The organism is Aequorivita sp. Q41, assembly GCF_039831855.1.
GTDB lineage: Bacteria > Bacteroidota > Bacteroidia > Flavobacteriales > Flavobacteriaceae > Aequorivita.
Genome location: NZ_JBDPMS010000001.1, coordinates 576714 through 634384 on the forward strand (window position 1 = coordinate 576714; position 57671 = coordinate 634384).

Below are 57671 nucleotides of genomic sequence, written 5' to 3' on the forward strand. Positions count from 1 at the left end.
ACGTCCAGAATCTGGATCAACTACTTTCTGCCCATTCAAATAGGTGTAATCTTGTCCGTAAATAACTCCGTAAGGTTGTCCTACTACAGCGTTAACTGTTACACCTCCTTGGAAGCTACCTAACTGAAGTGTTTCAATTCCATCAGCAAGAGAAAGTACTGTGTTCTCGTTTTGAGACCAGTTTACATTAATACCCCAAGTAAAGTTTTCATTTTTAATTGGCATACCGTTTAAAGATACCTCGATACCTTTGTTTTCAATTTCACCAGCATTAAGAAGCTTTGAAGTATATCCTGTTGCAGAAGATACTGGCGCAGCTATAATCTGGTCAATAGAGTTTGATTTGTAGTAAGAAACATCAAAACCTAAACGGTTGTTAACAAAACGCATTTCAAGACCTGCTTCATAACTTGTTGTAATCTCAGGCTTAAGTAATGGGTTGTTTTTTCTGTTTGGAATAGAAGTACCAATATCATTATTAATGTTATAGGTATCAATTAATCTATCAAACGGAGCACCGTTTCCTACTTCAGCATAGTTTACACGTAATTTACCAAAGCTAATAGCATTCGAGTTAAGTAATTTACTAAACACGAAACTTGTAGAAACAGAAGGGTAGAAGAATGCGCTATCATCTACTGGTAAAGTTGAGAAATTATCTCTTCTTATGGTACCATCTAAATAAACTACGTTTCCAAAACCAAATGAAGCACTAGCATAAATACCATCAACTCCAATCTTTTCTGCTTGTTCTACTGGGCGTGGGTTTGCTGCAACAGTATTCTGTAATGAATAAAGTCCTGGTACAATTAAACCACCCGATGTAGAAGAAGTTAATGAATTAAATTCATTTCTTCTTACGTTAGTTCCTAAAATACCAGAAAAACTAATCTTCTCAGAAATATCAGTATTAAAGTTAAACATTAAGTCGTAGTTAGTTTCAGTAGCAGTAATATCTCTTCTTAAATAACCAGAGTCAACGTTTCCACGTGTAACACCAAATGTAGTAGCAACAGAACCTACCGCTCTACGCTCTTCTTGAGATTCACTGTAAGTATCTGTAGAAACCCTACCTGTAACGCTTACCCAATCAGCCAATTCATAGTTTAATTCAAAATTCCCTATAAAACGGTTTCTTGTATCATTCTGATAGTTTTCGTAACGTGTCCAGTATGGATTATCCCAGTACAATGGAGCAGAACCAATTGCAGAAGTTGCAGGGTTCCAAGTTACGTTTCGCTTTGTTGCCAAGTAAATATCTCTTTGAGCGTGAAGGTCTGTACTTGTAGACCACCATTGCTTCATGTTACCAACAACGTTATCGTTATAACCTGTAGAGTTACGCCCCAAAGCATCTGTTTTAATATAATTAGCAAAACCAGTTACAGATATTTTATCTGAAACATCATAAGTACCACTAAAGATAAAGTTATGTCTATCTAATGTACTGTTTGGCATCAATCCTGATTGATCTAATTTTGTATAAGACAAACGGTAAGATCCGTTATCCATTCCATTCGTAATCGAAATAGAGTTTGTTAAAGTTACTGGAGTTTCAAAAAAGGACAATGGTCCATTTTCGGCAGCAACATAAGGAGTTTTTCTTAAGTAATTTGGAGAATCTGGATCAAATGAATCCCACTGATAGATGTAAAGGTTTGGATCGAATGCTGGTCCGTATGAAGCATCATCCCCATAGTTTCCAACTTGATCGTCGTTTCCATCACCATCTATATCTTCAAAAGTAAAATAGTCATCACCGTAACCAGGTCCATATTGGTTCTGGTATTCCGCAAACGTACTCTTGTCGATAAAACCTACTTGCGCATTAGAGTTAATTGTAACGCCAAGACCTTTTCCTTTTTTACCTTTCTTGGTAGTAATAATAATTACCCCGTTAGCCGCACGTGAACCATAAAGTGCAGATGCCGCAGCACCTTTAAGCACGTTTACAGACTCAATGTCGTCTGGGTTAATATCCGCAGCAGCATTACCATAATCGTAATAGTTACCCGAAGCTTGAGTTTGTCCAGCTGAATTCGTGTTTCTGTTACTAATTGGAATACCATCAACTACGAAAAGTGCTTGGTTGTCTCCAGTTAATGAAGTATTACCTCTAATAACTACGTTGGTAGAACCACCAAAGTTGTTATTTCTTTTAATTTGAAGACCAGATACTTTTCCAGAAAGGGCATTTGTAAAGTTGTTTCCTTTTACTGTAGCGATATCTTCACCTCCAACTTCTTGCGTTGAGTAACCCAATGATTGTTTTTCACGGGAAACACCAAGTGCAGTTACTACAACCTCGTCCAATGCTGAACCAGCTTGCATAGCAACATCAATCTTATTTGAAGCCCCAACAGCAATCTCTTGAGTTTCAAATCCTACATAACTATAAACAAGTGTTTGTCCCGTAGCAGCGTTAATGGTGTAATTACCATCAAAATCAGACTGTGTTCCAGTACTTGTACCTTTTATTATTATGTTAACTCCTGGAAGAGGTAAGCCCGTGTCATCGGCTACCGTTCCGGAAATTGTTTTTTCCTGTGCAAAAGCGAGCTGCACAATCAACACTACTAATAGTGTTAAAATTCCACTAAACTTTGTTTTCATTTTTTTGTTTGTTTGAATTAGCACTCCAAAAGTGCCAATAAAATCTTACAATTCCAACTTTTAATGAAAGTAGATTATTAAAATTTTATGAAAAAGTTATTTTAAAACCTCTTAATTTTTAGAAATTTTAAGTTAATTTTTCGCAAAGCGCTGATTTTCTTGGCTTTTTGAATGTGAAATAAAAACAATGTAGAAATCGGAATACGATTGAAAATAAAATAAAAACTTTCAAACATTATAAAAACATCTGTTTGTAGAGCCCAAATAATTGATTTTTCAAGCTTTTAGAGAAAGAATTTTCTTATACCGCCCGCTAAAACAGAGATTAGAGCACATCAAAAGCACCTATTTTCTCCTTAATATAATACTTAAAAAAACCTTATAAAGTACTTGCGCCTTTAAACTGATTAGCCTTGCTTTTAAAAAGCACATTGAAGGTGGTTAAACTTCCATAACAACGTGTAATATACTGCTGTAGATCAATTTTGTCTTGTTCGTCCAATTCTTTGCTGGCGTTAATTTTTTGCTCCATTACACGCAAGCGATCGCGCAACATTACTATTTTATGAAAAAAAGTATCGATTGGAATTTCTTTTGAAGATAAATTTGAATCTGCAGGCTTTAAAATTAGCGTCCCACCCTTCCATTTGTCTGCAATTGGCACAATTTCACTAAAGCCATTCCATTTTTTTAGAATTTCACGTAAGCTTTTTTCAACCTCATAAAAACTTACGGTGTCTACGTCATCTTCTGAAGCTTCAATAATTTCAAAATCATCATCAGTAGGAATTGTTTCAAGTCCATTTTCTATAAATGTAACCCAATACATCTTTGCATTAACATTGGTAACCACACCCTTTCCGTAGTGTGGGTGGTCTATCCGCGAACCGATTCCTAGAATTTGTTTCATGGTGCTTTATTTAGCTCGTAAAAATAAAAAAATGGATCTATTAAAAATTTAAAAGTCAAACGATTTTTTTTCAAAATAAAAAATCATCCAAACTTTATATCTGGATGATTTTATAAAAGACAGCAACGGTAAGCTACGTCTCGATAAAGCTAATACTTATTGTTTATGATCGTCAATAACCTGCTGGTCACGGTATTTACAACAAGGGTCTATTTCATTATAAACCGCATCTTCAGCTTTTATATCCTGCGTATCGTGACCGCTATCTGCGATGCTTTGCTGAATTGTAGCTAAATCTGTTTTTGTTTCATTGTAAATAAGACTTAATTGATGCGTATCCAAATCCCAACTAGCAGATTTAACACCCTTAGCTTTAATAGAAGCTTTTTCAATACGCTCTTTACACATGCCACATACACCATCAACCTCTATTGTGGCTTTGGCGTTTTTGTTTTGAGCAAAACCAGTTGCTCCAATAAATACAAATACTAAAATTGCAAGTACTTTTTTCATAAGTGTTGTTTTAAAAATTTAAAAGTTAATTAATACGGTATCGCAACCCTGCGAAATATGAACTTCCAAAAATAGGACCATAAACATACGTTGTATCAAAACGTGAGCCAAATGGATCATCGCTTCCTATTATTGGATTATCTTGTTTTACATTGGTAATGTTTTCACCGCCAATATATATTTCAAAATTAGGCGAAAAAACTTTAGTTATCTGCGCATTCACAGTAGAAACACTTGGTGAAAACTGCGAAAGGCCTATGGAATTTAAATAACTTTCTGTTGAAGCAAATCGTTGTGCTCCCAGATAATTAAAGGTAGCATCAAACTTCCAATTTCCACCCTTTGTATTTTGATGGGTTTGAAACGAAGCATTTGCAAAAAAACGATGGTTTGGCGTTAAAGGGTTTTTCTTTTTTCCACTTATATAAGTAGTTTCTACATCGTAGTATTTATATGCCAACCGCATATCGAAATGCTTAAATAGGTTGTAATTAAACTCCACTTGATAGTTATTAGAATAACTTTCGCCCGCTAAATTATAAAAATTTATTTCAGTTGGGTTTTCCCAATCAGCGACTATCTGGTTTACAAAATCGGTTCTATAAAAATCTAAGGTTACGTCTGCCTTTCTTCCAAAAAGGTTAAACCCTTGCATATACGAAACTCCATAATTCCATGCAATTTCAGGATCTAAACCATAAATATTCCCTCCATTTCCAAAAATATTTAAGCTTCGTGAAGTTGCAAACAAACTTTGATTCTCTGTAAAAATATTCGCACTACGTTTTCCTCTTCCTGCAGAAATTCTAAATGCAGATTTGTTCCAAGGCGAGTAACGCAAATGAAATCGTGGCGTAATAAAAGCTCCCAGTCTATTGTGAACATCACCCCTGATACCTACACTAAAATTTAAATCGTCTAAGTTGTCAAAATTGTACTCAAAAAATGCGCCTACCGAATTTTCAATTCTGTTAAAGTTTTCCGTCAGCACCACTTCTTCATAGCCATCATAAGTTACATTTAACCCCGTTTTAACCTTATGGCGTGAATCGCTAATTATTGAATTATAAAGCAGTTTTCCGTACAAACTATTATGCAAAATAGCATATTCGTTTAACCCAAAATAAGATTGCTGATTGTGACGGCTGTATGCTACTTGCACCCCTCCTGTTTGCCAAGGCACATCTGGATTTACAAATCCGAAATTCCCGGAAACATCAAAACGTTCTGTTTTTATTTCACTCCCCCAAGCAGTTGTTGTACCACGATCTGTATCTGGGTTAAAAAAGGTTTGCCCTGTTTGTTTCTCATCATTCAAATATCTAAAATTAACAAAGCCCACATAGCCCTTTTCTTGATCGATGTATTGCCAACGGTTCATCACATTTACTTGTTGCATTAATGGCGCATCAAGAAAAGTATCGTCATTTTTATCAAATTCAGTTTTTCGCATGTTTCCATGCACATACACACCAGTACTCCAACGCTCGCTAACCTTGGTGTTTAAATGTGTGTTTAACTCAAACCGGCCATTTTCAGCCCCGTAAGCGTTTACAAAAAATTTATCGTCGGAAAGTGGTTTTTGAAGCTCAGCATTAATCTGCCCAGCAATACTTTCATATCCATTTACCACACTTCCTGCACCTTTAGTAATCTGAATACTCTCCACCCAAGTTCCAGGGATAAAACTCAACCCATATGCTTGGGAAGCGCCACGAATATTAGGTACATTTTCAGTAGTAATTAAAATATAGGGACTTGTAAGCCCAAGCATTTTTATTTGCCTTGTTCCCGAAATGGCGTCGGCAAAATTTACATCGATAGAAGGGTTTGTTTCAAAACTTTCCGCAAGATTGCAGCAAGCAGCTTTTAAAAGCTCATCGCTGCTTACATTTAGCACATTCGTAGCTTGAATATACGAACGCGAAGTGGATTGTTGTCTTGCAGTAACCACAACCTCATCTAAATTGGCTTTAGATTTTAAAGAATGTGTTATTTTTCGAGGCACATTTACAGAAATTGTATCTGTTTCATATCCCACATAACTTACAACCAATTTTTTATACTCTGGTTTATAAGAAATTTCAAAATTACCATCAAAATCGCTTACGGTTCCTTCGGAAGTATGTAGCCAGTAAATATTTGCCCCTGAAAGTGGAACTTCTTTATTATCAATATTTTCAGTAATATTTCCCTTTATTTTTTCCTGTGAAAAAACACACAGCGGAAGTATAAAGAGTATATATAATAGATTTTTCATTTAAAATATATTTAGCAACATAGTAATTGCCGTTAGTAACAAAATTATGTTTTCAACAAAAGTGACCATCTTCAAATGCAGTTTTAATGCAGGTATAAGACAGGCACGTTTTTTTACCAAAGTGCGATTGTGCTTATCCAAAAAATTAAAAGGGGGCACTATACATATACACTTCATGCAAATGAAGTGTAATCGCCAAAATATATTAAAATCAAATCAGGAAGGTCTCGTACAGAATATTAAAATCCTGTTCGAGTGGTGGCGGACTATAATCCGCGAAGAAAAATTTTTGAGCGGAAGTAATTGCTACTTCCTTTAAAATAAATACCGAAACGAACGTTGCTACAAATGCTTTGTTGATTTTTAAATCAAAGGAAGCTTTTGCGAAACTATCGTCTATTTTTATTTTAGTGATATGGTTTTTGCAGCAGTGATTGTCTTCACCAACGACATTGTTTTCACTACAGCCTGTAGCCTCAACATCCATTTCCCCACAGGAAAGTTGCTTTTCGCCAAAAGTAATTTCAGAAGCCATTTCCATACCACTACAAAAATGCTGCGCATAGGCTACTCCAGAAGTACTGGCAAGCATCAATACTGATAGAAATATGGAAATGAGTTTTTTCATATGTTATAAAAAGCCTTTAAAAGTTAGAATCAGCCTTCTTAAAATTATTTTACCTCAGCAGCAACACGCCCACATTTTAGCATTTTATCTCCAAAATAAGGGTTTAAGATATCTTTACTACTGCTAATCCAATAAGCTCCCGTATTATTAAAAGCCATTGGGCAGTACTGTTTGTATAATGTTCCAGATGTCAATGTTCCTACTAACATTGCCTCAAGCCCAGTGCTCACAGCTTGAAAATGTGTTCTTTGCACCTCTATATCATTTGATTCAGCCATTGCAGCAATAGCACTTTTAGCAGCAGCATCAACTTCAGCCGTTTCTACTAATGCTTGTAATTTGGCAGCTTCAGCAACCGTTTTTTCAGCATCTGTATTAACCAATGCTGCTTCAACTTGTAAATATTGATTAAATATAGCAGCTATTTGTGGATCATTAAATTCTGCTTCGGTTTTAGCAAGTTCATAGGTTTCTGACACAGTAGTAGCAACAGTTACAACCTCTGGCTCATTTTGTTGTGTACTATTTTTACAAGAAGAAATTGAAAATGCTACGAAGGCAAAAAGAATTAGACATGATTTTTTCATAATTGAATTTAATGTTTAAGTATACAAAGATATTAAAATTCAGTGGGATTTGTATTTCTGAAAATAAAATGCTGGGAGTAAAATTAGCAAGAACAATGGTTGAATTAAAAACCGTCGTACATAAAACAAAATTAAATGGCCCCCAACTTCTTCTGAAGTAAAAATAATAAAACCGAAAACTATAAAAAATATAAAGAAAAGCAAGCAATATAAAAGCGCAGAAATCTTTACCACTTCTTTATTCTTAAAAACCACCCAAAGTATTGCAATAGAAATAATTGTATTCATAAAAAATCGTAAGAAAACACCAAAATGCAAGGCTAAAACATCCATTTTAGGAAGTGCTGCGGTTTTGTATGCTCCTTTAAAAAAGACTAAAAGTGGATCGTAAAAAAGAGAATTCTCAAACGCCCGAATTAACACTAACAAAATTGCAAGTAGCAGTATGATTCCTATCGTTAAAAGCCTTTTCATTTTTTAGAGACTTGACTTAACATCCGCACCCAAACCATCCATAAAATAAAGACGATACCATAAATAACCCCAGGGAAAACCACCGAATGGAGCAAGTTTTCATGTTCTGGAAATTTATGCAAAGCCACCACAAGAAAAGCAATACGGAGAATATTTACTATATATATAAGCACTATGCCAGAGAAAATAAATAAAAATGTTTTTTTAAATTTTTCTGAAAAAGCGATGATAAAAGCAACAAATAAAATTAAAACACTAATAGAATTACAACCTTCTACTATGCTAACACTATACTCGTTATTAATTGTCAGCAACATTGCATTATCTATTTGGCCTGGACTTAATGTTGAATTATAACCAAAACCAGCTAGAACTGCTGAACTTTGTTCAGCCACAAGATTTGTGATAAAATCAGGGAAATACGCGCCAGCTTCCGAGGTTTTTAAATAAATAGAATACAAAATACCAAGCACCAAATAAGTTCCTAAAAAAAGAGCAACAAACTGTACTACGGTTTTATATTTATTAAAAAGATTCTTCAAAAATTACGTTTCTGTTTTTAACAAAAATACAGGATTTGTTGTTGGTGTATGTAAACGTTTTGAAATACTTTTACCCAACTAATTAAGACATTTAAAAACACCATGCTTTTTTCACATTTAAAACCGAAGCTAAAAAACATTTTAGCAAATACACAAAAAACCAAAGAACACCTATTAACAGAGGTTTGTGAGCTTTTGGAAGCAAATGTTACTTACTACGATTGGGTTGGGTTTTATTTCGCCAACCACACCGAAAAAACACTTCATTTAAAGGCTTTTGCTGGCGAACCTACAGACCATACTGTTATTCCATTTGGAAAAGGAATTTGCGGACAAGTAGCCGTTTCTAATTCAAATTTTGTGGTGCCAGACGTTAAGGCGCAAGACAATTACATTGCGTGTAGCATTACCGTAAAGGCTGAACTAGTAGTTCCGTTATTTAAAAATGGAGAAAATATTGGACAAATAGACATAGATTCAAACACCGCCGATCCTTTTACAGAAGAAGATGAACGTTTTTTAGAATGGGTAAACGAAGAAGTTGCGAAGATTCTTTAGCAATAAGTTAATCTGTTTGCACAACCTACATTCCCGTTCTAATTGCTTCAACCGGGTCTAATTTTGAAGCTGAAATAGCTGGGAGAATACCCGATATTAATCCAATAGCAGCGCTAATTGCAGTTCCAATAAACATATTCCAAGGAGAGAGTACAAACTCAAAATCGCCTGTAAACTGGGAGGCAATTATAGAAACGATAAACACCAAAAACAATCCTATTAAACCGCCGATTACAGCAAGAATAATTGCTTCAAACAAAAATTGAAACAAAATAAATTTATTTTTCGCCCCCAAAGACTTCTGAATTCCAATTAAATTGGTGCGTTCTTTTACGCTTACAAACATAATATTCGCAATCCCAAAACCACCTACTAGCAATGAAAACCCACTAATTATAAGCCCGATAACATTCATACTTCCTGTAATGTTATCAATAAAATCAGTAAATCCCTGCATTTGGTTAACAAAGAAATTGCTTATTTCGTCTGGTTTTAAACCCCGTTTTATACGAAGCTGTTGTGTAAGCATTGCTATAAATTCTGCGTTATCAACTCCTTTTTCAGGCTTAATTACAATCTGCGGAAAGGTGTTTTTATTATTATCACCATACATTCTTCGCACTACATTTACAGGGAGCCAAGCCGTTGTATCTTTTGAATTTCCAAACAAGCCAGCGCCTTCTTTTTCTAAAACTCCAATAACATTAAATTTTCTGCCATAAATACGCACTTCTTTTCCTATAGCATTTGGAGCACCTCCAAATAGTTTATGAGCAATTTCATAGCCTAAAACCACCACCATAGAACCGCTATTTGACTCAGATCCATTAAAGAACCTACCTTCATCTAGCTTTAATTCTTCAATATCATAATAACTATCTGTTACTGCACCAATAGGCACATTGTCCACTTGGCTATCTTCGTATTTTATATTTTCATTAGGAACATTCAGCGTAAAAGTTGCGGCTTCAATATTGGGGGTATTGCGTTCAAGATATTGGTATTCATCAAATGAAACATCTGGAAATTGTTGCCATTTCCAACGTGGAATATCTGTTGGCCCAAAATTGAAGCGCATAATAATAATTGTACTATTATCTAAACCACTTACACTTCCTTCAATCTCTTGTTTTAAGGAATCTACCGCAGCCAAAACCGCTATGATTGAAAAAATACCAATCGTTACCCCAACCAATGAAAGAAAAGTCCGCAGCTTATTGTTTCGCAACGCATTGAGCGCAAAATTGAAACTCTCCTTTAAAACTCGAAAATATATTAGCATTTACTCTTGTAGATTAATGATTTTAAACATTTAAACAATCTGCTTAAACATTTCTCAAAAAAATGCAGCCGAAAGGTTGATAAATTTATAAAAAGTAAGACGTTTTCTCTTTGCTTATGTTACAAATTTACTATTCAATTATGTATTTTTGCACCTTAATTTTCCATAATGAACCATTCTAAAAAGATTACCTCTGCCTTAATTTCAGTTTTTAGCAAAGAAGGACTTGCGCCAATCGTTAAAAAACTAAACGAACAAAACGTAACAATATACTCCACTGGAGGCACCCAAAAATTTATCAACGATCTTGGAATCGATGTAATTGCGGTAGAAACAATAACCGATTACCCATCCATTTTGGGCGGTCGTGTAAAAACGCTACACCCAAAAATTTTTGGCGGAATCCTTAACAGACAAGAAAACGAAAGTGATGTTGCTGAAATGGCGGAATACAACATTCCCCAAATTGATGCGGTAATTGTAGATTTATATCCTTTTGAAAAAACAGTTGCTTCTGGTGCTTCCGAAGCAGCTATTATTGAGAAAATTGATATTGGAGGCATTTCTTTAATTCGGGCTACTGCCAAAAACTTCAAAGATACCATCTGCGTTTCTTCGGTTGATGATTATGCTGAATTTTTAGCTTTAATATCAGAAAATGATGGTGCGATTTCCCTGAAAGACCGCAAGCGTTTTGCGGCAAAAGCCTTCAATGTTTCTTCTAATTACGATACAGCTATTTTCAATTATTTTAATACAGAAGAAAAATTACCAGCTTTCAAGCTAAGTGAAACCAACGGGCAAGCACTTCGGTATGGTGAAAATCCACACCAAAAAGGTTTTTTCTTTGGAAATTTTGATGAAATGTTCACAAAACTTCACGGAAAAGAATTGAGTTACAACAACCTATTAGATGTTGATGCCGCTGTAAATTTGATGAATGAGTTTAAAGGTGAAGCCCCAACATTTGCAATACTAAAACACAACAACGCTTGTGGAATAGCGCAACGCGAAACTATTCAACAAGCGTATTTAGCAGCTTTGGCAGGTGACTCTGTTTCAGCTTTTGGAGGAATTTTAATTAGCAACGTGGAAATTGACGAAGCTACCGCCAACGAAATTCACACACTTTTTTGCGAAGTAGTTATATCGCCTTCTTTTTCAGAGAAAGCTCTCGAAATTTTAAAAGGGAAAAAGAATAGAATTTTATTAATTCAGAAAGACCTCGCACTACCCGCCACAACCTTGAGAACTTGCTTAAATGGTGTTTTAGTACAAGACAAAGACAATCGTACCGATAGCGCTGAAATTTTAACGCATGCAACAAACAATAAACCCAAGCCTGAGGAGTTAGAAGATTTGATATTTGCTTCAAAAATTTGCAAGCATACAAAATCAAATACTATCGTTTTAGCTAAAGGAAAGCAACTTTGCGCTAGCGGCACCGGCCAAACAAGCCGTGTAGACGCATTGCGCCAAGCCATTGAAAAAGCAAAAGCATTTAATTTTAACCTTGAAGGTGCTGTAATGGCAAGTGATGCTTTTTTTCCGTTTCCAGATTGTGTGGAAATTGCTTACAATGCAGGTATCAAAGCCGTAATCCAACCAGGAGGATCCATAAAAGATCAACTAAGCATTGATTATTGCAACGATACTAAAATGGCAATGGTATTTACAGGAACACGTCATTTTAAGCATTAAATTTTAGTACATTTGTTAAGACCAAACCTAACGCATTAACTCTCAATAGCACGAATTATATAAAATATGGGATTTTTTGACTTCCTAACTGAAGAAATAGCCATTGACCTTGGTACCGCAAACACACTTATTATTCATAATGACAAAGTGGTTGTAGATGCACCATCTATTGTGGCACGCGACCGTACAACCGGTAAGATAATCGCTGTGGGCCGTGAAGCTGCAATGATGCAAGGAAAAACCCACGAAAACATTAAGACCATACGTCCGTTAAAAGATGGTGTAATTGCAGATTTTGACGCAAGTGAAAAAATGATAAACATGTTTATCAGCGATATCCCGGCGTTAAAGAAAAGGTGGCTAAAACCTTCTTTAAGAATGGTAATCTGTATTCCCAGTGGTATTACCGAAGTGGAAATGCGAGCTGTAAAAGAGAGTGCTGAACGCGTTAATGGAAAAGAAGTTTACCTTATCCACGAACCCATGGCAGCAGCTATTGGTATAGGCGTCGATATTATGCAACCAAAAGGAAATATGGTTGTAGATATAGGGGGTGGAACTACCGAAATTGCTGTAATCGCTTTAGGTGGGATTGTTTGCGATAAATCAATAAAAATTGCTGGAGACGTTTTCACCAACGACATTGTATACTATATGCGTACCCAACACAACCTTTATGTTGGGGAACGAACTGCCGAAAAAATAAAAATACAAATTGGTGCAGCCACGGAAGATTTGGAGCTTCCTCCAGATGAAATGGATGTACAAGGTCGTGATTTGCTAACAGGGAAACCTAAGCAAGTACAGACTTCATATAGAGAAATCGCAAAAGCGTTAGACAAATCAATACTGCGCATTGAAGATGCGGTTATGGAAACACTTTCGCAAACGCCACCAGAACTTGCAGCAGATATTTACAACACAGGAATTTATCTTGCAGGAGGTGGATCTATGCTTCGCGGTTTAGACAAAAGGCTTTCACAAAAAACAGATTTACCTGTTTATATTGCTGAAGACCCTTTGCGCGCCGTAGTTCGTGGAACTGGAATTTGCTTAAAAAACCTTAATAAGTACAAAAGTGTATTGATTAAATAACTTTTGGGAGAATACAATTTCACCAAAATTTATTAATAAGAATAGTTGCCCTTTTATGGCGTTGCTCCAATTAGAAAGCAGAATACTTTAACCACACACAGCAATGCAACAGATTATATTCTTCTTTATTCGGAATAAAAACTTCCTGTTCTTTATTGTGCTGTTTACTATTTCTATAGCACTCACAATACAAACGCATAATTATCACAACGCCAAATTTGTCAGCTCTGCCAACTTTTTTACAGGCAGTATTTATAACTTTAGAAATAACATTACCGATTATTTTTCACTAGAAAAAGAAAACAAAAAACTACTGGAAGAAAATGTAATGCTACGAAAAAAAGTTGCGAATTTTCAGAAAACCATTAAACCTAAAAAACTTGACAGCAGTATAATCAGTGCGAAATACGAGTATTTTACGGCACGAGTAATTAATAATAATTATTCAAAAACCAAAAACCACCTAACCTTAGATATCGGAAAAAAAGACAGCTTAAAAATTGATTTAGGCGTTATTTCTTCAAAAGGAATTATTGGAATTGTCAGCGATGTATCTGAAAATTATTCTACCGTGCAATCTATTTTAAACACACAAAGTAGAATAAACGCAAAGCATAAAATATCTGGTCATTTTGGTTCGCTTAAATGGGACACCAAGGATCCAAATGTTGTCCAATTAGTTGATATCCCTCGCCTAGCAAAGCTAAAAAAAGGCGATACAATTATTACTGGCGGCCGCTCTACTATTTTCCCTGAAGGGGTCTTAATTGGTGCTGTAAAGGATTTTCATTTGGATGCTGATGATAATTATTATTTTGTGAATGTGGCGCTTTTTAATGATATGACCAGCTTAGAGCATGTATATTTAATTGAAAATAAAGACGCCAAAGAAATACTAGAATTGGAGAAAGCTGTGAATGATGAAGAATAATGATATTTTTATAAATAGCGTCCGGTTTATATTTCTGATATTTCTTCAGGTGTTTTTACTAAACAACATCAATCTTTTTGGATATATAAACCCCTACCTCTATCTCTTTTTTATTTTAATGTTTCCACTAGACGGCAGCAAAGGATTATTGATTTTTCTGGGGTTTCTTTTAGGGCTTTCCATAGATATTTTTGAAGATTCAGGAGGCGTACATGCCGCAGCTTGCGCATTTATAGCATACATACGCCCAGTGGTTTTAAAATACTCTTTTGGCGTAAGTTATCAATACAACAGTGTAAAGATTAAAAAAGCCGATATTATGGAAAGGTTTACGTATATTTCATCATTAGTGCTTATGCATCACCTCATTTTATTTTCGCTAGAAATATTTAGCTTTAAGCATATGTTGTTGTTATTAAAATCTACCTTGTTTTCAGGAATATTCACTATCATTCTAGTGTTCTGTACAATGATTTTATTTACCAAAAAGTCTTCATGAGAAAACTTGTTCTAATAGCATTGGTTTTAATTAGCGGAATTCTTTTCGCTGCACGGCTATTTTATTTACAAGTTTATGATGCTTCATCACAGTCGCTTTCAGAAAATAACGCCATAAAGGTAATGTATGATTACCCACAACGCGGTTATATGTTTGATCGTAATAATCAGCTTTTGGTTTCCAATCAACCCTCCTACGATGTAATGGTAATTCCGCGGGACGTAAAACCACTGGACACCTTAGAATTTTGTAGTTTATTGAAAATTTCAAAAGAAAAATTTGAAGAAATACTTCAGAAAGCACGCACCTACTCGCCACGACTGCCTTCAGTAGTAATTCCGCAATTAAACAAAGCAGATTATGCATCCCTCTCAGAAAAAATGTACAAATACGAAGGGTTCTACATTCAAAGAAGGTCGCTTCGTGAATACCAAGTAAATCATTCTGCAAATGTAATGGGCTACATTGCTGAAGTAAACAACGCCATTATTGAAAAAAACCCCTATTATCAAATGGGGGAACTTATTGGCACTGCCGGTGTAGAAAAAGAATATGAAGAAGTGCTTCGCGGTATAAAAGGAGTAAAATATATTCAAAAAGATCGTTTTAACAGAGATATTGGCCCTTATAAAGAGGGTATTTATGACACCCTGCCGGAAGCTGGAAAGGATATTCAGCTAACCATTGATGCCGCACTTCAAAAATATGGGCAAGAGTTAATGACCCACAAACGAGGCGGCATTGTTGCAATCGAACCTGAAACAGGCGAAATATTAGCCTTAATAACCGCTCCTAGCTACGACCCTTCTTTGCTAGTAGGGCGCGATAGGTCTAAAAATTTCACAAAACTATGGTATGACACCATAGAAAAGCCTTTATACGATCGAGTTTTAATGGGAGAATACCCCCCTGGATCACCATTTAAAACCCTTACAGCGCTTGTTGGTCTTCACGAACAAGTTGTAGACACCTTAGATCGGTTTCAGTGTTATCGCGGTTATAGATACGGAAATAGGACTTTAGGCTGTCACTCTCACGCCAGTCCACTATCCATGGTTGGCGGAATAGCAAATAGTTGTAATGCGTATTTCTGTCATGTGTACAAACGGATTATCGATAAATACCCTACTCCACAAGAAGGGATTGATGCATGGCGAAAAGACCTAATGAGTTTTGGCCTCGGAAATTTTTTAGGGTATGACCTCCCTAGTGGGAAAAGAGGTAATATTCCAACCTCTAAATACTATAATAAAGCGCACGATTTTCCAGCCCACAAATGGTCTCCATTAGCAACTATTTCAAACGCAATTGGGCAAGGTGAGGTATTGTTAACCCCAATACAAATGGCAAATTTTACGGCTGCCATTGCCAATCGTGGGTATTATTACACACCTCATATTATCAAAAATATTATTGGTCCAGATACCATCCCGAAAAAATTCAAGGAGAGGCATTATACCAATGTGGCACCAGAAAACTTTAAGCCTGTCATTGAAGGCATGTATCAAGTTTATGAAAAAGGAACTGCTTCTGGCATTAAAATACCAGATATTAAAATATGTGGAAAAACAGGCACTGCCGAAAATTTCACTAAAATAAACGGCAAACGAACACAGCTAACAGATCATTCTATATTTGTAGCTTTTGCCCCTAAAGACAACCCCAAAATAGCAATTGCTGTTTTTGTTGAAAACGGCTATTGGGGTTCGCGTTGGGCAGGACGTATTGCCGGACTTATGATTGAGAAATACCTTAAAGGAGAAATAACCCGTACCGATATGGAAAAATATGTACTGGAAGGAAGTCTTGAAGCAGAATATGCAAAACCATATAGCGGCAAACCATTTTCAATTAATCGTTAATGATAGGAGGCAAAAACTATATGCGCTTGGATTGGTTGATGATTTTTATATTCATCGCCCTTGTAATAATGGGTTGGGTAAACATTTATTCTGCCTCTTTAAGTGATGAAGCAAAAGGTTTTTTTGATTTCGACCAAATCTACGGAAAACAGATGCTTTGGATAGGCTTAAGTTTTGTAATTATCATTTTTATCTTAGCCATTGAATCTAAGTTTTATGAGCGTTTTGCCAGTGTTATCTATATCGTTTCCTTAATAGCTCTTGCAGGGCTTTTCGTTTTTGGAAAAACAATCGCTGGCGCTACTTCTTGGTTTGATTTCGGAGGAATTAGTATCCAGCCAAGTGAATTCGTAAAAGCTACAACAGCCCTTGCACTTGCAAAATACGTAAGCGATATTCAAACAAATCTAACTGAATTTAAAAATCAAATTGGAGCTTTTATCATTCTTGCGCTACCTGCAATTTTGATTATTCTTCAACCTGACCCAGGAAGTGCATTAATTTACGCGGCTTTTATTTTCCCTTTATACCGCGAGGGACTTCATGGGGTGTATTTATTGATTGGCTTTTCTGCCGTTGTGTTATTTGTTTCAACACTTGCTTTTGGAGCAATTTGGGTAGCACTGGCAGTTTTACTTTTGGCTGGTATCTTGTTATTTAGAAATAGAAAAAGACGCCCAGATTTTATAAAATACATCCTGATTGTTGCAGGCTGTATCGTTTTTTCTTTCTCTGTAAGTTATATTTTCGAAAATGTATTTAAACAACACCACCGCGATCGTTTTAATATTCTTTTAGGGAAAGAAGTAGATGCGCGCGGCATTGGTTATAATACAAAACAAAGCGAAATTGCAATTAGCAATGGAGGTTGGTTTGGGAAAGGATGGACCCAAGGAACACAAACAAAAGGTAATTTTGTGCCGGAGCAACATACCGATTATATTTTTAGTACCGTAGGGGAGGAATGGGGCTTTACAGGAAGTATGATTGTGGTTTTGCTATTTGTTGGTCTTATTACAAGAATACTTTTTAGAGCAGAAAAACAAAAAACACAATTCGGAAGAATTTATGGCTATAGCCTTGCTGCAATTTTATTTTTCCACTTTTTCGTGAATATCGGTATGGTTACAGGTATTTTTCCAACCGTAGGGATTCCACTACCTTTCTTTAGTTACGGAGGTTCCGCACTTTGGGGATTTACTATTTTACTTTTTATTTTTGTGAAATTAGACGGAGCTAATCATTACTATACGTAAGAAATTGAAGATATAAATTATAGTAACTACTAATCTACATAGTACTATTTTCTTCCCCACGCTTTTAAATGCACCTTCTTCTCTAAATCATTTTCAATAGCATCTGGTAAGTTCGGAAAAAAATCTATGCCTGTTTTAGCTTCAATTTCATCAATGGAAACCACATAATTGTAATAAGAACCGCTTACATTTTTATTGGGAATTAAAAAAGCAATGGTTTTATATTCACCATCGGCAACGTCCATAACAATTTTATAAAAGGTATTGGGAACAGAAACATTTTCATACCCAATTGCCTTCATATCTCCTTGTAAAACACCGCCAGTAACCACATAAACACCTTCGTATTTTTCAGCCCAAAATCGAACTTTTTGTTCTAAACGGTTCCAAATACCCGCATTAAATTCGTGATTCTGCGGACTTATATTACTTGTTAAGAATGTTTCTTTATAGGCATCATACGAAAACCCTCGGTCTGCTGCTGGACAAAGGTGCCCACGGTCATAACCAGAATTTTTATAGTTACGCCAATCAGCCGACTTAGTTTTTACGCTTTTATCTTCAATAAAATACGGTCTGTCAAAATCGTTTTTAACCAAATTTTTATCGCTTAATTTATAAGCAACCCACTCTGCCTGCTCGTGTGTTTCGGAATACGAAAGTGTGAAAAAATTATGCGCTATAATTACGCCTGTAGTTGAACTTGGAAGAAAGAAATCATCAAAAACTTCAGAATTCCTATTTATAGCATTTGAAGTTTGGGGTGCTGCCTTTTCGTCCTTGGCACTAAAATCGTCTGCATAATACAATGCAACGGTTACAAGAATAATTACAATGGGGTAAATGTATTTTCGATTCATTAAGGTTTAATTAAGTATTCCGCACATCCATCGCATCGCGCAATGCGTTCCCGATTAGCATAAAAGCAGTAACCAAGCTCATAATTGCAAGACCAGGGATAAGGGCTAGATAGGGTTTCCCTAAAATTATATAGGCGTAATGGTCTTTTATTATACCGCCCCAACTAGGCATAGGCGGTTGGGCTCCAATACCTAAAAAGGACAATCCACTTTCAATAAGGATAGCTCCAGCAAAATTTGCTGCCGAAATAATAACAACTGGTGCCATACTATTTGGTAAAATATGTTTTACAATTATTCTAAAATCTGTAAAACCCAACGCTCTTGCAGCAGTTACATACTGCATCTGTTTTACGCCCATTACCTGCCCGCGTACTACACGTGCTACTTCTACCCACATTGTAAGACCAACAGCGATAAAAACCTGCCAAAAACCTTTTCCCAATGCCAGTGTAATGGCAATTACCAAAAGCAAAGTAGGTATAGACCAAGTAACGTTAATAAGCCACATAATTGCTGCATCGACTTTTCCACCAAAATAGCCTGCAATTGCCCCCATGGCAACCCCTATTACCAATGAAATAAAGACCGCCACAAATCCAATTGCCAATGAAATACGAATTCCAATAAGCATACGGCTAAGAAGATCGCGGCCGTATTTATCAGTTCCTAAGAGAAATGTTTTTTCAGAAATATATTTTTTGGGAATTTCCTGTACCGTAGCAGTATCTGAGAAAAGAGAAAGCGCATATTCCTTTTGAAGACCTTCAGCTCCATCGGTTGTATATTCTGTGACTTCAATAGAAGTGTCATTCAATGAAAACTTTGAAATTGGAATTTCTGTATCTGCATTCTTTTTTCCGAAGAAGAAAACTGAAATGGGATTTTGCGCTGCAACAGCAACCGGAATTGTCAACATTTTTACTGAAAACCCCGGATTTTTTGAATGAATCGAAAGATGCATCTGGTTTGCATTTTGCGAATTGTCTGGCGCCAAAGCATAGGCAAAAACTGCAATAAGCACGCAACTGCATAAAAATATAAAACTAAAAACGCCCCAAAAGTTTTTCTTGAACTTTTGGAGCGCTATAGTAGTTAATGAAGTAGCTTTTTTCACATTTCAAATTTAGTAAAAAATAGCCTGTTTTCTTTAGAAAGCATCACTTGCTTTTAGGAGGGGTTAGTTTTTAATATCCGCTACTTTTTTTGCTTGAATGTTGTTTAATTTTAAATCTTCAAGTACATGCACTGCTTCTTCAACATACATATCTTTACTTAAGTTTTTATGCCATCTTTTACGTTTTTCCGATAAAGTTGTGTCTTGCTTCATCAAAGCAGCTTCATAAGGCAAAGATTCAAAGGTTAAGTGATTATCATAAGTATCAATGGCGTCAAACCGCTTTGCTTTTGCTTTACGTTGCTCAATTTCATTGCTGTAATCAGAAAAATTAAGGTTTACAACTTTTTCATCACGACGCTCTTTAATCCATTTCGCATTGTCATCTATCAGCTTCAATTGTTCGTTCTGTGCCATTCTTGATTTACTTTTCTGAATGGTTTCTTCATAATCTATATAACCATCCCAAATATCGTATTTTGCAGCATCAATTTTATCATAAGGCAACGGATTGTCATAATCTCTTTCGCCAATATCGATATAACTGTAACGATCCGGCATCACCACATCGCTTTTTACACCTTCCAACTGGGTGGAACCACCATTAACACGGTAGAATTTCTGAGAAGTAATTTTTAACGCCCCTAAGTCGCCTAAATCGTTTTTGCGTAACCATTGATTAAGATCTATCACATTTTGCACTGTTCCTTTCCCGTATGTTTGCTTACTACCAATGATAATCGCGCGTTTGTAATCTTGCATTGCCGCAGCCAAAATCTCGGATGCAGACGCAGAAAGTTCGTTAACCAAAATTACCAAAGGACCATCCCAAACTATTGCACTATCCTTATCTTCTAAAATTTCTTTATTTCCTGTGGAAGCAACTTGAACAACGGGGCCTTTTTTTATAAAAAGCCCTGCAATATCTACAGCGGTACGTAAAGATCCGCCACCATTATCACGAAGATCTAAAACCAGCCCTTCCATTCCTTCTTCTTTTAAGCGGATTATTTCTTTTTTAACATCCGTTGCGGCATTGCGTTCTTTATAGTTTTCCATATCGAAATAAAACTGTGGCAAATTGATAAGTCCAAATTTGCGATCGTTTTTTTCAATAAGTGAAGATTTTGCATACGTTTCCTCAAGTTCTACAACATCTCGGGTAATTGTTTTATCGGAAATCGTACCATCAACGTTTTTAATGGTCAATGTAACCTTAGTGCCTTTTGGGCCTTTTATTAGCTTTACAGCATCATCTATTCGCATACCCACAATACTAACAGCATCTTTTTCGTCTTCCTGTTTTACCTTCATAATAGCATCGCCCACTTCAATTTTCTCACTTCGCCAAGCTGGGCCACCGCTTATAATTTCAATTACGGTTATGTAATCATTCTTTTTTTGAAGCCTAGCCCCTATTCCTTCTAGCTTCCCAGACATTTGCAAATCGAATCTATCTTTGTCTGGTGGAGCAAAATAATTGCTATGTGGATCAAATTCTTCCACAATTGTATTTAAGTAAATTGCAAAATAATCCTTACGCTCCAAATCTTTGGTGAAATCGAAATATTCATCAAGTGAAGTTTTTGTTGTTTCGCGTGCTTTCGTTTCTAATTCTGTTAAAGATTTTGGAGTAAAAGGCTCTTCTTTAGCAGCAGTTTTTTTCTTAGCATCCTCTTTTTCATCGGTAGCAGACTCCCCTTTTTCTTTGTTTTTTTGATCTTCAACTAAATCATAGTATCCAGAAAGGGTAGAAAATTTCAATTGCTTTTTCCAACGAGCCTGCAAGTCTTTTAGTGAAGCAGCATACGTTAAATTGTCATAATCTACGTCTATGGTTTCTTTTTCATTAAAATTGAAAGGTTCACTTAAAACCTCAGGATATATTTTCTTTACATCCTCCATTCGTTCCTGAAAACGGGTATAAACCAAATTAAAGAAAGCAAGCTCTTTATTCTTTATTTGGTCGTCAATTTCGGTTTTGTATTTACTAAATTCAGCAATATCTGATTCTAAAAAATATCTTTTTAAAGGGTCTAAACCTTTAATAAAATTCTCATAAATGGCTCCTGAAAAGGCATCATTCAAGTCTTTTGGATCGTAATGCCCTTTTTGAAGCACATACGTAATTAAATCTAAAAGTAATTTGTCTTTATCAGGATCGTTAAATTCCTTGGTTGTGAAACTGCAGGATGCCACAGAAACAAAAACAGCCAGAAATAAAACTTTAAAATTCTTTTTCATTATCCGCATAATAGTATTGTTATTTAAGAGTGTCTAAATTAGATAAAAAACTGTGCCATTAAAGCATTTGGGTACTAATTTTTTGTTAAACAGTTTTTTCAATCTTGAATTCCTGATTCATCGGTAATAAATGTATTTTTGTTTTTCAAAATAAAAAAAAATGGCAAAAAAAAGACCCCTTATTTTAGTTACCAATGACGATGGTATTAATGCTCCCGGTATTCGAACGTTAATTGAGGTGATGAATACTATTGGGGATGTTTGTGTGGTAGCTCCCGATTCTCCTCAAAGTGGAATGGGCCACGCCATAACTATAAACGATACACTTTATTGCAATCGTATAAAAACAGAAAACAATGTCTCACATAAAGAATATAGCTGTAGTGGCACTCCTGTAGACTGTGTGAAATTTGCTGTAAATGAAATTTTAAAACGCAAACCAGACCTTTGTGTTAGCGGCATAAACCACGGAAGCAACTCTTCTATAAACGTAATTTACAGCGGCACAATGAGCGCTGCAGTTGAAGCTGGAACCTTAGGCATTCCCTCTATCGGGTTTTCACTTTTAGATTATTCGTTGGAAGCAGATTTCACTCCCTCTAAAAAGTTTATAAAAACCATTACGCAACAAGTCCTTAAAAATGGATTACCAAAAGGGGTTGTTCTTAATGTGAATATTCCAAAATTAGAGCTTCCACAAATAAAAGGCATCAAAGTGTGTCGCCAAGCAAATGCACATTGGGAGGAAAAATTTGACAAACGCACCAATCCTTTAGGGAGAGATTATTATTGGCTTACTGGCGAGTTTGTAAACGAAGATAAAGGTGAAGATACAGATGAATGGGCTTTGCATAATGGTTTTGTATCTGTAGTCCCCGTTCAGTTTGACCTTACTGCACACCACGCGATGAAAGAGCTAAACACTTGGGATTTATAACATAAAAAAAACAGAAAAAATTCAAATGAAACCACATATAAAAGAAATTTTAATCGGACTTGGTATTGGCGTGCTATCAAATATGGCTGGTAGCTATTTATACATATTCTTTTTTTCAAAACTAAGCTTAGAATCTACACTACAAGCAGCCCAAGAAAATGGTTTTCTTGGTAGTTTAATAGCGCTAGGGGCAATTTTAAATCTAATTGTATTTTTTATACTTTTAAAAAAGAATCAATATTATCGCGCGCGGGGAGTGGTTTTGGCTACCGTAATTGCCGCACTCATCATATTAATTTCGAAATTTTATTAAAAAGAAAAATGATTTTATTTATTACGCCTTAACTTAGTAATCAAGTTTTAAGTTTTGAGACTTTAAAATCAAGTATAGTAACAATTAAAAAACAACAATGAGACGCGCAGTTTTTCCTGGAACTTTTGACCCCATCACCCTTGGACATGTAGACATCATAAAACGCGCACTCCCGCTTTTTGATGAAATAATTATTGCTATTGGTGTAAATGCTGATAAAAAAACAATGTTCTCGTTAGAGGAAAGAATTCAGTTTATAAAAAGTACATTCAAAGGAGCTACTAAAATAACGGTAAAGAGCTATTCAGGGCTTACGGCTAATTTCTGTATTTTAGAGGATGCACAATTTATAGTGCGTGGCCTTCGAAACACAACCGATTTAAACTATGAGCAACCTATTGCCCAGACCAATTATAAAATGGCAGCCGTTGAAAGTATATTCTTAATCTGTTCGCCTGAAGTGTCTAATATATCATCCACAATAGTAAGAGATGTAATGCGGAATGATGGCGATTATTCGAGCTTGGTTCCTTCTTCCGTTATCAGTTAATTACAAGCTAAAAAATTTCAACTAAAAAACCCTTTCAGTTTCCTGAAAGGGTTTTTAATAGATTGTAAAATCAATCGAATTAAAGCGCTGCTACATGCTTAGCCATATTCGATTTCAAATTGGAAGCTTTATTCGTGTGAATAATGTTTTTCTTCGCCAATTTGTCGATCATAGAAACAACGGTTGGAAACATAGTTTCAGCTTCTTTTTTATCCGTAAGTTCTTGGAACTTCTTCATAGCATTACGGGCAGTTTTATGCTGGTAACGATTACGTAAACGCTTTGCCTCGTTGCTTCTTATTCTCTTTAATGCTGACTTGTGATTTGCCATTTTGTTTTTATTAAATTCTAATTTTTGTAGTCCGTAGGGGAATCGAACCCCTGTTACCAGGATGAAAACCTGGCGTCCTAACCCCTAGACGAACGGACCATTTTATTTTTCAATGCGGATGCAAAAATACAACTATTTTTGAATAGCGCAAATCCTAAATTACTTTTTTCAAAAAAAATTAATACGCTCTTGCAAAAAGTACTTTTCTAGAGGACGGTTTTCCAGTAACCATGCACGTTCCGGTACCAGTGTCAGCATATAAAGGAATACATCTAATTGTTGCTTTTGTTTCGTTTTTAATTTTCTCCTCTGTTTCATTAGATCCATCCCAATGTGCTAAAATAAAGCCTCCTTTGGTGTCTAAAACCTTTTTAAACTCCTCATAAGAAGCCACTTCCGTAGTGTTTTCTGCTCTGTGTGCCACTGCTTTCTTAAATAAATTGTCTTGAATCTCATCCATCAATGAAACTACTTTTTCGACAATATTTTCATTGCTGACGAATTCTTTTTGAAGTGTATCTCTTCGCGCCAGCTCCACAGTTCCTTTTTCTACATCTTTAGGACCGATTGCAATTCGTAATGGCACACCTTTTAATTCGTATTCGTTAAACTTCCATCCTGGCTTTTGGGTATCACGATCATCAAATTTAACCCGAACACCTTGCGCACGAAGTTTCTTCATTAAATCTTTAGCTACTTCACTAACCATTTCAAATTGCTCATCATTTCTATAAATAGGAACAATAACCACCTGATCTGGCGCTAAATTTGGAGGTAGTACCAATCCATTATCATCACTATGCGTCATCACCAAAGCCCCCATCAATCGGGTAGAAACCCCCCAAGAAGTTGCCCAAACATAGTCTAAAGTACCGTCTTTGTCCGTAAATTTAACATCGAAAGCTTTAGCGAAATTCTGCCCTAAAAAGTGCGAGGTGCCCGCCTGAAGCGCTTTTCCATCTTGCATTAAAGCCTCAATACAATACGTTTCTAATGCGCCCGCAAAACGCTCACTAGCTGTTTTTGTTCCTTTTATTACAGGGATAGCCATGTAATTTTCAGCAAAATCTGAATAAACATTCATCATTTGTTCTGCTTCCGCTATTGCTTCTTTTTCGGTAGCATGTGCCGTGTGGCCTTCTTGCCAAAGAAATTCTGCCGTACGCAAAAAAAGACGTGTACGCATTTCCCAACGAACCACATTTGCCCATTGGTTAATTAAAAGTGGAAGGTCACGATAGGATTGAATCCATTTTCGATAGGTATCCCAAATAATAGTTTCTGAAGTTGGACGTACAATCAACTCCTCCTCCAATTTTGCATCTGGATCTACAATAACACCACTGCCATCTTCAGCATTTTTCAATCTATAATGCGTAACAACAGCACATTCTTTTGCAAAACCATCCACATGACTAGCCTCTTTACTAAAATAAGATTTTGGAATAAATATTGGAAAATAAGCATTTTGATGCCCCGTTTCTTTAAACATCCTATCAAGCTCCGCTTGCATGCGCTCCCAAATTGCATATCCATATGGTTTTATTACCATACAACCGCGCACGCCAGAGTTTTCTGCTAAATCAGCCTTGACAACCAATTCGTTATACCATTTTGAGTAATCCTCTTCTCTCGTTGTTAAATTCTTTGCCATAGCCTGGTTTTTGGCACAAATGTTGTGTCTATGTTAAATGATTAGTTATTGTCCGCAAAACTACTTATTTTTATAATGTCCAACAATTAAATTACAGCAGATATGTTAACTCAAAAATACACTATAAAACGTTTCATCCCCATAACCTTTATAGGGGCTTTTACACTCTTGCTATCATCTTGTGGGACACACAATAGTGCTTATACTAATACTGATGGAATTTATTCTTCTGGAAGCACTTCAAATGCAAAAGAAGAGTATGCAGCCGATGATAACTCAAACGAAAAAGCAAATTACTACAAACAATACTTTCAAAGTAAATCTAATTCCTATTCAGACATACCAGAAGAAGGAGCGATTTTTACTGACATTGAAGCGTATTCTACCACTGAAAGCTTAGATGAGGATGGAAACATAGTTATAGAAGATAATTATACCGAAGATGGCTACGGGCCCTGGGGAAGCAATACCGACGACGTTACCATAAATGTATACAACTACGGGGGGTACAACTACGGTTTTTACAACAGACCATACTGGTATACGAACTATTGGAGTGGATGGGGATATCCTTATTATAATTATTACACCCCCTATTGGGGCATAAGCTATGGCTGGAATTATCCTTATTATGGTTATGGTGGCTATGGGCATTACCACCACCATACTTACGGTTATTACAATAATTATTACAACAATTCATATTACAACGGAGTAGCCTATAACCGAGGTAGAAGAAATTCAGATTATAACCGATCTGATGCCAGAGGAAGGTCAAGTAATGCTTCCTCACGTAATTCTTCATACAGTCGTACAGAAATTTCCCGTCGCGTAAATAGAAATAATGTTCGTGCAAACAACACAACACGCACTACACGTAGTACAAATAATGTGCGAACCAATAGAACAAACTCGAATGTAAGAAGTAACAACTCAAACACACGCGTACGAAACAACAACGCTAACACTACAACCCGCAATAATAATTATTCACAGCCTACAAGAAGCACAACTAGAAGCACTAGAAATACTACACGTAGCACAAGAAACAGCTCCTACTCTTCACCTTCCAGAAGCAGTAGCTCTGGTTCTGTTAGAAGTTCTGGCGGTAGCACACGTTCTAGCAGCGGAGGCAGAGGTGGCCGTGGTTAAAATTAAATCGAATTTACTTTAAATATAAAAACATTTAATGCCCATTGACAATTCATTTTTAATTAGAAATGATACTCTGGGCATTTTTTAGTTATTAAACTATATTATTCAAATGAAAAAAATAACAACTTTCCTATTTATTGCCTTTTTAGCAGCGACTTCCCAAGCTCAAAACAGCACTGATGGCTTGCGTTATAGCACAGACCAAAATACAGGAACTGCACGTTTTACAGCGCTTAGTGGCGCAATGGGTGCTTTAGGTGGCGATTTTTCAGCAATGAGCATCAACCCAGCCGGGGGAGCTGTTTTCTTAGACTCCAACTTACTGTTTTCCACTGCTTTATTTGACATTGACAATAAGGCAAATTATTTCAATAGTACTGAAAATAGCTTTTCTGACACCGCTTCTATAAATCAACTGGGAGCTGTTTTTGTGTTGAATAATGCAAACAAAGAATCTAAATTCAAGAAACTCACCCTTGGATTAAATTTCGAAACCACTAAAAATTTTAACGATGAAATATTCATCGCTGGCAACGGCCATACTTCAATTGGAGCGTTCTTTTTGGCGCAAGCGCAAGGAATTCCACTAAATCAACTCCAAAATTCAGATTATCAATTTTTAGGACAAACTCAAGGAACTGCTGCACAGAATGCATTCTTAGGGTACCAAGCATATCTTTTTGACCCTGTAGACCCAAACAATCCTTCAAACAGCTCGTATGTTTCAAATATCGCTGGAAACAACTTCAACCAGAAATATATTTATCTTTCACAAGGAAACAATAGTAAGTTTACCATCAACTTTGCGACTCAGATTACTGATAATTATTTTTTCGGAATTAATTTAAATACACATACCATTAGTTACGACCAAAGTACCTACTTGCTTGAAAACAACAATAATCCAGGCTCTACAGTAAATAGTGTCGGTTTTGAAAACAACCTTTCTGTAAATGGGGCTGGTTTTTCGGTTCAAATTGGAGCTATTGCAAGGGTAGCAGAAAAACTTCGCCTTGGATTAAGCTTGGACACCCCTACATGGTATCTAATTTCTGAAGAAACAACACAAAATCTTGAAAGCTCGAGAGTATTTGAAAACCAAATTATTAATGAATTTATAGACCCGAGAGTTATTAATGTGTATGAAGATTACACCTTGAAAACACCTGCAAAAGTGACTGCTAGCGCAGCTTATATTTTTGGACAAAAAGGACTAATCAGCTTAGATTATTCATATAAGGATTATTCATCGATTGATTTTAGTTATACGTTTGATGACAGCCCTTATTTTAACGATTTAAACAGAACTATCGAAAACTCATTAAAAGGCGCCTCATCATTTAATGCTGGCGCAGAATACCGCCTGCGTCAATTAAGTTTTAGAGGTGGATTTCATTATGAAGAAAGCCCCTACCAAGAAACAGAAGTGGTTGGAGATCTTAGTGGTTTTTCGTTAGGAGCTGGATATAATTTTGGCAATTATACGCTTGATTTTGCTTATTCAAGATCCGAACAAGAGCGCAACCAACAGCTGTATTCAGTAGGGTTAACAGATGCCGCCACTATAAATTCCATTTACAGTAATTTTATGGTATCAGTAGGCTTTACCTTTTAAATACCTCAAAAAACTAATAATAATTTTTGATTGTTACATAAAAACACTTAAAATAAAAACACCCACTTTTCAATACCAAAATGCTATTACGTATCTTTGCAGGCCTAAAAAATGAGATTTTAATTGATGGATTTAGAAAAACAACTAAAAGAAATAGAAGCAATGGGTGATGACCACATTGGTAGTTCTACAGAAACCCCAATGCGTTCTAACGCCTTTGAACTTAGCGATATTGAAAAAATTGCAAGCATAAAAAAGGACGTTCACAGCATCATGCAAACTTTGGGGCTCGATCTTAACGACGACAGTTTAAAAGGTACGCCAACAAGAGTTGCAAAAATGTTTGTGCAAGAGATTTTTGGCGGACTTCATCCAGACAGAAAACCAAAAGCTTCTACCTTCGAAAATAAGTACAAATACCAAGAAATGCTTGTAGAAAAGAACATTACACTCTACTCTACTTGCGAACACCACTTACTCCCTATTGTTGGAAAAGCACACATTGCCTACATTTCTAACGGCACTGTAGTTGGGCTTTCAAAAATGAATAGAATCGTAGATTATTATGCAAAACGCCCTCAAGTTCAAGAACGTTTAACAATGCAAATAGTTAAAGAATTACAAGAAGTTTTAAACACGGAGGATGTTGCTTGCGTTATTGATGCAAAACACCTGTGTGTAAATTCACGAGGCATTCGTGATATTGATAGCAGCACTGTAACTAGTGAGTTTGGAGGCGCCTTTAAAAACCCAGAAACACGACGCGAGTTTTTAGATTATATAAAACTGGATACTGAGTATTAAACAACTAACTCAGCAAAAAAAACCAATTCACCAATTATATCGAAAAAATTGAAACAGCAAGAATTATACATTTACAATTCGCTTACTAAAAGCAAGGAAAAATTCAATCCAATTCATGAAGGTGCCGTAGGAATGTACGTTTGTGGCCCAACAGTTTACAGCAATGTACATCTGGGAAATTGCCGAACTTTTCTTTCTTTCGATTTGGTTTTTAGATATTTGAAGCATTTAGACTTCAAAGTTCGTTATGTACGAAATATTACCGATGCGGGGCACCTAGAAAACGATGGGGAAAGCGGCGATGACCCTATTCTGAAAAAAGCACGAATCGAACAATTGGAACCCATGGAGGTGGTTCAAAAATACACGGTAGATTTTCATACAACCATGGCAAAATTTAACGCTTTGCCTCCAAGTATTGAACCTACCGCAACTGGGCATATTTATGAACAAATTCATATTGTTGAAAAAATAATCGAGCAAGGTTTTGCTTACGAGAGAAACGGCTCCGTATATTTTGATGTTGTAAAATTCAACGAAACTAACAATTACGGCAAACTAAGCGGAAGGCTTTTAGAAGATATGATTGCCAATACGCGTGAACTTGCAGCACAAACAGACAAGAAAAATCCGCAAGATTTCGCCCTTTGGAAAAAAGCGGAACCGCAACACATTATGCGCTGGCCATCACCTTGGAGCGAAGGTTTTCCAGGCTGGCACCTAGAATGTACCGCGATGAGCACCAAATATTTAGGAAACAACTTCGATATTCACGGTGGGGGAATGGATTTGAAATTCCCGCATCACGAGTGCGAAATTGCACAAGCAGAAGCCTGTAACCATATTTCCCCGGTAAATTACTGGATGCACGCCAATATGCTTACACTAAATGGCAAAAAAATGTCGAAATCTACTGGAAACTATATTCTTCCAAACGAAATGTTTACTGGAGAAAACGATGTTTTAAGCAAAGCCTTCTCACCTACTGTTACAAAGTTTTTTATGTATCAAGCACATTACCGAAGCATCTTAGACTTTAGTAGCGACGCATTAGAAGCTTCTGAAAAGGGATACAATAAGTTAATGGATGCCTACAGAATGCTGGATGATCTTACAACTTCAGAAAAAAGCAGCATAGTCGTTGAAAGCTGGAGAAAGTCTTGTTATGATGCAATGAATGACGATTTTAACAGTCCTATTTTGATTGCAAACTTGTTTGAAACAGTAAAGTTTGTAAATTCCATAAAAGAAGGAAAGGATACTATTTCTAAAACTGATTTACAATTACTAAAACAAACAATGAGCGACTTTCTTTTTGATGTTTTAGGACTGCAAGATATTACTTCTGAAACTTCCTTAGACACCGAAAAACTTTCAGCTGCTATTGAACTTCTTATTCAATTAAGAAATCAAGCGCGTGCCAATAAAGATTTTGCAATGAGCGATAAAATACGAGACGAGCTTTTGGCAAAAGGAATTCAGCTAAAAGACGGGAAGGACGGAACTACTTTTTCATTAAATTAACAATAAAAGTGAAAAAAATTATCACATATCCTTTTATACTTTTAATAAAAGGGTATCAACAATTTATCTCACCATTTACACCTGCAACCTGCCGTTATAACCCAACGTGCTCCTATTATACCGTAGAGGCATTGCAAACACATGGCTTAATAAAAGGAAGCTGGCTGGCTATAAAACGTATTGCAAGTTGCAATCCATGGGGCGGTTCTGGTCATGATCCAGTGCCACCCAAAAAGAAATGAAAAATATGCGCTACAATACTTTTTCGCTTTTGCTATCTTTACACAGCGCAATAAAATTTTTAATATGCATTATTTAAGTTTTACATGGAATCCTTCAGAAGGGATTGATCTTGGTTTTTTTATGATTCGTTTTTACAGTTTAATGTTTGTCGTAGCATTTACACTGGGTTGGATTATCACAAAAAAGATTTATGAAAGAGAAGGGCAGCCACAAGAAAAACTTGATAGTCTTTTTATATATATGGTAGTAGCCACACTTATTGGCGCTCGTTTAGGGCATGTTATTTTCTACCAACCTGAACTCTTTGCACAAGATCCACTTTCGGTATTTTTACCAATAAGCACTGTTCCTGAATTTGAATTTACAGGTTTTCAAGGCCTGGCAAGTCATGGCGCTGCAATTGCTATATTAATTGCAATGTATTACTACAGCAAAAATGTTATCCAGAAACCTTTTCTTTGGATAATGGACCGCATTGTTATTGCCGTAGCTTGCGGTGGAATATTTGTGCGCATCGGAAATTTTATGAATTCTGAAATTATTGGCAAGCCTTCAGGTGATTACCCTTTAGGAGTTCGTTTTGTGCATGAAGGCATCAGCAAACAAGAAGCCGTAAACGCAACTGGAATTCAGAACCCAAGTAAAGCATATGATGCCATAGTAAACAATCCACAATTTTCAGAAATGTTGAATACCGTACCTTTTCGCCATCCTGCACAGCTTTATGAAGCAGCAGGCTACGTGATTGTATTTTTGGTATGTTGGTATTTATATTGGAAAACGGAGCGCAGAAAACAGATTGGTTATATTTTTGGAGTATTCTTAATCCTTCTTTTTATGGTTCGCTTTATTGTAGAGTTTGTAAAAGAAAGCCAAGGTGGCTTTGAGTCTGTACTCGGGCTACTTTCCACAGGTCAATGGCTTAGTGTGCCATTCGTACTTGCAGGCATTTATAGTATGTGGAAAGCTTCAAAAAGACCACTTATTGATTAAAAAGACACCCCCATACATAGACGAATCATTATAAGACAGTCTAGGTATTTAGGGTAAAATATATTCGAATGAAAAAAATATTTATATCGGCTGCAATTGTAGCTGCACTTTTCTCACTTTACAACTGCAAAGACAGCACTAATACAACAGAAAGCAAAAGTCTTACTAAGGAGATTTTATTCAACAAAGAAGGCGAATTAAAGCTCCTAAAAGCGAATAATGACTCTTTAATTGCACGTTTGGATATTGAAATTGCAGATGATGAATATTCTACTCAAACTGGCTTGATGTACCGTCATTCTATGGAAAAAAATCAAGGTATGCTTTTTGTTTTTAATGATTCGCGCCAACGATCATTTTATATGAAAAACACTGAAATTGCACTCGACATTATTTATCTAGATGCCGAGAAGAAGATAATCAGTTTTCAAAAAAACACAAAACCTTTCTCCGAATCCTCTTTACCATCAGATGGGCTCGCTCAATATGTACTTGAAGTAAACGCAGGGCTTTCCGATGTATGGCAATTAGGAAAGGGTGATAAAATTGAGTATACAAAAAATTAAACGCAGAAATTAGCCGTGTATTTAATTGCACTGTAAAAGCCTTAATACACTAGATTTCAGAAACAAAAAAGACCTTTCCAAATTGGAAAGGTCTTTTTTTATTCCGAAGAAAAATCAGGGATTATGCTTCAAGAGCAGCTTCCTCTTCTTCTTTTTTATCGATTAAATCTTCAACTTTTTTACGCTTTACCGTATCGTACATAATTGGTGTTGCGATAAACAGTGATGAGTACGTACCCACTAGAATACCAACTACAATTGCAAACAACAAGCCTCGAATAGATTCTGCACCAAAGAAGAACATACATAACAATACGATAAGTGTAGTGAAGGATGTATTTAAGGTTCTACTTAATGTGCTACTCAATGCAACGTCTATAATGCGGTTCATTTTCCAAGTTGGGTGCTCCCCAAAGTATTCACGAATACGGTCAAACACAATTACGGTATCATTTAGCGAGTAACCAATAACCGTTAGTATCGCCGCAATAAATGCTTGATCTATTTCCATGCTAAAAGGCATAAATCTATATGTCAAAGAGAAAACACCTAACACAATAACAACATCATGGAATACAGCAGCAACCGCACCCAAACTAAATTGCCATCTTCTAAAACGTAAAAGGATGTATAAGAAAACTACCACTAACGAACCAAATACAGCCCAGAAAGAGTCTTTTTTAATATCATCAGCAATGGTTGGACTTACTTTATAGTACTCCATTCTACCAATTGTTTTTCCGTCTTGATCGCCTACAAACATATCATAGGTCATATCTGCTGGCATATTTGTTTTTACTGTCTCAAACAGCATTCTTTCAATTTCTTCATCTACTTCAGTACCAGTTTCATCAACCTTATATTTGGTTGTAATTTTTAACTGGTTATCACCACCGTAAGTTTTTGCTTCAGCACTTCCGAAGGCTTTTACAAGATCGTTCTGAATTTCTTGAGAATTAACATCTTTTGCAAAACGAACAGTATATGTACGTCCACCAACAAAATCAACACCTTGGTTAAGTCCGTTAGTAAATAATGAAGTGATACTTACTAAAAGTAAAACTCCAGAAATAATATAAGCAACCTTTCTTTTCTTCAAGAATTCGATACTTACATTTCTAAAAAGATTTTTAGTAATTGACGTTGAACACGGCAATGGCTTACCATTTTTGGTATAACGATCAATAAACAATCTTGTAATGAAAATTGCTGTAAACAATGAAGTTGCGATACCTATTAATAAGGTAGTTGCAAAACCTTGAATTGGACCCGTTCCGAAAACCAAAAGGATTAAACCGGTAAGACCCGTTGTAATGTTCGCATCAAGAATTGAAGATAATGCATTATTAAAACCATCTTTAATTGCATCTTTTTGTGCTTTACCTTTAGCGAGTTCTTCTTTTATTCGCTCAAAGATAAGTACGTTCGCATCTACCGACATACCTACTGTTAATACAATACCTGCAATACCTGGCAGCGTAAGCACAGCTCCCAAACCTGCTAATATTCCGAAGATAAAAAGAATGTTTACCATTAAGGCAATATCGGCAAAAGCACCAGCCTTCCCATAATAACCAATCATCCATAATAGAACAATAATAAGGGCAACCGCGAAAGACATTACTCCACTGTTAATTGCCTCCTGGCCCAGCGTTGGTCCAACAACTTCACCTTGTATAATTTCTGCTGAAGCCGGTAATTTACCTGCACGCAATACGTTTGCTAAATCCTGACCTTGTGGTACTGTAAAGTTTCCAGAAATCTGGCTACGCCCCCCCGCAATTGGTCCAGAAGTAACACCAGGAGCAGAGTATACAATATTATCAAGTACGATAGCAATCTGGCTTTGGTTCTGATATGCATCACCAGTCATTTGCTCCCAAACTTTAGCACCTCTACCATTCATCTGCATCGAAACAACAACACGACTCATTTGGTCAAATTCTTGTCTTGCATCTACTACCACGCTTCCACCAAGTGGAGGAAGGTTATCACGGTTTCCTTTTAAAGCATATAATGCTGTAGTTTCTTCCCCATTTAATCCTGGATTAGATTCTGGAAGACTCCAAACAAATTTTGCATAACGCAATTCATTTGGCAACAACGATTTTATTTGTGGGTTTCTTAAATAGCTATCAATTGCAGCGGTATCTTTTAATCTAAAAGTAGCGATTACCGGTCCTCCTTGGCTTCCCAATGAAACCATTTTTGAAAGAATTGGATTTGCCTTACCATCATCTACAAGGGAATCTTTAACATCTTCACCTCCTAAAAGTTTACTTACATCGTCATCTTCAGCTTTAGTAGAATCTACAGCAGTTTCTGTAGCCTCAGTTGCTTCAACAGTTTCGGTTGTTTCTGTAGCAGATTTTGCCATTGCAAGTTCACCTGCTTTAGCATCGGCAGCTTGAAGGAAGCCTGCCATATCTTCAAATTTATACACATCCCAGAATTCAAGTTGTGCTGTACTTTGAAGTAATTTTTTAACACGGTCTACATCTTTTGCTCCAGGAAGTTCTACAAGTATTCTTGCCGATTTTCCTAAACGCTGAATGTTTGGCTGTGTTACACCAAACTTATCGATACGTTTTCTTAAAACTTCAAAAGCAGAAGTAATAGACTCATCAATTTTACGCTCAATAACAGGCTTTACCTGATCGTTGGTCATGCCAACATCAATTACATCTTCCAAATTCTTATTAAAGAAAATATCTGGCGATGCAAGATTATTTTCACCTGGAAGTGCTTCAAACGCTTTAAAGAAAGACGCAAGATACGTGTCTTGGCTATCCTTTTGAAGCTCGTCTGCCCTTTGCAAAGCTTGATTAAACGCAGGGTCTTTAGTATTATTTGCAAGACCACTCAAGATATCTTTAACAGAAACCTCAAGAATTACATTGATACCACCTTTAAGGTCAAGACCTTTATTTAATTCTTTTTCTTTGGCAGTTTTGTAGTCAATCCCTAAAAAAACAGGGTTTGTAGCTACAGAATCTAAGTAACGCGTCTCTGCATAGTCGCGTTCATGGGGTTGATCTTCAGAAAATTTGCTGTTGGCAAATTCTTTAGCACTATCCTCTACTTTGTTTGCAACAAATGTAAAAGAGAGCTGATAAATACTTACCAATCCAAAAAGGATGGCAAATACGGTAACGAGTCCTTTATTTTGCATGTTTTATTGTTTTTGGTCAGATTGTTTTAACCCATTCCGAAGCCTCGAAACAGGAGCGCAAAGATAGGATTTGCTTATAGATCTGACAATTATCTGGTTTATTTATAATTAATTTCAAATGCCTCCGAGTGTACACAAACAGAGACCTTATTGTAAAATAGAATTTTGGGAATTTGCTAGGAAGCATTCCCTTAAGAAACTGGACCAGCCCTAACCTCTGGAATTTCGTATGAAGTTTTTGTTTTTGGAAGTGAAACGTTGCGATTATTTTCACCTATTTTTCTTTCAACAACAGGCTTTAAACCAAAGTTAGTTTCTGCTGTTGCAAATGAAACAAATTGGTTTGAATATAAGTCTTTCGCAGATTTTATCTCCACAAGTAGACCATGAAGACCAATGTCAGACCCGTAATCTTTCTGAATTTTCACTACCTCTAATTTATAGGTAGTAACATCATTATTAAAAGGATTTTTAGAAGAATTATCCTTATCATTAAATGCATCATAACCAATTTGAAGCTCGTTTTGTGTTTGAAATAAAGCTTCAATTACAGCAACATCAAGCGTACTGTAATAGGTAACTTTTAACTTACCATCCTGCATTTCAGAAACTCGAATCGCTGCAACACCTAAGGATTTTAATTGGTCTGTAATATTCGAAATAGTCTGCTGAGCCTCATCAGCACTAATGGAATTCGCATCAAACTGAAGTACAATTTCTTGATTGGGCGCTGTAGCATGCTCCAAGCTTACTCCAAAAAAAGTAAGGGCTATTGTAAATGCGGCAATGTACCATCTCCAGTTCACGCGCCAAATATAAAAAAATAAAGCCTGTAATACCACATCTTTATTTGTTTTACCTAAATACGTATTCCAACATCAAAAACAATAAAAAAACAAGCGATTTTATCTTAACTCCACAACCGCTTTGTTCTCAACCATTAAGAGCTACCCACTACTAATAATTTTAAAAATTTGCAAACTTTTTTATGTTTATAAATTTTTATTTACCTGAAAAACAATAAATTAACAATTTACTTTTGATAACTTCTAAAACAAAACAAAGTTTAAAGATTTCAATTTACCTACATTTACATTCTTTAGAAGAAAACTACAATCACAAAAATATTTGAAGCATGCAGATAGAAAATCCGCCTAAAAACAACACTATTTACACCCAAGATGAAGCTTTTGAAGCCTCTCTTGAATATTTTAAAGGCGATGACCTTGCCGCTCGTGTTTGGGTAAATAAATACGCCCTTAAAGATTCTGACGGCAATATTTATGAAAAAACGCCAGACCAAATGCACCGTCGTATTGCAAAAGAAATTGCACGTGTTGAGCAAAAATACACCAACCCCATGACCGAAGCAGAAGTTTTTGACGCAATCAAAAACTTTAAATACATAGTGCCGCAAGGAAGTCCGATGGCTGGCATTGGCAATCCCTATCAAATTGCTTCCTTATCCAATTGTTTTGTAATTGGCAATGATGGCGATTCAGATTCGTATGGCGGCATCATGAAAATTGACCAAGAGCAAGTACAATTAATGAAACGTCGTGGCGGTGTTGGGCATGATCTTTCACACATACGTCCAAAAGGCTCACCGGTGAAAAACTCTGCCTTGACTTCCACGGGAATTGTTCCTTTTATGGAGCGCTATTCTAATTCAACTCGCGAAGTAGCGCAAGACGGGCGTCGTGGCGCATTGATGCTTTCCGTTTCTATAAACCATCCCGATTCCGAAGATTTTATCGACGCCAAAATGGAACAAGGAAAAGTTACTGGCGCCAACGTTTCCGTACGTATGGACGACGCTTTTATGGAAGCTGTAAAAGATGGAAAAAACTACACCCAGAAATACCCCATCTTTAGTGAAAACCCAAAATTCTCTAAAGAGATTGAAGCTAAAAAACTCTGGAGTAAAATAGTTCACAACGCATGGAAATCTGCTGAACCAGGCATTCTGTTTTGGGACACTATTATTAACGAGTCTGTTCCAGATTGTTATGCAGATTTGGGCTACAAAACCGTTTCTACAAACCCCTGTGGTGAAATTCCGCTTTGCCCGTATGATTCCTGCCGTTTGCTGGCAATCAATTTGTTTTCGTATGTAGAAAATCCGTTTACCACTAAAGCCGAATTCAATTTTGAACTTTTCAAAAAACACATTGGTATCGCGCAAAGAATAATGGATGACATCATCGACTTGGAACTTGAGAAAGTAGATGCTATTATCGCAAAAATTGATGCAGACCCACAAAGTAATGAAGTAAAAGCGGTAGAAAGAAATCTATGGAAAAACATTCAAACAAAAGCTAATGAAGGTCGTAGAACTGGAATTGGCATCACCGCAGAAGGCGATATGCTCGCTGCTTTAGGAATAAAATACGGCAGCAAGGAAGGAACTGATTTTTCAATTGAAATCCACAAAACCCTTGCTATAGAAGCGTATCGCGCTTCAGTTTATACTGCAAAAGAACGAGGTGCATTTGCAATTTTTGACAGTGAAAGAGAAAAAGACAATCCGTTTATTCTTCGCCTAAAAGAAGCCGATGAAAAGCTTTATTACGATATGCTAGAATACGGCCGAAGAAACATAGCCTTGCTAACAATCGCACCAACCGGAACCACCAGTTTAATGACGCAAACATCCTCCGGAATTGAACCCGTATTTCTTCCCGTTTATAAAAGAAGAAGAAAAGTGAACCCGAATGATAAAAATGTCCGTGTAGATTTTGTGGATGAAGTGGGCGACAGCTGGGAAGAATATGTAGTTTTTCACCACCGTTTTAAGCAGTGGATGGAAGTTAATGGAATTTCAACCGACAAAAATTACAGCCAAGAAGAGTTAAATAAAATTGTAAAAAAATCTCCTTATTATAAAGCTACTTCAAACGATGTAGATTGGTTGAGCAAAGTGCGCATGCAAGGTGCCGTACAAAAATGGGTAGACCATTCCATTTCTGTAACAATCAATTTGCCTAATGATGCTACCGAAGAATTGGTTGGAAAACTTTATTTGGAAGCTTGGCAAGCCGGTTGTAAAGGCGTGACCGTTTATCGTGATGGTTCGCGTTCGGGTGTGTTGATTTCAAATGAAGAAAAGAAAGAAGAAGAACATGAAACCTTGACAGCGTTCCCCACCAAACGCCCAGAAATCTTGGAAGCAGATGTGGTTCGTTTCCAAAATAGCAAGGACAAATGGATTGCTTTTATTGGCTTAATTGACGGAAAACCTTATGAAATCTTCACTGGTTTTGCGGATGACGAGGATGGAATTTTAATTCCGCGTTGGGTGAATGAAGGGGTAATTATCAAGAATAGAAACGAAGATGGCAGCTCGCGTTACGATTTTCAATACAAAAACAAAAGAGGCTACAAAACCACTATTGAAGGACTTTCGCATAAATTCAATCCAGAATTTTGGAACTATGCAAAATTGATTTCCAGCACCCTTCGCCACGGAATGCCTATTGAAAAAGCAGTAGAATTGATTAATAGTTTGCAGCTAGACACCGAAAGCATTAATACATGGAAAAATGGCGTTGCCCGCGCTTTAAAACGTTATGTTGCAGACGGAACTGAAGCTCGCAAACAAAAGTGCGACAACTGTAATAGTACAGCGCTTATTTACCAAGAAGGATGCCTTACCTGCAAGGACTGCGGATCTTCTAAATGCGGATAAAACAATGGTTTTTTAAACTATTATAATAAACTAAAAAAGCCAGCTAATAGCTGGCTTTTTTTAAATTTGTTGAAGAAAATCACTTTTCCAACTTATCAATACGTTGAATAAGTTCTCCATATCCAATATCCACAGAATCATTCCTATTGTTTTGAGCATTCATCCATTTAAAAATGGATTCTAAAGCATTGTTAGCTGAATTAGTCCCTTTCAAAAGCATCTCCAAAGAATCTTTGTGTGAATCCATGAGCCTATTCATATCTTCAAAAATAGATTTTGCTTGATCATTTTGATGATCAATTATTTCAATTAAGGAATTAATCTTTTCATCAGAAAATGGTTGATTTTTTAACTTATTCAAATTAGTTTTAATCTGATCGAAACTAGATTCATTCTTCATATTTAATTATATATAATTAACTAAAACTACAATTCCAACAAATCATTTGTTTTACGAACACCTGCTGCACTTTCTGCTATATGTGCTTTTTCGGCATCGTTTAATTCTATCTCTACTATTTTTTCTACACCGTTTCTACCCAAAATAACTGGAGCACCAATACAGATATCATTAAGACCGTATTGACCATCTAGCATAACAGAACAAGGGAACATTTTCTTTTGGTCGCAAGCAATAGCTTGAACTAAAGCAGAAACTGCAGCTCCTGGAGCATACCAAGCAGAAGTTCCTAATAACTTAGTAAGTGTTGCCCCACCTACTTTAGTATCTTCTTTTACTTGTTCTAATCTAGCTTCAGAAATAAATTTTGAAACAGGAACACTATTTCTAGTTGCCAAACGCGTTAATGGAACCATTCCTGTGTCGCTATGACCACCAATTACCATTCCGTCTATATCGCTAATAGGAGCCTCAAGAGCTTCCGCTAAACGATATTTAAAACGAGCACTGTCTAAAGCACCACCCATTCCAATAATTCTATTTTTATCTAAACCTGAAGTTTTATGAACCAAGTAAGCCATTGTATCCATTGGATTGCTCACTACGATTATAATAGTTTTAGGAGAATTCTTCACAAGGTTTGAAGACACGTCTTTTACGATTCCCGCATTGATACCGATTAATTCTTCACGAGTCATTCCTGGTTTACGTGGAATTCCACTAGTAATAACACAAATATCACTACCAGCCGTTTTTGAATAATCATTGGTTACACCCGTAATCTTAGTATCAAAACCATTCAACGAAGCTGTCTGCATCAGGTCCATCGCTTTTCCTTCGGCGTAGCCTTCTTTAATGTCTAACAAAACTACTTCGCTTGCAAAATTCTTAATGGCAATGTACTCGGCACAACTTGCACCCACAGCACCTGCTCCTACAACTGTTACTTTCATGTGTGTATATTTAATTAATTATTATTTATTGAATTAGACAATCACTTTTTAGGTTAACACTTAAGTGATTAGAAAAGTTGTACAAAAGTACCAATATCTACTTAAAAATTATGACAATAAAGGGTTAAAAACGAAATAGCTCTGAATAAATTCTGAAGGAATTTCATATTTATAAAAAAAGACCCTCACAAGGAGAGTCTTTAAATATATTAAAAATCAAGCTATTAAGCATCAATATTTGCATAAACTGCATTTTTCTCAATAAACTCACGACGGGGTGGAACCTCATCCCCCATTAGCATAGAGAAAATTCTATCGGCTTCGGTACCGTTATCGATTGTAACTTGACGAAGTGTTCTAAACTCAGGATTCATTGTGGTATCCCAAAGTTGCTCGGCGTTCATCTCTCCAAGACCTTTGTAACGTTGTATAGAAGCAGAGCCGCCAAACTTTTCATTTAACTCATCGCGTTCTTTATCGCTCCATGCGTATTCCTTTTTAGCTCCTTTTTTCACTAAATACAGTGGGGGCGTAGCAATATAAACACAACCCGCTTCTACTAATTCGCGCATATAACGGAAAAAGAACGTTAAGATAAGGGTTGCAATGTGGCTTCCATCCACATCGGCATCACACATAATAACCACTTTATGATAGCGTAATTTTTCAAGGTTAAGTGCCTTACTATCCTCCTCGGTACCGATGGTTACCCCTAAAGCGGTGTATATATTTCGAATTTCTTCGTTTTCAAAAACCTTATGATGCATGGCTTTTTCAACGTTAAGGATTTTTCCACGCAGGGGAAGAATTGCTTGAAAATTACGATCCCGACCTTGCTTTGCTGTTCCACCTGCCGAATCTCCCTCCACAAGAAATACTTCACATTTTTCAGGGTCTTGTTCAGAACAATCTGAAAGTTTTCCTGGTAATCCACCACCGCTCATCACTGTTTTACGCTGTACCATTTCACGAGCTTTACGTGCTGCATGACGTGCTTGAGCTGCTAGAATAACTTTTTGAACTATCGTTTTTGCATCATTTGGATGTTCTTCCAAATAGTTTTCAAGCATTTCTGAAACCGCCTGACTTACCGCGGAAGTAACTTCACGGTTACCCAACTTTGTTTTTGTTTGTCCTTCAAATTGCGGTTCTTGAACTTTCACCGAAATAATCGCTGTCAATCCTTCACGGAAATCATCTCCAGCAATTTCGAATTTCAATTTATCAAGCATTCCAGATGCATCAGCATATTTTTTTAAAGTACGCGTTAGTCCTGCTCGAAACCCAGCAAGGTGTGTTCCACCTTCATGGGTATTAATATTATTTACATAAGAGTGCAAGTTTTCACTAAACGAAGTGTTGTAAACCATCGCAACTTCTACTGGAATATCGTTCTTTTCGCCTTCCATAGAAATTACATCAGCAATAATCGGCTCCCGGTTTCCATCTAAAAAGCGGATAAATTCCTTTAAACCTTCTTCACTGTGAAACTTCTCTGTTACAACTTCTCCATTTTCATCTTTTACACGTTTATCCGTGAAGTAAATGGTAATCCCTTTATTTAAAAAAGAAAGTTCACGCATTCTACTTGCAAGCGTATCATAATTATACTCTAACGACTGCTGAAATATTTGCGGATCTGGTTTAAAAGTAACAATGGTTCCACGATAATCCGTCTCTCCAGTTGATTTTACAGGATATAATGCTTTTCCGCGTTCATATTCCTGCTCCCAAACTTTTCCATCACGGTGAACAGTTGCGGTTAAATGCTCAGAAAGTGCATTTACAACAGAAACACCAACCCCATGCAGCCCCCCTGAAACCTTGTAGGAATCTTTATCAAATTTTCCACCCGCTCCAATTTTAGTCATTACAACCTGTAATGCAGAAACGCCTTCTTTTTTATGAATATCTACAGGAATTCCACGCCCGTTATCCTTTACAGTTACTGAGTTATCTTCATTAATCCAAACCTCTATCGTATCACAATAGCCACCCATAGCCTCGTCAATGGAGTTATCCACCACTTCGTAAACCAAATGATGCAATCCACGTATCCCAACATCACCAATGTACATGGAAGGGCGCATTCGCACGTGCTCCATTCCTTCCAACGCCTGAATTTGGTCGGCTCCGTAACTACCTTTTTTCTGTTCTTCGCTCATAGTATATATAGAATGATTTTTATTATTTTTCGCAACACACAAACATAACGAAAATACCAATAAAATTAAGGGTTTTACGCACTTTAAAGCATGGAAGTTATTAACAAGTTTTTGTGAAAAAAAAGCAAGTTTAAAGGTGTTTGTTAACTTCATTTATAATTTGTGTAATACGCACACACTATTTCCGACGTATTTTACGTTTTTAGTCCAAATCATTTCACGGAAAATTAAGACTCTATTAAACTTTTTATTCTCAATTTTGTCCAAAGAATCAACGTGAACTTTTAATACCACAAATGCCATATTTATGAAAAATTTACTTTTAATGTTCTTGATTATTTCATCTTCTTTTACTTTTCAAAGTGTGCAAGCACAGAGTTTCCCAAAGATGGATGCATCCCCAATGGATTTGGCAATGGCACGTCCTGACAAAACAAGCCCCCCTTTAGCTAGAGTTATTTATAGCCGTCCACAAACCAAAGGACGCACTGTGTTTGGCGATTTAGTGCCTTATGGGGAAGTGTGGCGAACTGGTGCCAATGAAGCCACAGAACTCACTATATACACGCCTCTGAAATTTGGAAAAACCACATTAAAACCAGGCACTTATACACTTTACACCATTCCAGATGAAGATAATTGGACCATTATAATAAACCACGACACCAATGTTTGGGGAGCCTATAGCTATAAAAAGGAAAAAGATGTTGCTAGAATGGCTGTACCATGTAAAGATGCTGCTGCACCAATTGAATCGCTATCCATGATTTTCCGCCCCGAAGCCAATGGAACCACATTAATTATAGGCTGGGACACGGAATACGTAGAGATTCCTTTTAGAAAAGAATAATTATTCTTACGGAATGTTAAGGTATTTATGCGTTTGCAGTGACACTTTCCACTGTGGGTTTTGCATTACATAATCCACAATCATTGGGCTCATTTTTTCACGTTTACTCCATTCTGGTTGTAGATACAAAATACAATCTTTATTAACCTTAGCGGCTTGTTCTTCCGCAAAACGGAAATCGTCCTTATTAAAAATAATCACTTTTAATTCGTGTGCATTTTTATACACCTCTTCTGTAGGAAGCTTCATCTTTTTGGGAGAAAGACAAATCCAGTCCCAAGTACCTGTAAGTTTATAGGCACCTGAAGTTTCTATATGCGTTTGCATTCCTTGTCCTTTAAGCAATTCGGTAAGCGGCCCCATATCCCACGTAAGTGGCTCCCCACCTGTAATTACAATTGTTTTTGAGTACTTTGAAGCATTCTCAACTATTTTTCCAATAGCTGTTGGGGGATGAAGTTCAGCATTCCAGCTTTCTTTTACATCACACCAATGGCAACCAACATCACACCCCCCTACGCGTATAAAATAAGCCGCTGTGCCTTTATGAAACCCTTCGCCTTGAATGGTATAAAATTCCTCCATTAACGGCAACATTATGCCCTTATTTACTAAGTTTTGAACTTCCGTTTTCATTGCTGCAAAAATACTTTAAAATAAATTCCAAAACACAAATAACAAAGCACAAATAAATTTCAAATAACAAATTCCAAAAAAGTTTAAAAAAACAAAATAAAACTCACTCCATCTAAAATTGTTGAATTTGAGCCTGGAACAGTTTGTATTTTGAAAACCTATAAATCCTATAAAATTGACACTATAAAAAATTTGGTGCTTTATAATTTATTACTTTTGAACAAACTTTAGAAAGATGGCGGACAAACAGGTTTTTTTCGATTACATAAAGGATGGCTATACCACAAAAGGCGATTTCATTAATCTGGGCGCTGCAATGCTAGCTAATGAAACTGTTAAAGATGCTTACGTAAAAATTCCGTTAAAAACATTAAACCGTCACGGTCTAATTGCAGGAGCAACTGGTACCGGAAAAACCAAAACGCTACAGATAATTGCTGAAAACCTTTCTGAGAAAGGAATTCCAGTATTGCTAATGGATATAAAAGGCGATCTTAGTGGTATTGCCCAACCCGGAACTAACAACGCTAAAATTGACGAACGCCACAATGCCATTGGTTTTCCATACGAAGCAAAGAAATTCCCTACTGAAATTCTTAGCCTTTCAGATCAAGAAGGTGTACGTCTTCGCGCTACCGTAAGTGAATTTGGCCCTGTGCTTCTTTCGCGTATTCTAAATTTAAGCGATGTGCAATCTGGTATTGTTTCTGTAATCTTTAAATATTGTGATGACAATAAAATGCCGCTATTGGATTTAAAAGATTTTAAAAAAATACTACAATACACCACAGATGAAGGCAAAGAAGAGTTTACAAAAGAATACGGACGAATTTCCTCTTCATCTACAGGGGCAATTCTTCGGAAAGTAGTAGAGTTGGAACAACAAGGCGCTGATTTATTTTTTGGGGAAAAGTCTTTCGACACTGACGACCTACTTCGCATCGATGAAAACGGGATGGGCTACATCAACATTCTGCGTTTAACGGATATACAAGATCGCCCAAAGCTATTTTCAACCTTTATGCTAAGTCTTTTGGCTGAAATTTACGCTACTTTCCCTGAACAAGGCGATAGCGGAAGGCCAGAATTAGTGATTTTTATAGACGAAGCACATTTAATTTTTAATGAAGCCAGTAGCGCGTTGCTCAATCAAATTGAAAGCATCGTAAAATTAATTCGCTCTAAAGGTGTTGGGCTTTATTTTGTTACTCAAAACCCAACAGATGTGCCAGATGCGGTATTAAGTCAATTGGGCTTAAAAATTCAGCATGCGCTTCGTGCATTTACTGCAAAAGACAGAAAAGCTATAAAGCTAACAGCAGAGAATTACCCGCTTTCTGATTATTATAAAACAGCCGAAGTGCTAACAGCATTAGGTATTGGGGAAGCTTTGGTAAGCGCTTTAAACGAAAAAGGAATTCCGACACCCCTTGCACGCACTATGCTACGTGCGCCAATGAGCCGCATGGATGTTTTAACCGATACAGAACTGAAAGATTTACTTAAAGCTTCAAAGTTAATTCCAAAATACAATGAAGTAACCGATCGAGAAAGTGCTTATGAAATGTTGACCAAAAAAATTGAGGTTGCCAATAAAGAAGAAGTTAAGGAAAAAGCACAAAAAGAAAAAGAAGCCGCAAAAAGACCAACATCAAGCAGAAAAAGCACTACAAACCCATGGATAAAAACACTTTCCAGCCCTACGGTAATACGTAGTGTTTTAGGAATTTTAGGGAAAATGATGCGTTAATACAGAAAATAATAGTCACAATAAAAAACAATAATATATAATTAAAACCCTCTATGAAAAATACACTTTTATTAATTGGAATAGTTTCAATCGTTTCTCTCACTTTTATTCAATGCGGAAAAGATAGCGACCCTTTTATTATTAAAAAGAGCGCCATCGGAACCCTTACAAACGACATTAAAATGAAGCAGATAGACTCCATTTTTGCAAACGATTCCATAGTAAAAATACAGTCATCACCAAATGCATTAGAAACCCAAGGTGAGGTAGAAATTTATGAAAAAGGCGGAAAAAAACTATTACTTCTTTCACCAAAAAACGAAGCTGATCCAAATACAACCATAACAAATATTCAGGTTTTTGACCCACGTTACAAAACGGATAAAGGGTTAAATTCTGCAAGTATTTTTAAAGATGTAAAAGAAAATTACACCATTGAAAATATTGAAACGACAATAAATTCAATTGTGGTATTTTTAAAAGACTCAGATGTTTATTTAACAATAGATAAAAAGAGTTTGCCAGAAGAACTGCGTTACGATATGAACCTTAAAGTAGAAGCTAGCCAAATACCAGATGTTGCGCCGTTTAAGTATTTTATGATTGGATGGGAGCCTTCAGAAGCAAAACCCGATCATGCCGATGAGTAATTTAAGCCCCTTTCACCTAGCAATTCCTGTTGATAACCTTGAAGAAAATCGTGTTTTTTACCGAGATGTTCTGGAGCTTTCTGAAGGAAGAAGTAGTGACCATTGGGTAGATTTTGATTTTTTTGGACATCAACTTGTTATTCATTTAAAAGAAAAAAACCGTTTAGAAGAAGAAGCTATAAATCCAGTGGATGGAAAACAAGTGCCAATCCCTCATTTTGGAGTTGTTTTGGATATGAAAACCTTTAAGGATTTTTCAAAAAAATTAATCCAAAAAAATGTTACCTTCATTATCGAACCATACATTCGGTTTGAAGGGCAATTGGGCGAGCAAGCAACCATGTTTTTTAAAGACCCCTCAGGAAATGCATTAGAGTTTAAAGCCTTTGATGACCTAACACAATTATTCGCAAAATAATGAAACAGATACCACTTCAGATAATTCGACAAATATTTGTTATCTTGCTTATAGTATTGATGGGTAGCCTCATTTTTAGAGAGTTACTCCCTTATTTAACTGGAGTGTTAGGTGCCATAACCATTTATGTCTTGATGCGTAAATGGATGACTAAATTGGTAAAAAAAAGAAAGTGGAATGCAGCGCTTGCAGCTACTTTATTAATCATTGTTTCATTTGTAGGAATTCTTATTCCAATTGCGGGTATAATCTTAATGCTAACCAATAAAATTGGGCATGCTGTTAAAAATTCTGGAGAAGTAGTAAACGCTGTTAAAGAGCAACTTGCAAAAATTGAAGATAGATTTGGTTATGATTTGAATTCGCAAATAGATCCAAATGCTATAACAGGCTGGATTTCTGAAAACCTTCAAAATCTAGCTGGAGGCACCTTTAACGCTTTTATTGCTATTGGCTTAATGTACTTTATACTCTACTATATGTTCACAAACCGTAAGGAATTGCGTGAATCGCTAAAGCAATACATCCCGATGGATAGTGACAATTTAAAAGAAATAGGTGTTGAAGTTCAAGCAATGGTACGCTCTAATGCACTCGGAATTCCTTTAGTTGCCATTGCGCAAGGAATTGTGGCGCTAATTGGCTTTCTTATTTTTGGAATTGAAGACCCCTTCTTTTGGTTCGTTATTGTAACCATAGGAAGCATGATTCCATTTGTAGGAACTTTAGTAGGTATTTTGCCTGTTTTTGTACTTTCATTGTCAACCGGCGATAATTTCCAAGCATGGGGAATACTTATTTATGGTTTTGTAGTTGTAGGCTCCACAGATAATATAATCCGCCTGTATGTATTAAAAAAACTAGATAATGTGCATCCATTAGTAACGCTAATAGGTGTTATTGTTGGTGTTCCTTTGTTTGGTTTTATCGGTTTAATTTTTGGGCCTTTACTTATCAGTCTTTTTATGATAATCGTAAAAATATACCGAAAAGAATATGGAAAAGACGACTCTCAAATTAGCAATGAACGTCTCTAGAGTCTGTATTTCTATAGCTTACCTAACATTTCTTATCTAAAAAAGCGAAAATTATAAGGGATGGGTTATTTCCCATTTTTATCTCTATTTTTTTATAGCTGAACTATTTATAACAAAATTTTAAAAGTATTAGATTTCAAATTTTTTACCTTTAAAATAAAACTAAAGATATGTCACTAAAAGGAATCTTTTCGAAATTGTATTTCAACCCAGGAAACAGGGAATCTGGCGTTACCGAAGAATATGTTGAAGATGAAGTAGCTAAAATCAAAGAAGAAGATGTAGAAATTGTGATGGAAAATGAAGAAGCCATCACTAAAAAATTTAGTGGTGCTAATACACTCTCTAAATATGCAGAGCTTGGTAAAATAATGCTAGGAATGCTCAAGGACGTTAAAAACGGTATTTACCCACAAGTACCTTGGTTTACCATTGCTACTATGGTTTTAGCGCTTCTATACATACTAAACCCGATGGATATTATCCCAGATTTTATACCTGGAGTTGGTTATATTGATGATATGGCCGTGCTATCTATTGGTGTAGGTTGGATTGAAAGTGACCTACATCGCTATTTGGATTGGAAAATACAGGAAGGAAAAGGACTTTAATTCCCTCTTCTTTGTTCTCTAGCCAACAAGGTGTTTTTTAGTAACATTGCAATGGTCATAGGCCCAACTCCTCCAGGAACAGGCGTTATAAATGAAGCTTTTTTGCTTACGTTTTCAAAATCTACATCGCCAGTAATTACATATCCTTTTGGATGATTGGCGTCTTCCACTCTTGTAATTCCAACATCTATAATTACTGCATCGTCTTTTACCATTTCAGCTTTTAGAAAGTTTGGAACACCCAGTGCCGATATAATAATATCTGCCTGGGTAGTAATTTGCGCAATGTTTTTTGTGTTGCTATGGGTAAGTGTAACCGTACTATTACCCGGCCAACCTCTCCGACTCATTAAAATACTCATTGGACGGCCTACAATATGGCTTCTTCCAATAACAACAGTGTGTTTTCCTTTGGTATCTACATCATAACGTTGCAATAACTCTAAAATTCCGAATGGAGTTGCAGGAATAAATGTGCTCATATCCAAGGCCATTTTTCCAAAGTTTTCGGGATGAAAACCATCCACATCTTTAGACGGATCTACTGTAAGAAGTACTTTCTGAGTGTCTATTTGAGGGGGTAAAGGAAGCTGAATAATAAAGCCATCAATAGCATCATCTTCATTTAATTCCTTAATTTTTTTTAGTAATTCCAGTTCGCTGGTAGTATGTGGCATACGCACCATAGTAGACTCAAAACCAACACGTTCGCAAGCTTTTACTTTACTTCCAACGTACGTTAAACTAGCGCCATCGTCACCTACAATAATAGCTGCTAGATGTGGTACTTTTTCGCCATTGGCCTTCATCTTATCAACTTCAGCAGCAATTTCATTCTTTATATCATTGCTAATTTTTTTTCCGTCTAGAATTTTCATCTTACTATAGGTTTCACATTTAAAACAATTATATTTTTTTTGGTTAAAGAACTTACAAAAAACCGCAAGCCTACCAATATACTACTACTGAAAACTGCTACTCCAATTTACCGCATCTTCCCCATTGCCTGCATCATTTTTCTTCCACCACCGCCTTGCATCATCTTCATCATTTTGCTCATTTGATCAAATTGTTTTAAAAGCTGATTTACCTGCTGAACACTTGTACCACTTCCTGCGGCAATTCGTTTTTTTCTACTTCCGTTTATAACTGAAGGTTGTGTTCTTTCGGTTGGCGTCATAGAATGAATAATCGCTTCAATACCTTTGAAAGCATCATCGTCTATGTCAACATCTTTCAATGCTTTTCCTGCGCCGGGAATCATTCCAACTAAATCTTTCATGCTCCCCATTTTCTTAACCTGCTGGATTTGGTTTAAGAAATCATCGAAACCAAATTGGTTTTTTGCAATTTTCTTCTGAAGTTTTCGCGCTTCTTCTTCGTCAAATTGTTCCTGAGCACGTTCCACAAGCGATACCACATCACCCATTCCCAAAATACGATCTGCCATACGAGCTGGGTGAAACACATCAATAGCATCCATCTTTTCACCAGTACCAATAAACTTGATTGGTTTAGCTACTACACTTTTAATAGATATTGCAGCACCACCGCGTGTATCACCATCTAATTTGGTAAGTACAACACCGTCAAAATTCAATCTCTCATTAAAGGTTTTTGCTGTATTAACGGCATCTTGCCCCGTCATTGCATCCACCACGAAAAGAGTTTCCTGTGGGGTGATTGCTTTATGAACCTCAGCAATTTCGTTCATCATTGCTTCATCGATCGCTAGACGACCTGCAGTATCCACAATTACCACATTAAAGCCATTTTGCTTAGCGTGGGCAATTGCGTTTTGCGCAATCTGAACAGGATTTTTATTTTCTGGTTCACTATAAACCTCTACGCCTATTTGATCCCCAACCACGTGTAATTGGTTTATTGCCGCTGGACGATAAATATCACAGGCTACCAAAAGTGGCTTTTTAGTCTTCTTTGTTTTTAAATAATTCGCAAGCTTTCCAGAGAAAGTAGTTTTACCACTACCCTGAAGTCCAGACATTAAAATTACGGTTGGCGCCCCACTCAAATTAATACCTGCAGTTTCGCCCCCCATTAATTCGGTAAGCTCATCTTTAACCAACTTCACCATTAATTGTCCTGGCTGCAGCGTGGTAAGTACATTTTGTCCCAAGGCTTTTTCCTTTACCTTATTGGTAAATTCCTTAGCAGTTTTAAAGTTAACATCGGCATCCAGAAGGGCGCGGCGCACTTCTTTTAAAGTTTCAGCCACATTTACTTCCGTGATACTACCGTGACCTTTTAGTAGGTGTAATGCTTTATCGAGCTTATCGCTTAAATTATCGAACATATTCTTACTTTCTTAATGAATTTAACACCTCCGCCGAGGCTTTGGTGTTTGAGGTTGCAAAGATAAAAAAAAGTAGACAGTATTCAGTCTTAGATGTTTCTTGTTTCTTAATTCTAAGAAAAATCTAAAACCATTTAGAATAAAAAAATATTAGCTGGGTTTTGTATATTGCAAACTCGAAAAATTATAGATGATTAAAGAAAAAGTACTCTCTCCATTTCAAAAATTCGTTAACCTCCAAAGTTCTACTGGAATTTTGCTTTTAGCAACTACAGTTATCGCTTTAGTTTGGGCAAATTCTGCTTTTGCAGATAGCTATCAATCCTTATGGAACTACGAAATAGGGCTTGTAACCGACTCTTTCGAGCTTAAAAAACCATTGCTATTATGGGTAAATGATGGGCTAATGGCTATTTTCTTTTTCTTAATAGGATTAGAAATTAAACGAGAATTCTTAATCGGCGAATTAAACTCTACTAAAAAAGTAATGTTCCCACTGTTTGGCGCAATAGGTGGCATTGCCCTACCAGTGCTTTTATATATTATATTAAACCAAAACCCGGACACACTAAAAGGCTGGGGAATACCAATGGCTACAGACATTGCCTTTTCTTTGGCAATTTTAAAAGTGCTTGGCAATAGAGTGCCTTTAAGCCTGAAAATTTTTCTTACTGCTTTTGCCATTGTTGACGATTTAGGTGCAGTGCTGGTTATAGCCATTTTTTATAGTGGAAATTTAGATTTAATGCTTTTAGGTTCAGCCATGGGAATTCTTGCAGTTGTATATTTTTTGAGCTACAAAGGGTTGTATTCTGAGTTTTTAACCATTATTTCAGGAGTAATAGTATGGCTATTGTTTTTGAAAGCTGGCTTACACCCTACTTTGGCGGGAATATTAATGGCATTTGCAATTCCTGTGAGACAAAAAATAAGCACCTTTGAGTTTTCTGATCAGCTAGAAAGTGTAGTAGCAAATATTAAAAAAAGTACCATACTTCAAAAACCAGTGCTTTCAACAGAACAATTACTATTAATTGACGACTTGGAAGACTGGGCTGACAAATACCGCTCTCCACTACAACATTTGGAGCATAAACTTCATAATTGGGTTGCGTATTTGGTAATTCCTATTTTTGCATTAGCCAATGCGGGCGTAGCCATTACTAGTGAAGGCGGACTTGAAAATGCTTTAATCATTAACATCATAATCTGTCTTATCTTAGGAAAAAGCATCGGTATTTCCGCGGTAATTTTTATTGCTCGAAAATTGAAAATTATCGAAGTCCCTTCAGATATTACAAACAAACAAATAATTGGCGTTTCCTTTTTAGCAGGTATCGGTTTTACAATGGCAATCTTTATTGCAAGTCTTGCTTTCAGTTCAAGCCCAGAATATATAGATTCCGCTAAGATTGGTATTTTAATAGGCTCGTTTCTTTCTGCAATTATTGGATTTACAATACTTCGCGTTAAATCTGAAAAAGGGAGTTTCGACCATTCTTAAGTAAAAAAAAATCTTGATGAGTGGTTTTTATAGCTTCAATTATATTAATAGGTAATTATTTATGAAACTTTTACGGGCAGATTCTACCAACAAAGATTTTATTGAATTAGTAAAACATCTTGACGCTGACCTTGCCATTCGCGATGGCGACGATCATTCCTTTTACGATCAATTCAACAAAATAGATGTAATTAAGCATGTAGTTGTAGCGTATGATGACGCAAACAACCCTGTTGGTTGTGGCGCCATTAAGCAGTATGAAGCCACAAGCATGGAGGTAAAACGCATGTTTGTACCAATTAACAAACGCGGTAAGGGAATTGCTGTTAAAGTATTAAAAGAATTAGAACTCTGGGCAAAAGAGCTAGGCAATACAAGATGCATTCTAGAAACAGGCATCAAACAACCCGAAGCCATAGCTCTTTATAAAAAAAGCGGGTATCAAATTACCCCAAATTACGGACAATATACTGGCGTAGAAAACAGTGTTTGTTTTGAGAAACACCTTTCCTAAATAAGTTAAAAATTCAAATTCTTAGTTTTTTACTTCCTTAATAAACTTATTCATCGTAATATTGCAATAAATATATATTACGATCATGGGAATCACCAAAACTGAAATATTTACAGACCAACAAAATCAAGTTGCCACATTTGCGAAAGCTTTTGGCCATCCCGCACGCGTGGCAATTCTTCAACACTTATACAAAATAAACACCTGCATTTGCGGCGATTTGGTTGAAGAAATTGGTTTGGCACAACCTACCATCAGCCAGCATCTAAAAGAATTAAAAAACCTTGGCTTAATTAAAGGAAGCATTGAAGGCACCAGTATTTGCTATTGCATTCACCCAGAAAACTGGGCAAAAATGAAGCAGGTGATGAACCAATTTTTAGATCAAGACCTTGAACATAAAAACAATTGTTGTTAATCCTTAAAAAAACAAGACTATGAAACTTTCAGAAATAAAATCACATTTAAATACCTTAGAGCAAATAAGTTTTATGTTGCCTAATGGCGAATTGGTTCCAACTCATTTTCACGTTACCGAAGTTGGGAAAATCACAAAACACTTTATAGACTGTGGCGGAACAGTGCGAACTGAAGAAGTGGCAAATTTTCAATTGTGGAATGCAGACGATTACAACCACCGTTTACACCCAGAAAAATTGGTGCATATAATTGAGCTTTCAGAAAAAATTATTGGCTTAGCCGATTTGGATATTGAAGTAGAATATCAAGGAGAAACCATTGGTAAGTTTGGACTGGATTTTGACGGCATCAATTTTCTACTTACCACAAAACAAACCGATTGTTTAGCGAAAGAAAACTGTGGAATTCCTGCAGAAAAACCTAAAATGAAACTTTCTCAACTGGAATCTACTGGCGCTAGCTGCGATCCAAAATCTGGTTGTTGCTAAGATGAAACTCATTTTTATTTCCGAAGAAAACTTTTCTGAAGTGGCTAAAATATACGGAGAAGGTCTTTTAACTGGAATTGCAACTTTTGAAACTACACTCCCTTCATGGGAAAAGTGGGACAAAGGCCATCTAAACTTCGGACGGATTTTAGCCATTGAAGAAAACAAGTATTTGGGGTGGGCTGCGCTTTCTCCTGTTTCCAGTCGCTGTGTTTATGGTGGTGTTGCGGAAGTTAGCGTCTATGTTTCAAGCACCGCAAGAGGAAAAGGCGTTGGTGAATTTTTATTAAAAAATTTAATAGAACTCAGTGAAGAGAATAACATCTGGACGCTTCAATCAGGAATCTTTAGAGAGAATATTGCTAGCCACAAACTACACCTAAAGTGTGGTTTTCGAGAAATCGGCTTTAAAGAAAAAGTGGGGCAACTCAAAGGCGTATGGAAAGACAATGTGCTTTTAGAACGCCGAAGTAAAACTGTAGGAATCTAAACACTAAAAAAATGGAACTCTTAAAACCAATCCAGCAATACATTGAAAAACTCGATGTATCCTCTATTTCAGAAGAAAGGAAAGCACTTTTGCAACCGCTTATTGATTATTTAAATTCAAAAAAAGAAAAGGATAGCGCAATCCTGCTTAATTTTATTTGCACCCACAATTCTCGTAGAAGCCATTTTGCACAAATTTGGGCACAAGCAATGGCCGCCTACTATTCCCTACCAAATATTGAATGCTTTTCTGGAGGCACTGAAACTACTTCCCTTTTTCCAATGGTAGCAACAACTTTGGAAGCAACAGGTTTTAAGATTTCAAAAGAACCAAAAGAAGAGAATCCATTATATAAAATAAGCTTTTCAGAAACAGCTTCCCCTATTCTTGGTTTTTCAAAAACGTATGATGCGGCTTCTAATCCTAAAACTGGTTTTGCAGCGATAATGACCTGTTCTCAAGCTGATGCTGGCTGTCCCTTTGTTGCTGGTTCAGATAAACGAATTTCAATTACCTATGAAGACCCAAAAGTTTCCGACGGCACTCCAAAGCAAAAAGAAACCTATCTAGACCGTAGCCAACAGATTGCTACTGAATTAAAATATGTATTTTCTAAAATTGACAATTAAAAATGGCTTCACAAAAAAAATTAAGTTTTCTAGACAGCTACCTTACGCTTTGGATATTTACCGCTATGGCTTTAGGGGTAAGCATAGGTTATTTTGCGCCTAACTTTCCAGACATATTAAACTCCTTTAACCAGGGCACAACTAATATTCCCATCGCAATTGGGTTGATTTTAATGATGTATCCCCCGCTTGCCAAAGTAAATTACGCGCTTTTACCAAAAGTGTTTAAAGATGTAAAGGTACTTTCCATATCTCTAATTTTAAACTGGGTAATAGGCCCCGTATTAATGTTTGTTTTAGCAATAACTTTTCTTAGAGATTATCCAGAGTATATGGTGGGGCTTATTTTAATCGGTCTTGCCCGATGTATTGCGATGGTGTTAGTTTGGAACGACCTAGCAGAAGGCAGTAGTGAGTACGGTGCGGGCTTGGTAGCACTTAATAGTATTTTTCAGGTTTTTGCTTATAGTTTTTATGCGTGGATTTTTATAACGGTACTACCGCCTTATTTTGGTTTTGAAGGTGCAATTGTAGATATTTCAATAACAACCATTGCAGAAAGTGTCGCAATTTATTTAGGAATTCCATTTTTGATGGGCATTTTAAGTAGAGTAATATTAGTTCCTCTAAAAGGTGAAGAATGGTATACCACCAAATTTATACCTGCCGTTTCGCCAATTACATTAATTGCACTCTTATTTACCATAGTGGTTATGTTTTCTTTAAAAGGCGAATTAATTGTAAAAATACCAATGGACGTATTGCTTATTGCTATACCCTTACTAATTTATTTTATCTTGATGTTTGTTATTGGGTTTTTCTTTTCAAAAGCTATGGGTACTACTTACGACAAGACAGCTTCAATAGCCTTTACAGCCGCTGGCAATAATTTTGAGTTGGCTATAGCTGTAGCAATTGCTGTTTTTGGATTAAATTCTGGGCAGGCATTTACTGGAGTAATTGGACCTCTAGTGGAAGTACCGGCGCTTATTTTATTGGTTCGGGTTTCTTTCTGGCTTCGTAAGAAATACTTTTTAAAGGCGATAGATTAACTTATAAAAGCGATTGCAATTTCAATCCCGCTTCTAAATAGTATACCTTTTAAAAGAATCGCTCCATTACTTTACCTATTAATTTTAGAGACTCCACACTCTTTTCAAATTGTATTTGTAAGTTGCATTCCTAAAATACGTACTAAGTAGTTTTATTCAAACCTATTTTTTACACACTTTAAATCAAATTTTAATTAAAAATTGACCTTTATGAAAATCAAATTATTAGTCGGCATCGCTTTAAGTGTTTCCCTGTTTTCTTGTAAAAACGACACACACTCACACAACACACAAACGCAACCACAAGCAGATACTACGGAAATTAGCGCCCCAAAATTTGATAATAAAGGCCATGAATTGGTTTACAATATGGTTCAAAAAGTGGGCGATATGGCTAAGCTTCACAGTAAAAAAAATGTAATCTACACCTACACCTATCAAACCCCTGATGGTAAAACTGACATTTCTAAAGAGAAATATCTTTTTGATGGAGAACTTTCGTATGGGGCTTATGAAAAACACGAACGTACCCTGCCAGATCTGGAAGGACTTATTGAGCAAGGGTATGACGGCACAGAATTTTGGCTTAAGCACAATGGAGAAATAGTAAACGATGATAAGCTTCTAAAGCCCGTAGCTTTTAACAGACCTACCAATTTTTATTGGTTTACAATGATGCAAAAATTATTGGATGACGGTTTGTTTTACGAATATGTAGGGGAAAAAACAATTAATAATAAGCCCTATAATGTGGTAAAAGTTACATTTGAAACTACGGACGCCAAACCTAAAGATATTTATCAATTATACATAAATAAAGAGACAGATTTAGTAGATCAGTTTCTGTTTACGGTAGCTGATTTCAACAAAATGGATCCACTTTTAATGGAAGTAACTTATGAAAACATTGATGGGTTACTACTCCCTACTAAGCGCAAATACAAAAATTCTAATTGGGATGCAGTGGTAACAGACCAGCCCTGGATTCTAGTAAACTGGAGTGATATCACGTTTAACAATGAGCTAACAAAGGCAGATTTTAAAAAAGAATAAAACCGTTAAACACAAAGTTTCAATTGAAAGTTAAGCTTGAACAGATCTTGCAATTCAAATAACCTATTAAATGAAGGTTGTAATTTCTTATAAGAAACGTATAATTGTAGCCTAAGAAAAAGAATTGACAAACATCGCATACAATGTTAAAGAAACTATTTAGCCTGCTATTAATCATAATCGCATTTCAATCGAGCAAGGCACAAAATGATAGTTTACAATGGTTAGATCTTGAATTAGCAAATTATCAATACCCTTTT

At 36.3% G+C, this 57671-nt stretch carries 55 protein-coding genes and 1 tRNA gene (2 of these 56 cut by a window edge); 33 read left to right on the forward strand and 23 right to left on the reverse strand.

What is annotated here, in order from left to right:
• The 8 genes from ABJ955_RS02665 to xrtF all read right to left on the reverse strand — a co-directional run.
• Positions 1–2613 carry the 5' portion of a SusC/RagA family TonB-linked outer membrane protein gene (locus tag ABJ955_RS02665; protein WP_347373057.1) on the reverse strand. Its footprint begins 600 nt before the window's first position, so the window shows 2613 of its 3213 coding nt (coding positions 1–2613); the start codon lies at positions 2611–2613; its stop codon lies off the left edge, out of view.
• 379 nt (positions 2614–2992) lie between these two features.
• Positions 2993–3523 (reverse strand): hypothetical protein, encoded by a 531-nt coding sequence (locus tag ABJ955_RS02670; protein ID WP_347373058.1) that lies wholly within the window; start codon positions 3521–3523, stop codon positions 2993–2995.
• 156 nt (positions 3524–3679) lie between these two features.
• The gene (locus ABJ955_RS02675; RefSeq protein ID WP_347373059.1) at positions 3680–4036 is read right to left on the reverse strand and encodes a heavy-metal-associated domain-containing protein; all 357 of its coding nucleotides are present in this window, start codon (positions 4034–4036) and stop codon (positions 3680–3682) included.
• Between the two features lie 25 nt (positions 4037–4061).
• Positions 4062–6296, reverse strand: coding sequence for a TonB-dependent receptor (locus tag ABJ955_RS02680; protein ID WP_347373060.1), 2235 nt, complete (start codon positions 6294–6296; stop codon positions 4062–4064).
• 211 nt (positions 6297–6507) lie between these two features.
• Positions 6508–6924, reverse strand: a complete 417-nt coding sequence (locus ABJ955_RS02685) for a hypothetical protein (protein ID WP_347373061.1) — start codon at positions 6922–6924, stop codon at positions 6508–6510.
• 44 nt (positions 6925–6968) lie between these two features.
• A complete protein-coding gene (locus tag ABJ955_RS02690; RefSeq protein WP_347373062.1) occupies positions 6969–7511 on the reverse strand; it encodes a DUF3347 domain-containing protein in 543 nt (180 codons plus the stop codon).
• 39 nt (positions 7512–7550) lie between these two features.
• Positions 7551–7985 (reverse strand): exosortase F system-associated protein, encoded by a 435-nt coding sequence (locus ABJ955_RS02695; protein ID WP_347373063.1) that lies wholly within the window; start codon positions 7983–7985, stop codon positions 7551–7553.
• Entirely contained in the window at positions 7982–8527 is a 546-nt protein-coding gene (xrtF, locus tag ABJ955_RS02700; protein WP_347373064.1) for an exosortase family protein XrtF, read from the reverse strand. The genes ABJ955_RS02695 and xrtF overlap by 4 nt, the downstream gene beginning before the upstream one ends.
• Before the next feature lie 102 nt (positions 8528–8629).
• On the opposite strand from xrtF, the gene ABJ955_RS02705 reads away from it, so the two are divergent.
• The gene (locus ABJ955_RS02705) at positions 8630–9085 is read left to right on the forward strand and encodes a GAF domain-containing protein (protein ID WP_347373065.1); all 456 of its coding nucleotides are present in this window, start codon (positions 8630–8632) and stop codon (positions 9083–9085) included.
• A gap of 25 nt (positions 9086–9110) precedes the next feature.
• Here ABJ955_RS02705 and ABJ955_RS02710 read toward each other — a convergent pair whose 3' ends face one another.
• The gene (locus ABJ955_RS02710; RefSeq protein WP_347373066.1) at positions 9111–10367 is read right to left on the reverse strand and encodes an ABC transporter permease; all 1257 of its coding nucleotides are present in this window, start codon (positions 10365–10367) and stop codon (positions 9111–9113) included.
• A 168-nt stretch (positions 10368–10535) separates the two neighbouring features.
• Here ABJ955_RS02710 and purH point away from each other — a divergent pair, with 168 nt between their 5' ends.
• The 6 genes from purH (at position 10536) to rodA (ending at position 17711) form a co-directional block, all read left to right on the forward strand.
• Positions 10536–12068 carry a bifunctional phosphoribosylaminoimidazolecarboxamide formyltransferase/IMP cyclohydrolase gene (gene purH / locus ABJ955_RS02715; RefSeq protein WP_347373067.1) on the forward strand — a complete coding sequence of 511 codons (1533 nt, stop codon included), beginning with the start codon at positions 10536–10538 and terminating at the stop codon, positions 12066–12068.
• Between the two features lie 66 nt (positions 12069–12134).
• Positions 12135–13163: a rod shape-determining protein gene (locus ABJ955_RS02720; RefSeq protein ID WP_111844475.1), complete on the forward strand. Its 1029-nt coding sequence runs from the start codon at positions 12135–12137 to the stop codon at positions 13161–13163.
• 103 nt (positions 13164–13266) lie between these two features.
• On the forward strand, positions 13267–14094 hold the full coding sequence (gene mreC / locus ABJ955_RS02725; RefSeq protein ID WP_347373068.1) for a rod shape-determining protein MreC: 828 nt from the start codon (positions 13267–13269) through the stop codon (positions 14092–14094).
• On the forward strand, positions 14081–14593 hold the full coding sequence (mreD, locus tag ABJ955_RS02730) for a rod shape-determining protein MreD (RefSeq protein ID WP_347373069.1): 513 nt from the start codon (positions 14081–14083) through the stop codon (positions 14591–14593). The genes mreC and mreD overlap by 14 nt, the downstream gene beginning before the upstream one ends.
• Positions 14590–16455 carry a penicillin-binding protein 2 gene (gene mrdA, locus ABJ955_RS02735; protein WP_347373070.1) on the forward strand — a complete coding sequence of 622 codons (1866 nt, stop codon included), beginning with the start codon at positions 14590–14592 and terminating at the stop codon, positions 16453–16455. The genes mreD and mrdA overlap by 4 nt, the downstream gene beginning before the upstream one ends.
• Positions 16455–17711 (forward strand): rod shape-determining protein RodA, encoded by a 1257-nt coding sequence (gene rodA / locus ABJ955_RS02740; RefSeq protein WP_347373071.1) that lies wholly within the window; start codon positions 16455–16457, stop codon positions 17709–17711. Before mrdA ends, rodA begins: the two co-directional genes overlap by 1 nt.
• Positions 17712–17755: 44 nt before the next feature.
• Here rodA and ABJ955_RS02745 read toward each other — a convergent pair whose 3' ends face one another.
• The 3 genes from ABJ955_RS02745 to ABJ955_RS02755 all read right to left on the reverse strand — a co-directional run bounded on the left by ABJ955_RS02745 (position 17756) and on the right by ABJ955_RS02755 (position 21932).
• Positions 17756–18571 (reverse strand): DNA/RNA non-specific endonuclease, encoded by an 816-nt coding sequence (locus tag ABJ955_RS02745; protein ID WP_347373072.1) that lies wholly within the window; start codon positions 18569–18571, stop codon positions 17756–17758.
• 10 nt (positions 18572–18581) lie between these two features.
• Complete coding sequence (locus tag ABJ955_RS02750) at positions 18582–19688, reverse strand: ABC transporter permease (RefSeq protein WP_347373073.1); 1107 nt, start codon at positions 19686–19688, stop codon at positions 18582–18584.
• A 63-nt stretch (positions 19689–19751) separates the two neighbouring features.
• Complete coding sequence (locus ABJ955_RS02755; RefSeq protein WP_347373074.1) at positions 19752–21932, reverse strand: carboxy terminal-processing peptidase; 2181 nt, start codon at positions 21930–21932, stop codon at positions 19752–19754.
• 160 nt (positions 21933–22092) lie between these two features.
• On the opposite strand from ABJ955_RS02755, the gene surE reads away from it, so the two are divergent.
• From surE to coaD, 3 genes are all read left to right on the forward strand, one after another.
• On the forward strand, positions 22093–22869 hold the full coding sequence (surE, locus tag ABJ955_RS02760; RefSeq protein ID WP_347373075.1) for a 5'/3'-nucleotidase SurE: 777 nt from the start codon (positions 22093–22095) through the stop codon (positions 22867–22869).
• 25 nt (positions 22870–22894) lie between these two features.
• Entirely contained in the window at positions 22895–23182 is a 288-nt protein-coding gene (locus ABJ955_RS02765; RefSeq protein ID WP_347373076.1) for a hypothetical protein, read from the forward strand.
• 97 nt (positions 23183–23279) lie between these two features.
• Positions 23280–23732 carry a pantetheine-phosphate adenylyltransferase gene (gene coaD / locus ABJ955_RS02770; RefSeq protein ID WP_347373077.1) on the forward strand — a complete coding sequence of 151 codons (453 nt, stop codon included), beginning with the start codon at positions 23280–23282 and terminating at the stop codon, positions 23730–23732.
• A gap of 79 nt (positions 23733–23811) precedes the next feature.
• Here the strand turns inward: coaD and rpsT are convergent, their stop codons facing one another.
• From rpsT to proS, 3 genes are all read right to left on the reverse strand, one after another.
• The gene (rpsT, locus tag ABJ955_RS02775; RefSeq protein ID WP_347373078.1) at positions 23812–24063 is read right to left on the reverse strand and encodes a 30S ribosomal protein S20; all 252 of its coding nucleotides are present in this window, start codon (positions 24061–24063) and stop codon (positions 23812–23814) included.
• 27 nt (positions 24064–24090) lie between these two features.
• Positions 24091–24162 (reverse strand) — tRNA-Glu (locus tag ABJ955_RS02780).
• 79 nt (positions 24163–24241) lie between these two features.
• A complete protein-coding gene (gene proS / locus ABJ955_RS02785) occupies positions 24242–25717 on the reverse strand; it encodes a proline--tRNA ligase (RefSeq protein ID WP_347373079.1) in 1476 nt (491 codons plus the stop codon).
• Positions 25718–25819: 102 nt separating this feature from the next.
• Here proS and ABJ955_RS02790 point away from each other — a divergent pair, with 102 nt between their 5' ends.
• The 7 genes from ABJ955_RS02790 to ABJ955_RS02820 all read left to right on the forward strand — a co-directional run bounded on the left by ABJ955_RS02790 (position 25820) and on the right by ABJ955_RS02820 (position 32617).
• Positions 25820–26869, forward strand: coding sequence for a hypothetical protein (locus tag ABJ955_RS02790; protein ID WP_347373080.1), 1050 nt, complete (start codon positions 25820–25822; stop codon positions 26867–26869).
• Positions 26870–26981: 112 nt separating this feature from the next.
• Positions 26982–28487 carry a transporter gene (locus ABJ955_RS02795; RefSeq protein ID WP_347373081.1) on the forward strand — a complete coding sequence of 502 codons (1506 nt, stop codon included), beginning with the start codon at positions 26982–26984 and terminating at the stop codon, positions 28485–28487.
• 126 nt (positions 28488–28613) lie between these two features.
• The gene (gene folE / locus ABJ955_RS02800) at positions 28614–29291 is read left to right on the forward strand and encodes a GTP cyclohydrolase I FolE (protein WP_347373082.1); all 678 of its coding nucleotides are present in this window, start codon (positions 28614–28616) and stop codon (positions 29289–29291) included.
• 48 nt (positions 29292–29339) lie between these two features.
• Positions 29340–30815: a cysteine--tRNA ligase gene (cysS, locus tag ABJ955_RS02805; protein ID WP_347373083.1), complete on the forward strand. Its 1476-nt coding sequence runs from the start codon at positions 29340–29342 to the stop codon at positions 30813–30815.
• 8 nt (positions 30816–30823) lie between these two features.
• Complete coding sequence (gene yidD / locus ABJ955_RS02810; protein ID WP_347373084.1) at positions 30824–31057, forward strand: membrane protein insertion efficiency factor YidD; 234 nt, start codon at positions 30824–30826, stop codon at positions 31055–31057.
• Positions 31058–31121: 64 nt separating this feature from the next.
• On the forward strand, positions 31122–32051 hold the full coding sequence (lgt, locus tag ABJ955_RS02815) for a prolipoprotein diacylglyceryl transferase (protein ID WP_347373085.1): 930 nt from the start codon (positions 31122–31124) through the stop codon (positions 32049–32051).
• A 68-nt stretch (positions 32052–32119) separates the two neighbouring features.
• Positions 32120–32617, forward strand: a complete 498-nt coding sequence (locus tag ABJ955_RS02820) for a DUF192 domain-containing protein (protein ID WP_347373086.1) — start codon at positions 32120–32122, stop codon at positions 32615–32617.
• Between the two features lie 121 nt (positions 32618–32738).
• On the opposite strand, the gene secDF is transcribed toward ABJ955_RS02820, so the two are convergent.
• Complete coding sequence (gene secDF / locus ABJ955_RS02825) at positions 32739–35789, reverse strand: protein translocase subunit SecDF (RefSeq protein ID WP_347373087.1); 3051 nt, start codon at positions 35787–35789, stop codon at positions 32739–32741.
• Positions 35790–35980: 191 nt separating this feature from the next.
• Entirely contained in the window at positions 35981–36595 is a 615-nt protein-coding gene (locus tag ABJ955_RS02830; RefSeq protein ID WP_347373088.1) for a hypothetical protein, read from the reverse strand.
• A 329-nt stretch (positions 36596–36924) separates the two neighbouring features.
• On the opposite strand from ABJ955_RS02830, the gene ABJ955_RS02835 reads away from it, so the two are divergent.
• Positions 36925–39477 (forward strand): adenosylcobalamin-dependent ribonucleoside-diphosphate reductase, encoded by a 2553-nt coding sequence (locus ABJ955_RS02835; RefSeq protein ID WP_347373089.1) that lies wholly within the window; start codon positions 36925–36927, stop codon positions 39475–39477.
• 79 nt (positions 39478–39556) lie between these two features.
• Here ABJ955_RS02835 and ABJ955_RS02840 read toward each other — a convergent pair whose 3' ends face one another.
• The 3 genes from ABJ955_RS02840 to gyrB all read right to left on the reverse strand — a co-directional run bounded on the left by ABJ955_RS02840 (position 39557) and on the right by gyrB (position 42995).
• Positions 39557–39877, reverse strand: coding sequence for a hypothetical protein (locus ABJ955_RS02840; RefSeq protein WP_347373090.1), 321 nt, complete (start codon positions 39875–39877; stop codon positions 39557–39559).
• Between the two features lie 26 nt (positions 39878–39903).
• The gene (gene mdh, locus ABJ955_RS02845) at positions 39904–40830 is read right to left on the reverse strand and encodes a malate dehydrogenase (RefSeq protein ID WP_347373091.1); all 927 of its coding nucleotides are present in this window, start codon (positions 40828–40830) and stop codon (positions 39904–39906) included.
• Positions 40831–41054: 224 nt separating this feature from the next.
• Positions 41055–42995, reverse strand: coding sequence for a DNA topoisomerase (ATP-hydrolyzing) subunit B (gene gyrB / locus ABJ955_RS02850; protein ID WP_347373092.1), 1941 nt, complete (start codon positions 42993–42995; stop codon positions 41055–41057).
• A gap of 307 nt (positions 42996–43302) precedes the next feature.
• Between gyrB and ABJ955_RS02855 the strand changes: the two genes are divergently transcribed.
• Positions 43303–43845, forward strand: a complete 543-nt coding sequence (locus ABJ955_RS02855) for a DUF2911 domain-containing protein (RefSeq protein WP_347373093.1) — start codon at positions 43303–43305, stop codon at positions 43843–43845.
• Between the two features lie 6 nt (positions 43846–43851).
• Here ABJ955_RS02855 and ABJ955_RS02860 read toward each other — a convergent pair whose 3' ends face one another.
• Positions 43852–44481 (reverse strand): 7-carboxy-7-deazaguanine synthase QueE, encoded by a 630-nt coding sequence (locus tag ABJ955_RS02860; RefSeq protein WP_347373094.1) that lies wholly within the window; start codon positions 44479–44481, stop codon positions 43852–43854.
• Between the two features lie 235 nt (positions 44482–44716).
• Between ABJ955_RS02860 and ABJ955_RS02865 the strand changes: the two genes are divergently transcribed.
• The 5 genes from ABJ955_RS02865 (at position 44717) to ABJ955_RS02885 (ending at position 48947) form a co-directional block, all read left to right on the forward strand.
• Positions 44717–46231, forward strand: a complete 1515-nt coding sequence (locus ABJ955_RS02865) for a helicase HerA-like domain-containing protein (protein ID WP_347373095.1) — start codon at positions 44717–44719, stop codon at positions 46229–46231.
• Positions 46232–46284: 53 nt separating this feature from the next.
• Complete coding sequence (locus ABJ955_RS02870; protein WP_347373096.1) at positions 46285–46881, forward strand: hypothetical protein; 597 nt, start codon at positions 46285–46287, stop codon at positions 46879–46881.
• Complete coding sequence (locus tag ABJ955_RS02875) at positions 46874–47299, forward strand: VOC family protein (protein ID WP_347373097.1); 426 nt, start codon at positions 46874–46876, stop codon at positions 47297–47299. Before ABJ955_RS02870 ends, ABJ955_RS02875 begins: the two co-directional genes overlap by 8 nt.
• The gene (locus tag ABJ955_RS02880) at positions 47299–48336 is read left to right on the forward strand and encodes an AI-2E family transporter (protein ID WP_347373098.1); all 1038 of its coding nucleotides are present in this window, start codon (positions 47299–47301) and stop codon (positions 48334–48336) included. Before ABJ955_RS02875 ends, ABJ955_RS02880 begins: the two co-directional genes overlap by 1 nt.
• Positions 48337–48506: 170 nt before the next feature.
• The gene (locus ABJ955_RS02885) at positions 48507–48947 is read left to right on the forward strand and encodes a YkvA family protein (protein WP_347373099.1); all 441 of its coding nucleotides are present in this window, start codon (positions 48507–48509) and stop codon (positions 48945–48947) included.
• Here the strand turns inward: ABJ955_RS02885 and ABJ955_RS02890 are convergent.
• Positions 48944–49825, reverse strand: a complete 882-nt coding sequence (locus tag ABJ955_RS02890) for a bifunctional 5,10-methylenetetrahydrofolate dehydrogenase/5,10-methenyltetrahydrofolate cyclohydrolase (RefSeq protein ID WP_347373100.1) — start codon at positions 49823–49825, stop codon at positions 48944–48946. The genes ABJ955_RS02885 and ABJ955_RS02890 overlap by 4 nt on opposite strands.
• A gap of 107 nt (positions 49826–49932) precedes the next feature.
• Positions 49933–51261, reverse strand: a complete 1329-nt coding sequence (gene ffh, locus ABJ955_RS02895; RefSeq protein ID WP_347373101.1) for a signal recognition particle protein — start codon at positions 51259–51261, stop codon at positions 49933–49935.
• Between the two features lie 190 nt (positions 51262–51451).
• Here ffh and nhaA point away from each other — a divergent pair, with 190 nt between their 5' ends.
• The 9 genes from nhaA to ABJ955_RS02940 all read left to right on the forward strand — a co-directional run.
• On the forward strand, positions 51452–52765 hold the full coding sequence (gene nhaA, locus ABJ955_RS02900) for a Na+/H+ antiporter NhaA (protein WP_347373102.1): 1314 nt from the start codon (positions 51452–51454) through the stop codon (positions 52763–52765).
• Positions 52766–52826: 61 nt separating this feature from the next.
• Positions 52827–53279 carry a GNAT family N-acetyltransferase gene (locus tag ABJ955_RS02905; RefSeq protein WP_347373103.1) on the forward strand — a complete coding sequence of 151 codons (453 nt, stop codon included), beginning with the start codon at positions 52827–52829 and terminating at the stop codon, positions 53277–53279.
• Positions 53280–53364: 85 nt separating this feature from the next.
• The gene (locus ABJ955_RS02910; RefSeq protein ID WP_347373104.1) at positions 53365–53697 is read left to right on the forward strand and encodes a metalloregulator ArsR/SmtB family transcription factor; all 333 of its coding nucleotides are present in this window, start codon (positions 53365–53367) and stop codon (positions 53695–53697) included.
• A 19-nt stretch (positions 53698–53716) separates the two neighbouring features.
• A complete protein-coding gene (locus tag ABJ955_RS02915; protein ID WP_347373105.1) occupies positions 53717–54187 on the forward strand; it encodes a DUF6428 family protein in 471 nt (156 codons plus the stop codon).
• A gap of 1 nt (position 54188) precedes the next feature.
• Positions 54189–54677 (forward strand): N-acetyltransferase family protein, encoded by a 489-nt coding sequence (locus ABJ955_RS02920; protein ID WP_347373106.1) that lies wholly within the window; start codon positions 54189–54191, stop codon positions 54675–54677.
• Between the two features lie 11 nt (positions 54678–54688).
• Complete coding sequence (locus ABJ955_RS02925) at positions 54689–55306, forward strand: protein-tyrosine-phosphatase (RefSeq protein ID WP_347373107.1); 618 nt, start codon at positions 54689–54691, stop codon at positions 55304–55306.
• 2 nt (positions 55307–55308) lie between these two features.
• Positions 55309–56358 carry an ACR3 family arsenite efflux transporter gene (arsB, locus tag ABJ955_RS02930; RefSeq protein ID WP_347373108.1) on the forward strand — a complete coding sequence of 350 codons (1050 nt, stop codon included), beginning with the start codon at positions 55309–55311 and terminating at the stop codon, positions 56356–56358.
• Positions 56359–56568: 210 nt separating this feature from the next.
• Entirely contained in the window at positions 56569–57411 is an 843-nt protein-coding gene (locus ABJ955_RS02935) for a DUF6503 family protein (protein WP_347373109.1), read from the forward strand.
• A 143-nt stretch (positions 57412–57554) separates the two neighbouring features.
• Positions 57555–57671, forward strand: partial view of a hypothetical protein gene (locus tag ABJ955_RS02940; protein WP_347373110.1) — the 5' portion only. Its footprint extends 105 nt past the window's final position; 117 of the gene's 222 nt are visible here — the first part of the coding sequence; it begins with the start codon at positions 57555–57557; its stop codon lies beyond the right edge, outside the window.

Coding starts and splice junctions, on each gene's coding strand:
- ABJ955_RS02670 (WP_347373058.1), bottom strand. CDS start 3,523: ATGAAACAAATTCTAGGAATCGGTTCGCGGATAGACCACCCACACTAC.
- ABJ955_RS02675 (WP_347373059.1), bottom strand. CDS start 4,036: ATGAAAAAAGTACTTGCAATTTTAGTATTTGTATTTATTGGAGCAACT.
- ABJ955_RS02680 (WP_347373060.1), bottom strand. CDS start 6,296: ATGAAAAATCTATTATATATACTCTTTATACTTCCGCTGTGTGTTTTT.
- ABJ955_RS02685 (WP_347373061.1), bottom strand. CDS start 6,924: ATGAAAAAACTCATTTCCATATTTCTATCAGTATTGATGCTTGCCAGT.
- ABJ955_RS02690 (WP_347373062.1), bottom strand. CDS start 7,511: ATGAAAAAATCATGTCTAATTCTTTTTGCCTTCGTAGCATTTTCAATT.
- ABJ955_RS02695 (WP_347373063.1), bottom strand. CDS start 7,985: ATGAAAAGGCTTTTAACGATAGGAATCATACTGCTACTTGCAATTTTG.
- ABJ955_RS02705 (WP_347373065.1), top strand. CDS start 8,630: ATGCTTTTTTCACATTTAAAACCGAAGCTAAAAAACATTTTAGCAAAT.
- ABJ955_RS02710 (WP_347373066.1), bottom strand. CDS start 10,367: ATGCTAATATATTTTCGAGTTTTAAAGGAGAGTTTCAATTTTGCGCTC.
- purH (WP_347373067.1), top strand. CDS start 10,536: ATGAACCATTCTAAAAAGATTACCTCTGCCTTAATTTCAGTTTTTAGC.
- ABJ955_RS02720 (WP_111844475.1), top strand. CDS start 12,135: ATGGGATTTTTTGACTTCCTAACTGAAGAAATAGCCATTGACCTTGGT.
- mreC (WP_347373068.1), top strand. CDS start 13,267: ATGCAACAGATTATATTCTTCTTTATTCGGAATAAAAACTTCCTGTTC.
- mreD (WP_347373069.1), top strand. CDS start 14,081: ATGATGAAGAATAATGATATTTTTATAAATAGCGTCCGGTTTATATTT.
- mrdA (WP_347373070.1), top strand. CDS start 14,590: ATGAGAAAACTTGTTCTAATAGCATTGGTTTTAATTAGCGGAATTCTT.
- rodA (WP_347373071.1), top strand. CDS start 16,455: ATGATAGGAGGCAAAAACTATATGCGCTTGGATTGGTTGATGATTTTT.
- ABJ955_RS02745 (WP_347373072.1), bottom strand. CDS start 18,571: ATGAATCGAAAATACATTTACCCCATTGTAATTATTCTTGTAACCGTT.
- ABJ955_RS02755 (WP_347373074.1), bottom strand. CDS start 21,932: ATGAAAAAGAATTTTAAAGTTTTATTTCTGGCTGTTTTTGTTTCTGTG.
- surE (WP_347373075.1), top strand. CDS start 22,093: ATGGCAAAAAAAAGACCCCTTATTTTAGTTACCAATGACGATGGTATT.
- ABJ955_RS02765 (WP_347373076.1), top strand. CDS start 22,895: ATGAAACCACATATAAAAGAAATTTTAATCGGACTTGGTATTGGCGTG.
- coaD (WP_347373077.1), top strand. CDS start 23,280: ATGAGACGCGCAGTTTTTCCTGGAACTTTTGACCCCATCACCCTTGGA.
- rpsT (WP_347373078.1), bottom strand. CDS start 24,063: ATGGCAAATCACAAGTCAGCATTAAAGAGAATAAGAAGCAACGAGGCA.
- proS (WP_347373079.1), bottom strand. CDS start 25,717: ATGGCAAAGAATTTAACAACGAGAGAAGAGGATTACTCAAAATGGTAT.
- ABJ955_RS02790 (WP_347373080.1), top strand. CDS start 25,820: ATGTTAACTCAAAAATACACTATAAAACGTTTCATCCCCATAACCTTT.
- ABJ955_RS02795 (WP_347373081.1), top strand. CDS start 26,982: ATGAAAAAAATAACAACTTTCCTATTTATTGCCTTTTTAGCAGCGACT.
- folE (WP_347373082.1), top strand. CDS start 28,614: ATGGATTTAGAAAAACAACTAAAAGAAATAGAAGCAATGGGTGATGAC.
- lgt (WP_347373085.1), top strand. CDS start 31,122: ATGCATTATTTAAGTTTTACATGGAATCCTTCAGAAGGGATTGATCTT.
- ABJ955_RS02820 (WP_347373086.1), top strand. CDS start 32,120: ATGAAAAAAATATTTATATCGGCTGCAATTGTAGCTGCACTTTTCTCA.
- secDF (WP_347373087.1), bottom strand. CDS start 35,789: ATGCAAAATAAAGGACTCGTTACCGTATTTGCCATCCTTTTTGGATTG.
- ABJ955_RS02835 (WP_347373089.1), top strand. CDS start 36,925: ATGCAGATAGAAAATCCGCCTAAAAACAACACTATTTACACCCAAGAT.
- ABJ955_RS02840 (WP_347373090.1), bottom strand. CDS start 39,877: ATGAAGAATGAATCTAGTTTCGATCAGATTAAAACTAATTTGAATAAG.
- mdh (WP_347373091.1), bottom strand. CDS start 40,830: ATGAAAGTAACAGTTGTAGGAGCAGGTGCTGTGGGTGCAAGTTGTGCC.
- gyrB (WP_347373092.1), bottom strand. CDS start 42,995: ATGAGCGAAGAACAGAAAAAAGGTAGTTACGGAGCCGACCAAATTCAG.
- ABJ955_RS02855 (WP_347373093.1), top strand. CDS start 43,303: ATGAAAAATTTACTTTTAATGTTCTTGATTATTTCATCTTCTTTTACT.
- ABJ955_RS02860 (WP_347373094.1), bottom strand. CDS start 44,481: ATGAAAACGGAAGTTCAAAACTTAGTAAATAAGGGCATAATGTTGCCG.
- ABJ955_RS02865 (WP_347373095.1), top strand. CDS start 44,717: ATGGCGGACAAACAGGTTTTTTTCGATTACATAAAGGATGGCTATACC.
- ABJ955_RS02870 (WP_347373096.1), top strand. CDS start 46,285: ATGAAAAATACACTTTTATTAATTGGAATAGTTTCAATCGTTTCTCTC.
- ABJ955_RS02875 (WP_347373097.1), top strand. CDS start 46,874: ATGAGTAATTTAAGCCCCTTTCACCTAGCAATTCCTGTTGATAACCTT.
- ABJ955_RS02880 (WP_347373098.1), top strand. CDS start 47,299: ATGAAACAGATACCACTTCAGATAATTCGACAAATATTTGTTATCTTG.
- ABJ955_RS02885 (WP_347373099.1), top strand. CDS start 48,507: ATGTCACTAAAAGGAATCTTTTCGAAATTGTATTTCAACCCAGGAAAC.
- ABJ955_RS02890 (WP_347373100.1), bottom strand. CDS start 49,825: ATGAAAATTCTAGACGGAAAAAAAATTAGCAATGATATAAAGAATGAA.
- ffh (WP_347373101.1), bottom strand. CDS start 51,261: ATGTTCGATAATTTAAGCGATAAGCTCGATAAAGCATTACACCTACTA.
- nhaA (WP_347373102.1), top strand. CDS start 51,452: ATGATTAAAGAAAAAGTACTCTCTCCATTTCAAAAATTCGTTAACCTC.
- ABJ955_RS02905 (WP_347373103.1), top strand. CDS start 52,827: ATGAAACTTTTACGGGCAGATTCTACCAACAAAGATTTTATTGAATTA.
- ABJ955_RS02910 (WP_347373104.1), top strand. CDS start 53,365: ATGGGAATCACCAAAACTGAAATATTTACAGACCAACAAAATCAAGTT.
- ABJ955_RS02915 (WP_347373105.1), top strand. CDS start 53,717: ATGAAACTTTCAGAAATAAAATCACATTTAAATACCTTAGAGCAAATA.
- ABJ955_RS02920 (WP_347373106.1), top strand. CDS start 54,189: ATGAAACTCATTTTTATTTCCGAAGAAAACTTTTCTGAAGTGGCTAAA.
- ABJ955_RS02925 (WP_347373107.1), top strand. CDS start 54,689: ATGGAACTCTTAAAACCAATCCAGCAATACATTGAAAAACTCGATGTA.
- arsB (WP_347373108.1), top strand. CDS start 55,309: ATGGCTTCACAAAAAAAATTAAGTTTTCTAGACAGCTACCTTACGCTT.
- ABJ955_RS02935 (WP_347373109.1), top strand. CDS start 56,569: ATGAAAATCAAATTATTAGTCGGCATCGCTTTAAGTGTTTCCCTGTTT.